This is a genomic window from Sneathiella sp. (assembly GCF_036960985.1).
Classification (GTDB): domain Bacteria; phylum Pseudomonadota; class Alphaproteobacteria; order Sneathiellales; family Sneathiellaceae; genus Sneathiella.
Genome location: NZ_JBALWD010000008.1, coordinates 70,508 through 127,275, shown reverse-complemented (window position 1 = coordinate 127,275; position 56,768 = coordinate 70,508). Strand labels below are relative to the sequence as shown.

At 48.4% G+C, this 56,768-nt stretch carries 57 protein-coding genes and 2 pseudogenes (1 of these 59 cut by a window edge); 42 read left to right on the top strand and 17 right to left on the bottom strand.

Going from position 1 to position 56,768, the window contains the following annotated elements; genetic code table 11:
- Positions 1-1,543, bottom strand: partial view of an ABC transporter ATP-binding protein/permease gene (locus tag V7723_RS06780; protein WP_335683688.1) — the 5' portion only. The gene continues 1,112 nt to the left of window position 1, outside the view; 1,543 of the gene's 2,655 nt are visible here — the first part of the coding sequence; its start codon is at positions 1,541-1,543; its stop codon lies beyond the left edge, outside the window.
- A 237-nt stretch (positions 1,544-1,780) separates the two neighbouring features.
- On the opposite strand from V7723_RS06780, the gene V7723_RS06775 reads away from it, so the two are divergent.
- The 10 genes from V7723_RS06775 to V7723_RS06730 all read left to right on the top strand — a co-directional run bounded on the left by V7723_RS06775 (position 1,781) and on the right by V7723_RS06730 (position 13,386).
- On the top strand, positions 1,781-3,022 hold the full coding sequence (locus V7723_RS06775) for a glycosyltransferase family 4 protein (RefSeq protein WP_335683687.1): 1,242 nt from the start codon (positions 1,781-1,783) through the stop codon (positions 3,020-3,022).
- Positions 3,019-4,152 (top strand): glycosyltransferase family 4 protein, encoded by a 1,134-nt coding sequence (locus tag V7723_RS06770; protein ID WP_335683686.1) that lies wholly within the window; start codon positions 3,019-3,021, stop codon positions 4,150-4,152. The genes V7723_RS06775 and V7723_RS06770 overlap by 4 nt, the downstream gene beginning before the upstream one ends.
- Entirely contained in the window at positions 4,149-4,730 is a 582-nt protein-coding gene (locus V7723_RS06765; protein WP_335683685.1) for a histidine phosphatase family protein, read from the top strand. Before V7723_RS06770 ends, V7723_RS06765 begins: the two co-directional genes overlap by 4 nt.
- The gene (locus V7723_RS06760) at positions 4,727-5,890 is read left to right on the top strand and encodes a glycosyltransferase family protein (RefSeq protein ID WP_335683684.1); all 1,164 of its coding nucleotides are present in this window, start codon (positions 4,727-4,729) and stop codon (positions 5,888-5,890) included. Before V7723_RS06765 ends, V7723_RS06760 begins: the two co-directional genes overlap by 4 nt.
- Positions 5,887-6,705 (top strand): polysaccharide deacetylase family protein, encoded by an 819-nt coding sequence (locus V7723_RS06755; RefSeq protein WP_335683683.1) that lies wholly within the window; start codon positions 5,887-5,889, stop codon positions 6,703-6,705. Before V7723_RS06760 ends, V7723_RS06755 begins: the two co-directional genes overlap by 4 nt.
- Positions 6,706-7,224, top strand: a complete 519-nt coding sequence (locus V7723_RS06750) for a hypothetical protein (RefSeq protein WP_335683682.1) — start codon at positions 6,706-6,708, stop codon at positions 7,222-7,224.
- Complete coding sequence (locus V7723_RS06745; protein ID WP_335683681.1) at positions 7,224-9,116, top strand: ABC transporter ATP-binding protein; 1,893 nt, start codon at positions 7,224-7,226, stop codon at positions 9,114-9,116. Before V7723_RS06750 ends, V7723_RS06745 begins: the two co-directional genes overlap by 1 nt.
- Positions 9,116-11,011 carry an ABC transporter substrate-binding protein gene (locus V7723_RS06740; protein WP_335683680.1) on the top strand — a complete coding sequence of 632 codons (1,896 nt, stop codon included), beginning with the start codon at positions 9,116-9,118 and terminating at the stop codon, positions 11,009-11,011. Before V7723_RS06745 ends, V7723_RS06740 begins: the two co-directional genes overlap by 1 nt.
- A 165-nt stretch (positions 11,012-11,176) precedes the next feature.
- Positions 11,177-12,205, top strand: coding sequence for an ABC transporter permease (locus tag V7723_RS06735; protein WP_335683679.1), 1,029 nt, complete (start codon positions 11,177-11,179; stop codon positions 12,203-12,205).
- A complete protein-coding gene (locus V7723_RS06730) occupies positions 12,202-13,386 on the top strand; it encodes an ABC transporter permease (RefSeq protein WP_335683678.1) in 1,185 nt (394 codons plus the stop codon). The genes V7723_RS06735 and V7723_RS06730 overlap by 4 nt, the downstream gene beginning before the upstream one ends.
- Positions 13,387-13,400: 14 nt before the next feature.
- Here V7723_RS06730 and V7723_RS06725 read toward each other — a convergent pair whose 3' ends face one another.
- Positions 13,401-14,750 (bottom strand): adenylate/guanylate cyclase domain-containing protein, encoded by a 1,350-nt coding sequence (locus tag V7723_RS06725; RefSeq protein ID WP_335683677.1) that lies wholly within the window; start codon positions 14,748-14,750, stop codon positions 13,401-13,403.
- Positions 14,751-14,810: 60 nt separating this feature from the next.
- Positions 14,811-15,647 carry a class I SAM-dependent methyltransferase gene (locus V7723_RS06720; RefSeq protein ID WP_335683676.1) on the bottom strand — a complete coding sequence of 279 codons (837 nt, stop codon included), beginning with the start codon at positions 15,645-15,647 and terminating at the stop codon, positions 14,811-14,813.
- A gap of 109 nt (positions 15,648-15,756) precedes the next feature.
- Here V7723_RS06720 and V7723_RS06715 point away from each other — a divergent pair, with 109 nt between their 5' ends.
- On the top strand, positions 15,757-16,512 hold the full coding sequence (locus V7723_RS06715) for an enoyl-CoA hydratase/isomerase family protein (protein WP_335683675.1): 756 nt from the start codon (positions 15,757-15,759) through the stop codon (positions 16,510-16,512).
- A gap of 95 nt (positions 16,513-16,607) precedes the next feature.
- Here the strand turns inward: V7723_RS06715 and hslU are convergent, their stop codons facing one another.
- On the bottom strand, positions 16,608-17,918 hold the full coding sequence (hslU, locus tag V7723_RS06710) for an ATP-dependent protease ATPase subunit HslU (RefSeq protein ID WP_335683674.1): 1,311 nt from the start codon (positions 17,916-17,918) through the stop codon (positions 16,608-16,610).
- Entirely contained in the window at positions 17,911-18,471 is a 561-nt protein-coding gene (hslV, locus tag V7723_RS06705; RefSeq protein WP_335683673.1) for an ATP-dependent protease subunit HslV, read from the bottom strand. Before hslV ends, hslU begins: the two co-directional genes overlap by 8 nt.
- 183 nt (positions 18,472-18,654) lie before the next feature.
- Between hslV and V7723_RS06700 the strand changes: the two genes are divergently transcribed.
- The 8 genes from V7723_RS06700 to V7723_RS06665 all read left to right on the top strand — a co-directional run bounded on the left by V7723_RS06700 (position 18,655) and on the right by V7723_RS06665 (position 23,131).
- Positions 18,655-18,921 carry a hypothetical protein gene (locus tag V7723_RS06700; RefSeq protein WP_335683672.1) on the top strand — a complete coding sequence of 89 codons (267 nt, stop codon included), beginning with the start codon at positions 18,655-18,657 and terminating at the stop codon, positions 18,919-18,921.
- A gap of 107 nt (positions 18,922-19,028) precedes the next feature.
- The gene (gene hisB, locus V7723_RS06695) at positions 19,029-19,628 is read left to right on the top strand and encodes an imidazoleglycerol-phosphate dehydratase HisB (RefSeq protein ID WP_335683671.1); all 600 of its coding nucleotides are present in this window, start codon (positions 19,029-19,031) and stop codon (positions 19,626-19,628) included.
- A gap of 104 nt (positions 19,629-19,732) precedes the next feature.
- Positions 19,733-20,374: an imidazole glycerol phosphate synthase subunit HisH gene (gene hisH, locus V7723_RS06690; RefSeq protein WP_335683670.1), complete on the top strand. Its 642-nt coding sequence runs from the start codon at positions 19,733-19,735 to the stop codon at positions 20,372-20,374.
- Positions 20,375-20,929, top strand: a complete 555-nt coding sequence (locus V7723_RS06685) for a GNAT family N-acetyltransferase (RefSeq protein WP_335683669.1) — start codon at positions 20,375-20,377, stop codon at positions 20,927-20,929.
- Complete coding sequence (hisA, locus tag V7723_RS06680) at positions 20,926-21,660, top strand: 1-(5-phosphoribosyl)-5-[(5-phosphoribosylamino)methylideneamino]imidazole-4-carboxamide isomerase (protein WP_335683668.1); 735 nt, start codon at positions 20,926-20,928, stop codon at positions 21,658-21,660. Before V7723_RS06685 ends, hisA begins: the two co-directional genes overlap by 4 nt.
- Entirely contained in the window at positions 21,653-22,411 is a 759-nt protein-coding gene (hisF, locus tag V7723_RS06675) for an imidazole glycerol phosphate synthase subunit HisF (protein ID WP_335683667.1), read from the top strand. Before hisA ends, hisF begins: the two co-directional genes overlap by 8 nt.
- 9 nt (positions 22,412-22,420) lie before the next feature.
- Positions 22,421-22,750, top strand: a complete 330-nt coding sequence (locus V7723_RS06670; RefSeq protein ID WP_335683666.1) for a phosphoribosyl-ATP diphosphatase — start codon at positions 22,421-22,423, stop codon at positions 22,748-22,750.
- A 12-nt stretch (positions 22,751-22,762) separates the two neighbouring features.
- Positions 22,763-23,131 carry a histidine triad nucleotide-binding protein gene (locus tag V7723_RS06665; protein WP_335683665.1) on the top strand — a complete coding sequence of 123 codons (369 nt, stop codon included), beginning with the start codon at positions 22,763-22,765 and terminating at the stop codon, positions 23,129-23,131.
- A gap of 3 nt (positions 23,132-23,134) precedes the next feature.
- Here V7723_RS06665 and V7723_RS06660 read toward each other — a convergent pair whose 3' ends face one another.
- Together V7723_RS06660 and V7723_RS06655 are read right to left on the bottom strand one after the other, a co-directional pair.
- Positions 23,135-24,865 (bottom strand): adenylate/guanylate cyclase domain-containing protein, encoded by a 1,731-nt coding sequence (locus V7723_RS06660; RefSeq protein ID WP_335683664.1) that lies wholly within the window; start codon positions 24,863-24,865, stop codon positions 23,135-23,137.
- Positions 24,866-24,897: 32 nt separating this feature from the next.
- Positions 24,898-25,887, bottom strand: a complete 990-nt coding sequence (locus tag V7723_RS06655) for an adenosine kinase (RefSeq protein ID WP_335683663.1) — start codon at positions 25,885-25,887, stop codon at positions 24,898-24,900.
- A 106-nt stretch (positions 25,888-25,993) separates the two neighbouring features.
- On the opposite strand from V7723_RS06655, the gene V7723_RS06650 reads away from it, so the two are divergent.
- From V7723_RS06650 to V7723_RS06630, 5 genes are all read left to right on the top strand, one after another.
- Positions 25,994-27,415 carry an amidase gene (locus tag V7723_RS06650; protein ID WP_335683662.1) on the top strand — a complete coding sequence of 474 codons (1,422 nt, stop codon included), beginning with the start codon at positions 25,994-25,996 and terminating at the stop codon, positions 27,413-27,415.
- A gap of 82 nt (positions 27,416-27,497) precedes the next feature.
- The gene (locus tag V7723_RS06645; RefSeq protein WP_335683661.1) at positions 27,498-28,181 is read left to right on the top strand and encodes an EI24 domain-containing protein; all 684 of its coding nucleotides are present in this window, start codon (positions 27,498-27,500) and stop codon (positions 28,179-28,181) included.
- The gene (locus V7723_RS06640) at positions 28,181-28,690 is read left to right on the top strand and encodes a hypothetical protein (RefSeq protein WP_335683660.1); all 510 of its coding nucleotides are present in this window, start codon (positions 28,181-28,183) and stop codon (positions 28,688-28,690) included. The genes V7723_RS06645 and V7723_RS06640 overlap by 1 nt, the downstream gene beginning before the upstream one ends.
- A gap of 26 nt (positions 28,691-28,716) precedes the next feature.
- Complete coding sequence (locus V7723_RS06635; protein ID WP_335683659.1) at positions 28,717-29,121, top strand: nuclear transport factor 2 family protein; 405 nt, start codon at positions 28,717-28,719, stop codon at positions 29,119-29,121.
- Between the two features lie 29 nt (positions 29,122-29,150).
- On the top strand, positions 29,151-29,555 hold the full coding sequence (locus V7723_RS06630) for a nuclear transport factor 2 family protein (protein WP_335683658.1): 405 nt from the start codon (positions 29,151-29,153) through the stop codon (positions 29,553-29,555).
- Positions 29,556-29,577: 22 nt separating this feature from the next.
- Here V7723_RS06630 and nth read toward each other — a convergent pair whose 3' ends face one another.
- Complete coding sequence (nth, locus tag V7723_RS06625; protein ID WP_335683657.1) at positions 29,578-30,216, bottom strand: endonuclease III; 639 nt, start codon at positions 30,214-30,216, stop codon at positions 29,578-29,580.
- Between the two features lie 53 nt (positions 30,217-30,269).
- On the opposite strand from nth, the gene V7723_RS06620 reads away from it, so the two are divergent.
- Entirely contained in the window at positions 30,270-30,812 is a 543-nt protein-coding gene (locus V7723_RS06620) for a DUF2244 domain-containing protein (protein ID WP_335683656.1), read from the top strand.
- Here the strand turns inward: V7723_RS06620 and dapB are convergent.
- The 3 genes from dapB to dnaK all read right to left on the bottom strand — a co-directional run bounded on the left by dapB (position 30,776) and on the right by dnaK (position 34,820).
- A complete protein-coding gene (gene dapB, locus V7723_RS06615; protein WP_335683655.1) occupies positions 30,776-31,588 on the bottom strand; it encodes a 4-hydroxy-tetrahydrodipicolinate reductase in 813 nt (270 codons plus the stop codon). The two genes, V7723_RS06620 and dapB, sit on opposite strands and share 37 nt — an antisense overlap.
- Before the next feature lie 80 nt (positions 31,589-31,668).
- Entirely contained in the window at positions 31,669-32,796 is a 1,128-nt protein-coding gene (gene dnaJ / locus V7723_RS06610) for a molecular chaperone DnaJ (RefSeq protein ID WP_335683705.1), read from the bottom strand.
- A gap of 104 nt (positions 32,797-32,900) precedes the next feature.
- Entirely contained in the window at positions 32,901-34,820 is a 1,920-nt protein-coding gene (gene dnaK / locus V7723_RS06605; protein WP_335683654.1) for a molecular chaperone DnaK, read from the bottom strand.
- Positions 34,821-35,098: 278 nt separating this feature from the next.
- On the opposite strand from dnaK, the gene rarD reads away from it, so the two are divergent.
- The gene (gene rarD / locus V7723_RS06600; RefSeq protein ID WP_335683653.1) at positions 35,099-36,055 is read left to right on the top strand and encodes an EamA family transporter RarD; all 957 of its coding nucleotides are present in this window, start codon (positions 35,099-35,101) and stop codon (positions 36,053-36,055) included.
- Positions 36,056-36,067: 12 nt separating this feature from the next.
- Positions 36,068-36,960: pseudogene (locus V7723_RS06595) on the top strand (DUF1848 domain-containing protein).
- A gap of 18 nt (positions 36,961-36,978) precedes the next feature.
- Here the strand turns inward: V7723_RS06595 and grpE are convergent.
- Positions 36,979-37,617, bottom strand: a complete 639-nt coding sequence (gene grpE / locus V7723_RS06585) for a nucleotide exchange factor GrpE (protein ID WP_335683650.1) — start codon at positions 37,615-37,617, stop codon at positions 36,979-36,981.
- Positions 37,618-37,641: 24 nt separating this feature from the next.
- Positions 37,642-38,670, bottom strand: a complete 1,029-nt coding sequence (gene hrcA / locus V7723_RS06580; RefSeq protein WP_335683649.1) for a heat-inducible transcriptional repressor HrcA — start codon at positions 38,668-38,670, stop codon at positions 37,642-37,644.
- Between the two features lie 126 nt (positions 38,671-38,796).
- Here hrcA and rph point away from each other — a divergent pair, with 126 nt between their 5' ends.
- The 3 genes from rph to hemW are packed head-to-tail and all read left to right on the top strand — an operon-like array spanning position 38,797 to position 41,295.
- The gene (gene rph, locus V7723_RS06575) at positions 38,797-39,513 is read left to right on the top strand and encodes a ribonuclease PH (protein WP_335683648.1); all 717 of its coding nucleotides are present in this window, start codon (positions 38,797-38,799) and stop codon (positions 39,511-39,513) included.
- Positions 39,510-40,133 (top strand): RdgB/HAM1 family non-canonical purine NTP pyrophosphatase, encoded by a 624-nt coding sequence (gene rdgB / locus V7723_RS06570; protein WP_335683647.1) that lies wholly within the window; start codon positions 39,510-39,512, stop codon positions 40,131-40,133. Before rph ends, rdgB begins: the two co-directional genes overlap by 4 nt.
- Positions 40,111-41,295, top strand: a complete 1,185-nt coding sequence (hemW, locus tag V7723_RS06565) for a radical SAM family heme chaperone HemW (RefSeq protein WP_335683646.1) — start codon at positions 40,111-40,113, stop codon at positions 41,293-41,295. Before rdgB ends, hemW begins: the two co-directional genes overlap by 23 nt.
- Here hemW and V7723_RS06560 read toward each other — a convergent pair.
- Positions 41,292-42,770, bottom strand: a complete 1,479-nt coding sequence (locus V7723_RS06560) for a penicillin-binding protein activator (RefSeq protein ID WP_335683645.1) — start codon at positions 42,768-42,770, stop codon at positions 41,292-41,294. The genes hemW and V7723_RS06560 overlap by 4 nt on opposite strands.
- 130 nt (positions 42,771-42,900) lie before the next feature.
- Here V7723_RS06560 and V7723_RS06555 point away from each other — a divergent pair, with 130 nt between their 5' ends.
- The 3 genes from V7723_RS06555 (at position 42,901) to gshB (ending at position 45,001) form a co-directional block, all read left to right on the top strand.
- Complete coding sequence (locus V7723_RS06555) at positions 42,901-43,281, top strand: YraN family protein (RefSeq protein ID WP_335683644.1); 381 nt, start codon at positions 42,901-42,903, stop codon at positions 43,279-43,281.
- Positions 43,282-43,378: 97 nt separating this feature from the next.
- Positions 43,379-43,972, top strand: a complete 594-nt coding sequence (locus V7723_RS06550) for a BON domain-containing protein (protein ID WP_335683643.1) — start codon at positions 43,379-43,381, stop codon at positions 43,970-43,972.
- A gap of 87 nt (positions 43,973-44,059) precedes the next feature.
- Positions 44,060-45,001: a glutathione synthase gene (gene gshB, locus V7723_RS06545; RefSeq protein ID WP_335683642.1), complete on the top strand. Its 942-nt coding sequence runs from the start codon at positions 44,060-44,062 to the stop codon at positions 44,999-45,001.
- Positions 45,002-45,036: 35 nt separating this feature from the next.
- On the opposite strand, the gene V7723_RS06540 is transcribed toward gshB, so the two are convergent.
- Positions 45,037-45,372 carry a YegP family protein gene (locus V7723_RS06540; RefSeq protein WP_335683641.1) on the bottom strand — a complete coding sequence of 112 codons (336 nt, stop codon included), beginning with the start codon at positions 45,370-45,372 and terminating at the stop codon, positions 45,037-45,039.
- 190 nt (positions 45,373-45,562) lie between these two features.
- On the opposite strand from V7723_RS06540, the gene V7723_RS06535 reads away from it, so the two are divergent.
- Positions 45,563-47,083 (top strand): YifB family Mg chelatase-like AAA ATPase, encoded by a 1,521-nt coding sequence (locus V7723_RS06535; RefSeq protein WP_335683640.1) that lies wholly within the window; start codon positions 45,563-45,565, stop codon positions 47,081-47,083.
- A 7-nt stretch (positions 47,084-47,090) separates the two neighbouring features.
- Here V7723_RS06535 and V7723_RS06530 read toward each other — a convergent pair whose 3' ends face one another.
- Positions 47,091-47,873 (bottom strand): tetratricopeptide repeat protein, encoded by a 783-nt coding sequence (locus V7723_RS06530; protein WP_335683639.1) that lies wholly within the window; start codon positions 47,871-47,873, stop codon positions 47,091-47,093.
- 145 nt (positions 47,874-48,018) lie between these two features.
- Between V7723_RS06530 and V7723_RS06525 the strand changes: the two genes are divergently transcribed.
- The 4 genes from V7723_RS06525 (at position 48,019) to V7723_RS06510 (ending at position 50,559) form a co-directional block, all read left to right on the top strand.
- Positions 48,019-48,738, top strand: coding sequence for an SIMPL domain-containing protein (locus V7723_RS06525; protein WP_335683638.1), 720 nt, complete (start codon positions 48,019-48,021; stop codon positions 48,736-48,738).
- A gap of 7 nt (positions 48,739-48,745) precedes the next feature.
- A complete protein-coding gene (locus V7723_RS06520) occupies positions 48,746-49,594 on the top strand; it encodes an SDR family oxidoreductase (protein ID WP_335683637.1) in 849 nt (282 codons plus the stop codon).
- A gap of 63 nt (positions 49,595-49,657) precedes the next feature.
- Positions 49,658-50,242 (top strand): TetR/AcrR family transcriptional regulator, encoded by a 585-nt coding sequence (locus V7723_RS06515; protein ID WP_335683636.1) that lies wholly within the window; start codon positions 49,658-49,660, stop codon positions 50,240-50,242.
- On the top strand, positions 50,239-50,559 hold the full coding sequence (locus V7723_RS06510) for a hypothetical protein (protein WP_335683635.1): 321 nt from the start codon (positions 50,239-50,241) through the stop codon (positions 50,557-50,559). Before V7723_RS06515 ends, V7723_RS06510 begins: the two co-directional genes overlap by 4 nt.
- Here the strand turns inward: V7723_RS06510 and V7723_RS06505 are convergent.
- Positions 50,554-51,123 (bottom strand): TlpA family protein disulfide reductase, encoded by a 570-nt coding sequence (locus V7723_RS06505; protein ID WP_335683634.1) that lies wholly within the window; start codon positions 51,121-51,123, stop codon positions 50,554-50,556. The genes V7723_RS06510 and V7723_RS06505 overlap by 6 nt on opposite strands.
- Before the next feature lie 41 nt (positions 51,124-51,164).
- Between V7723_RS06505 and argH the strand changes: the two genes are divergently transcribed.
- The 4 genes and pseudogenes from argH to V7723_RS06485 form a co-directional block, all read left to right on the top strand.
- Positions 51,165-52,562 (top strand): argininosuccinate lyase, encoded by a 1,398-nt coding sequence (gene argH, locus V7723_RS06500; protein WP_335683633.1) that lies wholly within the window; start codon positions 51,165-51,167, stop codon positions 52,560-52,562.
- A 149-nt stretch (positions 52,563-52,711) separates the two neighbouring features.
- Complete coding sequence (gene lysA, locus V7723_RS06495; RefSeq protein WP_335683632.1) at positions 52,712-53,977, top strand: diaminopimelate decarboxylase; 1,266 nt, start codon at positions 52,712-52,714, stop codon at positions 53,975-53,977.
- 11 nt (positions 53,978-53,988) lie between these two features.
- Positions 53,989-56,481, top strand: a complete 2,493-nt coding sequence (locus V7723_RS06490) for a TIGR02302 family protein (RefSeq protein WP_335683631.1) — start codon at positions 53,989-53,991, stop codon at positions 56,479-56,481.
- A gap of 24 nt (positions 56,482-56,505) precedes the next feature.
- Positions 56,506-56,768, top strand: a pseudogene (locus tag V7723_RS06485) (glycosyl transferase family protein); the annotation flags it as partial.

The window sequence follows — 56,768 nt, the reverse complement described above, 5'->3', positions numbered from 1 at the left end:
GATCCACCATGGCCAGGACATCAAGGGCACGTGCGTCGAGACTAGGGGAATCTTCGACACAAGCGAGATCATAATCCAACCAATTGGCGCTCAAATCATCAGGGGAGTTTCCGGTAAGCTTGGCTTCGGAAATATATAAATCACGTCGCGCTTTGCCTTCGCCTTCATACGGACTCTCATGGAGAGGCCGATGTTTCAACCCGAAGAAAAGATTGTCTCCCAAAGTCGAATTAAAGACATATCCATGCTGTCCTACATACGCAAAGCGTCGCCCAACGATAGCCTCTGGAGCGATAGTTAAATCGATGCTACCGGCTGTCAAATTACCACGGTCGGGGTCAATAATTCTGGCCAGGACTCTGGTCAGGGCTTCACGCCCAGATCCAGCGGGACCGACAATGGCAACACGCTCTTTTAGGCTAAACCGAACATTCAAACCTTCCAGGAGAGTTGAACCCGTGTCATCCGCAAGGACGATATTGCTACCAATCATTTCGCCGTCGAGGGTCGGGAGGATCTCCGGCTCGTCCAATTGATTACTTTCATCGCGCATACCGGCAGGTTCAAATTGTTCAACCACCTGTCCATATTTAATACGGGCATCTTCACGCCGTTGGTAGTAGGCAAGTAGTTCTTTCCAGGGTGCCGCCATTTCTTTATGCGCACCAATAGCCGCAACCAAAACACCGATTTCCAGAGTGCCATTGATCACCATGGTTCCGCCAATTCCGTAGAAGAAAAAAGGGCCAAGCTGCTGAATAAAATTGTTAAGGAATTTGACGATAAATTTCAAAATGTAAATGCGATATCGAACGGTATAGATGCTGTCGAGTTGGTTTGAAAAACGGGCTCTCAGAAAGTTGGAACCATCGTGAGAATGTACCTCTTCCGCGCCGTTCACCGTTTCACCGATTTGATCCGAAAGCGCGCGGACAAGTTTGACGCGCCGTTTCCCGAGGAAATTTACTTTTTTCTGCAACTTGGGAATAAAATAGGCTTGCAGCGGGTAAAGCGCAATTGCGGCAACGGCCATAATCCAGTTCTGAATGATCAGGAAGCTGATGATAACCAGCAGATACCCGCCCTGAAAGATGGGAACCGCAAAGGCCTCACCTATAAATCCGCCCAATGGCTCGACTTCCGCCGTAATCATCGGAATGATTTCACCCGGGCTTTTCTTTTTGAATGTCGGCATGGGGAATCGCAAAATGCGACTGTAGAGCTGGAATCTGAGACGCCGCAGCATGCGCTCTCCAGAAATTCCCTGATAAACGTTTATGACATATTTGAAACCCTGGTTAATGACCACGAGCAGTAGGAAAAAGCCGACCATCATATACAGATACGGAAACTGGTCTATTTCAACACCGAAATACTCAACGGGAAAGGAGATGTCTTTGGAGGAAATGGCTTGGTCAATAATAATTGCGGGTATCTGTAAATAAATATACAGAAATGGGAAAGATAGAACCGCCATTATCGTAAGTACAACTTGCTGCTTTTTACTGTGACGCAGAATATACTTATAAATACTATGTTCCATAATTCACAGTCCGCCCACTCACCCCAATAATCACTTCAGAAAAGCGATAAAATAATTCGCTAGTTTTTCACAGTTTTGACCATGGCTGCAAGAAGGAAATTTGCAGTAGAGCGAGATCGTGACCAAGAATCAGAGAAAGATCAATTGTACTGCTTTCGGATTGTTTGTTGATATTCCACGTCCGAGCCCTTAACAAAGACTGTTCAAAATAGTCAAAACCTTGGGAATTTAGAGTCCGTGCAGGATCAGAACGTACCGATAGTAGCAGTTGTTTTAAAAGGCTATCCACGGCTTTCGGAAACGTTTATCGCACAAGAATTGCTTGCATTGCAGAAACGTGGCGTGAATTTACAACTCATATCACTGCGTCATCCGACGGATACCAAGACCCATCCTATCCATGATGAGATCTCGTCACCGGTAAATTATCTACCGGAATATTTGTACCAGGAACCCATGCGGATTATTCGGGCCTGGCGGGTTGTTCGACATAATCCCGGATATAAGTTGGCGAGAAAAACCTGGCTGAGAGATTTGAAACGAGACCGGACGCCGAACAGGATACGGCGGTTTGGACAGGCGCTGGTGCTGGCTGCCGAGCTCCCGGAGACGGTATCGCAAATTTACGCACATTTTCTTCATACCCCAGCATCCGTTGCCAGATATGCCGCCATGATACGGGATCTGCCCTGGAGCTGTTCCGCTCATGCAAAAGATATCTGGACTTCACCGGAATGGGAACTCCGAGAAAAGCTGGATGATTTGCAATGGTTGGTAACGTGTACGTCGGTGAATACGAAATACTTGTCGGGCCTCGCCAGGGATGAGACGAAAGTTGAGTTGATGTATCATGGCCTCGATTTATCCCGGTTTTCGGAATTTGATAAGAGAGATTTTACCCGGAACGGCGAGAAATCTGGAGACCCTGTAAAACTGGTGTCGGTGGGGCGCGCAGTCGTTAAAAAGGGCTATGATGATTTGCTAACCGCTTTGGCAGCCCTCCCGGCGGATTTGAACTGGACTTTTTCACATATTGGCGGCGGCCCCTTGTTACCAAAACTTAAAACCCAGGCGGTTGATCTGGGCATTGCCGACCGGATTGACTGGCGCGGCGCTTTGGCGCAAAAGGATGTGCTGCTGGCGCTTCAGGCTTCTGATATTTTCCTGCTGGCGAGCCGGATTGCCGAAGATGGGGATCGCGATGGATTACCCAATGTATTGATGGAAGCACAAAGTCAGCGCTTGCCCGTTATTGCGACCGACGTCTCGGCGATTTCGGAACTGATAATTGATAACGAAACAGGCTTGTTGGTGCCAGAGCGGGCGCCAGCGGCATTGACCGCTGCCATTCTTCAATTCTGCCGTGATCCAGAGTTACGCGAAAAATTTGCTGCGGCCGGGAACGTAAAATTGAGGACGCAATTCGATTCCGGGAAATGGATTGGAAAATTGGCGGAGAAGTTGGGAGAGGCCCAGTGAAGCTTGCTTTTTATGCGCCTATGAAACCACCGGATCATCCGACACCTTCCGGTGATCGACGGATGGGCAGGTTGCTTTGGAAGGCATTGGAACATGCCGGCTTTGATCTTGAACTTGTCTCCACGTTTCGCAGCTTGGAGACTTCAGGTGACGTGCAGGCTCAGATTAAGAATGAACGAGAAGGCCGCCTTGAGGCAGATCGGTTGATCGAGCTGTGGCGAGCAACCCCGTTTAAAATACCGGCGGGCTGGTTCACCTATCATGTTTATCACAAATCCCCAGACTGGATCGGACCGTATGTTTGTGAAGCCTTAAACATACCGTACTTTATCGCCGAGGCTAGCCATGCGCCAAAACAGGCTAATGGGCCGTGGAAACTTGGGTATGATGCGGCCGCCAAGGCGATTTCGCAGGCAGCATGCGTGTTTCACATGACGACTTTGGACGGCGCCTGCCTCAAACCGCTCATTGCGGACACAGACCGGCTGGTTTTTTTGCCACCCTTCCTGGATACGAAGACCTTTCTTGACGCCGCAGAGGAAACTGTAAATACGGAAGATCTCGTTGTGACCGCAGGAGGTCAACGCGGAAAAAAGAATATGCTGGCGGTTGCCATGATGCGGAGCGGTGACAAATTTGTTTCCTACGAGCAATTCCGATCGATACTCCCGCGGCTAAAGACAGAAGATTGGCAGCTCTTGATCGTGGGCGATGGGGATCGCCGCGATGACATTGAAAAGCTGCTGTCGCCCTTTGCTGGCCGAGTTGTTTATTTGGGGCAGCAGCCGGCGGCGGTTTTACCGGCCTTTTACAGATTTGCCGATGTCTATGTCTGGCCCGCCCATGGGGAAGCATACGGCATGGCATTTTTAGAGGCGCAGATTTGCGGGTTGCCGATTGTAGCCGGTAAAATTCGCGGAGTTCCGGACGTGGTGAAAGACCGTCAAACAGGATTGCTAACGCCAGAGGGGGATTTTGACGCGTTTGCCGAGACAGTAGATTTTCTACTGGCTTCTTTTTCCGTTCGTGAGGAGATGTCGCAAGCCGCGCAGCGCTTCGTCCAGTCAGAACGCGGCATTGAAAAAGCAGCCGAGACACTGAAGCACTACATTGGGCAGGTGTTGGCATGAAGCGGATATTGTTTATTCGCCATGGCAAAACCCAATGGAACCTGGAGAAAAAACTTCAAGGCCGACGTGATATCCCGTTATGCGAAGAAGGGATCGAGTTGCTGCAAAAATGTGCAATTCCGAAAGAATTCAATGGGTATGCCTGGTCAATAAGCCCGCTTGGCCGGGCGCAGGAAACAGCACAATTGCTCGGCGGCGGACCCGCACCGCTCGAGCCAGCGCTGATCGAAATGGATTGGGGTAAATGGGAAGGCCAAACCATTAAGGAGCTCCGCCAGGTTTATGGGCCGGAGATGTCTGTAATCGAGGCTCGCGGCCGCCATATGACACCGCCCGAGGGAGAATCGCCCGCCATGGTTATTGCCCGTCTCAAACCCTGGCTGGCGAACCTTGCGGGGCATACGATTGCTGTCACGCATAAAGGGGTTATCCGTGCCATCCAGTCTCTTGCCTATAATTGGGACATGACCGATAAATTGCCGGTTGAGTTTAACTGGTCCGCAGGGCATCTTTTTACCTTGGATGAGGCGGGCACGCTCCGCCCTGAGCACGTCAACATTAATCTGGAAAGCGAATGACCAATATGCCCGCCCCGAAGAAAATACTTTTTTATGTCCAGCATCTTCTGGGGATTGGCCATTTACGCCGGGCCGCCACGCTAACCAGAAATCTGGTCCGGGCTGGTTTCGATGTCACAGTCGTATCCGGAGGCCAAAAGATTGAGATCGATATGGGCGGCGCCCGTTTGGTGCAGCTGCCGGCAACCCGGGCAACGGACTTGTATTTTAAAGTGCTGGTAGATGAAGAGGGCGAACAGATCGATGATGACTGGCGGCAAAAACGCGCCAATATATTGCTTGATCTGTGGCGCGAGGTTAAACCCGATGTTTTGATGTTTGAGCTTTTTCCCTTCGGCCGTCGGCAAATGAGGTTTGAGCTGCTGCCGCTTCTGGACGCGGCCAAAACAGACGATCATCCACCAGTGATTATCTCTTCTGTCCGAGATATTCTTGTTGCGCAGAACAAACCGGGCCGAAATGACGAAATGCTGTCCCTGGTCGAAACTTATTTTAATTATGTTCTGGTCCATGGAGATCCGGATTTGATCTCCCTCGATCAAACTTTCCCGCATACCAGCCGCATTCACGACCGATTGTTCTATACAGGATATGTCGTGGATCAGACGGGCGTCAAAGGTCCAAGCGGTGCGCCGGGGGAAGATGAAATAATCGTCTCCAGCGGAGGCGGCGCCGTGGGAACCGATTTATTAAAGACGGCTATGAAAGCGCGCGCATTGAGCTCAGCCAAAAACCTGACATGGCGGATGATGGTTGGGGCAACTGTGGAAGACAGCGTGTTTGACGAGTTGTCGTCTTTGGCTCCGGATGGCGTGATTGTCGAGAGGGCACGAACAGACTTCACGACCTTACTAATGAATTGCACCCTTTCCATCAGCCAAGGCGGCTATAATACGGTGATGGAGGTTCTCTTTGCGAAATGCCGGGCGGTAATTGTTCCATACGCGGGCGGCCTTGAAACCGAACAAACCCTGCGTGCCCGTTTGCTGGCACAAAAAGGTGTGCTGCAAATTGCCGACGAAAAGGGACTGACGGCCGAAATCCTTGCCGCCAAAATTGAAGAGGCGCTTTCAGGCCCGCCGGCAACAGCACAAATCGACACAAATGGCGCGGCAAAATCTGTTGAACTTATCAAGAAATGGACCGGGAGCGCATCGTGACCAGCTGGGAGGCGCTCACCGCCGAACTTGATTTATGGCAGGCGGAAAAACGCATGGCCACATTCTGGTGGCGGGACGATGATCTCATTGCGCCATCTGCGGCTCTCGACCGCCTTATTAGTCTTCGTGATCACTTCAATATTCCGCTGGCCTTGGCTGTCATACCGGAAACTGTTGATTCGTCCCTGACAGACTATGTTACAGATTGTTTCATCTTACAGCATGGATTTCATCACCATAATTATGCGGATCCAAGCGCAAAAAAGTCAGAATTTTCCAATGCTCGGCCAGTCGAAGAGATGGAAGCTGATCTGACGAATGGCCAAAATATTCTCAGCCAACTTTTCGGCGACCAGTTTTTGCCGTTTTTTGTACCCCCGTGGAATAGAATTGATGACGAGGTGCTTCAACAATTGCCGAAATTGGGGTATATTGGTCTTTCAAGATATAAACCAAGGCTAAAGGCAGTGCCGGCAGCCGGCATGGTGGAAGTCAATACCCATGTCGATCCGATAGATTGGCGTGGGAGCCGCAGTTCACTTGAAACAAGCCAGATTTTAACAATGGTTCTGGAGCATTTGATCGCGCGGAGAACGGGTCATGCGGACGTACGAGAACCAACAGGATTATTGACACATCATCTGGTGCATGATGAGGAAATTTGGGCGCAAATTTATAAAGTCATGTCATTTCTATGCAACCATCCGAGCGTTAGATGGGTTCCCTTGCCGGCGGCAATTGCTCTGATTGATGAAATATCGGAAGATATTTTTCTGCCTAAAGTAGAAGCCGATCCAGCCGATGGTAATGGTTAAATGATGAAAGTTTTTGCATATTCCTTACAAGACTTACTTGGAAGCTATTTCCGGGCGTTATTCGGACTTGTTTTAACGTCAGTTCCTCTCTTGTTGTTAAACCCTTCTTCTGTCATTGTTTATTTGTTGGCATTTCTGTTTGTCTTGTTTTTTTGCTATGGAGTGCGGACAATTATTCGACAACTGACCCGCTTAGAGGTTAGTCAAAAAGGAATAATTATGATCGGTCCGATGAACCGGGCCATCAAATGGGAGGAGTTGGGAGACTTCAAGCTTAGCTATTACTCGACACGGCGTGATCGGGAAGCGGGTTGGATGCATCTCAAGTTGAAAGGTAAGGGTTTGGGATTGGGTATTGATTCAACAATTTCGGAATTTGATCAATTGGTGCGGTTAGCCTATTCGGCGGCCTCTTCAAATGGGATCGTTTTTGATGCGTCGACGATCCGCAATTTGCGGGCGCTTCGAATAACGGGCTCTGCGGAATATCCATCCTATGCGAAGGGAACTTTTGGCTAATGGCAAATGTTCTCCTTGTTAGAGATTTAAAAGTCGAGTTCCGTGTTGCCGAGGGTATTATTAAAGCCGTTGAAGGCGTGAGTTTTCGAGTGCCGGAAGGTAAAACGGTCGCACTCGTTGGGGAATCTGGATCCGGTAAGTCAGTAATTAGTCAGGCTATCATGTCCATTTTACCGAAACCTGCCCGTATTACAGGCGGTGAAATTCTCTTTTTCGATCCGGAAAAACCGGGTGTTTTTTATGATATTGCGAAACTCAAGCCCGATAGCAAGGAAATGCGAAGTATCCGGGGTGGACGTATTTCCATCATTTTCCAGGAACCCATGACCTCGCTGTCACCATTGCATACGATTGGTGACCAGATATCTGAAGCCTTGCATCTTCACCACGAAAAATCCAAGGAGGAAGGCCAGCAAATAACGGTCGATATGTTGCGGCTGGTTGGATTTCCTGAACCTGAAGCGGCGCTGCATACTTATCCCTTTGAGCTTTCCGGCGGGTTGCGGCAACGGGCAATGATTGCCATGGCCATGATCTGTAAGCCGGCACTCTTGATCGCCGATGAACCAACAACAGCTTTGGACGTTACAATTCAGGCACAGATATTGGATTTGATGCAGGGTCTTCAGAAACAACTTGGTATGGCCATTTTGATGATTACCCATGACCTTGGCGTTGTTGCCAGCATGGCCGATGAAATTGTCGTCATGTATCATGGCAAAATCATGGAACAAGGTACCCTTGACGACATTTTTGCGGCACCAGAGCATCCGTATCTCAAAGCTCTTATGCGCGCCATTCCCAGATTTAATATGAAACCGGGCGAGCGCCTGACGCCTATTCGTGAAATCAAGCGCGACAAAAACAGCCGATTTCTCGAGCAAGCTAATCCCCGCGAGATTATCAGCGGAGACGAAAGCCCGATTTTGGATGTTCGGAATTTGTCCAAGACGTTTACGACACGAAAATCGACATTATTTGGATCCAAACCGGGCGGTGAAGTCCTGGCAGTGGATAATGTTAGCTTTTTCATTCGTCCCGGCGAATGTTTGGGTCTTGTTGGGGAGTCCGGTTGCGGTAAAACGACATTGTCCAAACTGATCTTGCGGGCTTTGTCTGCAAGCGACGGATCGGTGACATACAACGACCGTGGACGGGATGTTGATGTTCTGGCGATGAAAGGTGAAGAACTGTTTGATTACAGAAATAAGGTTCAGTTTATCTTTCAGGATCCGTTTTCGTCATTAAATCCGCGCATGACGGTTTTTGATATCATTTCGGAACCGCTCGTCATTCATAACGTTGGTACCGTTAGAGAACGCGAAGAAACGGTCAAGGAATTGATGACCCTTGTCGGGTTGGATATTCGCTTTTTGCGGCGATATCCGCATTCTTTTTCTGGCGGCCAACGGCAGCGTATCGGTATCGCCCGGGCTTTGGCGTTAAAGCCCGATTTGCTCATATGTGATGAACCTGTGTCAGCGCTGGATGTCTCCATTCAGGCGCAAATTCTGAATTTGCTGAAAGACCTCCAAGAAGAGCTGGGGCTGACCTATTTATTCATCTCTCATAACCTTGCTGTGGTCGATTACATCGCGGATCGTATTGCTGTGATGTGCAAAGGCCGGCTTGTTGAGACCGCGCCGAAGGACGTTTTGTTTAAAAATCCGGTGCATCCGTATACCAAACGGCTGCTGGCGGCTGTCCCGGAACCGGATCCGAACAGAAGATTGGATTTTTCCCATTTGGTGGAAGAGAAAGCATCGAACCCGGAAATGTGGCCGCATCCTTTTACGGTGAATACGAGTAGTAGCCCGATTATGATGGATATTGGAGACGGACATTATGTCCGCGTAAGTGAAGATACCGACGCGAAGGAGTTAAGGCTTTGATGTCAAGATTTGTAAAGCAAGGGATGAATTTAGTAGCAGGTGCTCTTGTGCTGTTGATCTGGAGCCAAGCGCAGGCGACTGAAGTTCCTTTTTTAGAACCCGCCGTGGCGAAGGGTAACCTTCCGCCCGTTACCGAACGATTACCCAAGACACCGCGTGTTGTTGAACTTGGTGAGGACCAGGAATTGGGAAAATATGGTGGACGCCTGCACACGCTGATTGGCAATCCATCTGACGTCAAATTGATGTTTGTTTACGGGTATTCACGTCTCGTTGGATATTCACCGGATTTGCAGCTCGAAGCCGATATACTGGAATCCTTTGACGTCATGGAAGGCCGGAAATTTACCCTGAAACTTCGTGAAGGGCATAAATGGTCGGATGGCGCGCCTTTCACATCAGAAGATTTTAGATATTGGTGGGAGGATGTAGCCGGAAACATCAAGCTGTTCCCTGCGGGACCGCCAGCGGAGCTATTGGTTGACGGAAAATTTCCGATAGTCGAGTTTCCGGATCCGGAAACGGTTATTTATACATGGGATGCACCAAACCCGAATTTTCTGCCACTTCTGGCGGGCGCTTCGCCTTTGTTGATTTATAGTCCGGCCCATTATTTGAAAAAATTTCATGGGAAATATATTGATGTTTCGAAATTGAACAAAATTCAAAAAATCAAGATGAAGTCCTGGGCATCGGAACATAATCGTAAAGACAATCTGTACAAGTTTGATAATCCCAATCTGCCGACTTTGCAGCCGTGGCGCAATATGACCTCGCCGCCGGCGACGCGGTTTGTTGGTGAAAGAAACCCTTATTTCCATAGGATTGATACGGAAGGGCGTCAATTGCCCTACATTGACGAGCTCATTTTTAATGTATCTGAAGGTAAGCTAATCTCTGCCAAAGCCGCGTCAGGGGATACAGATTTACAGGCCCGCGGTATTCAGCTTCAAGATGCGACATTTCTGAAAGAGAACGAAGAACGGTCAAATTACAAGACGTTGCTTTGGCCGACAGTTCGTGGCTCCCATTTTGCACTTTTTCCAAATCTTAATGCGGAAGATGAAATGTGGCGCGGCTATATGCGCGATGTACGGTTTCGGCGAGCCTTATCTCTGGCCATCGACCGCGAGGAAATCAATGATACCCTGTTTTTCGGTCTCGCAATTGAGGGGAATAATTCTGTTCAAGAGCAGAGTGATTTCTATTCGGAAGAATTGCGCACAAAATGGGCGGAATATGATCCGGATACTGCAAATGAATTGCTTGACGAGATGGGGTTGACGGATCGCGATGAAGACGGTCACCGACTTCTTCCCGATGGGGAAAAGTTTGTCATTGTAATCGAGACCGCTGGCGAGACAACAGAACAGTCGGATATTCTTGAACTGATAAATGAAGCCTGGCAAGAAGTGGGTATTTCGGTATTTACCAAACCGTCGCAACGCGCAGTGTTTCGTAATCGCATTTTCTCTGGTGAAACTGTCATGTCGGTTTGGGCCGGGTTTGAAAATGGAATTCCCAGTGCAGAGTCGAGCCCAGCGACACGGGCGCCAACCAATCAGATCAGTTATCAATGGCCGAAATGGGGCCAGTATCACGAAACAAAAGGGAAGTCCGGAGAGCCTGCGGATATACCCGAAGCCATACTATTGTATGATCTCTATGACAAATGGCTAAAATCAACAGATACGGAAGAGAAAGCGGCGATTTGGCGCGAAATGCTCGATATTCATGCGGAACAACAATTTACAATTGGTATCGTCGGGGGCATTTTGCAGCCGATTATCGTCAAGAACACGCTCAAAAATGTTCCGGAAGAAGCAATTTTTAACTGGAACCCAGGTGCGCAGTTCGGCGTCTATCATCCGGATCTGTTTTGGTTTGATAAATAATTTAAATGTAAGCGAGTTTGAAAAGCGGCAATTTTGATAAGAAACTAAATAACTTTACGCCGATTGCAGACGATTTGTTGACGATGGCGTCGTTTTAAGTGAAAAATGCAGATGGGGAGCGGGGTTAAACCGACATAAAGTCGAGACCTCATAGAGCGGGGCTGAATGTTTACTTACTTTGTACACAGAGTACTGGTTATGATACCGACCTTGGTGGTTATCAGTATTCTGACATTTATCATCATTCAGTTGCCGCCCGGCGACTATTTGTCCAATCAGCTCGAAGAACTGAAATCACAAGGCGAATCCGCTTCAGCCATAGCGAAAATAGCTTTTTATCGAGAAGAATATTCACTCGATAAACCCCTGATCGAACAATATGCTATCTGGATGGGGTTTTGGCCTGGTCCGGATGGGTTTTCGGGCATGATACAAGGTGATTGGGGGCAATCCTTCGCCTATGACTTGCCTGTGCGAGAGGTTATTGGAGACCGGCTTGGGCTATCTTTTCTGATAAATTTCGCGACAATTGTTTTCATTTACGTTGTCGCCTTTCCTATCGGCGTCTATTCAGCAACACGGCAATACTCAATAGGGGATTATGGGTTTACGCTTGTTGGCTATTTGGGACTTGCAACGCCTAATTTTTTGCTGGCCATGGTGCTCCTGTATTACGCAAATGTGTATTTCGGCATTTCAATCGGTGGGCTTATGGACGATAAATTCGTCGACCAACCCTGGTCCGTTGATAAAGCCCTGTCGATCATGGATCATATGTTGATTCCAGTTGTCGTTATAGGAACAAGTGGAACGGCGTCCATGATCCGACGCCTGCGAGCGAATTTATTGGATGAATTGCAGAAACAATATGTGACAACCGCAAGAGCCAAAGGGGTGCCACGACTAAAAGCGCTGATCAAATACCCGATCCGCATGTCTCTCAATCCCTTTATCGCTGATATTGGCAATCTTTTACCGGACGTTATTTCCGGGTCTGTGATCGTCAGTATGGTTCTGAGTCTGCCGACCGTCGGTCCGTTGCTGCTTGAAGCTTTACGGAACCAGGATCAATACATGGCCGGATCGCTATTGATGTTTCTGGCGCTATTAACGGTTATTGGCATGTTTGTCTCCGACGTGCTCCTTGCGGTTCTCGATCCGCGTATTCGGCTGTCAGGGGGAGCAACGAAATGACGGATACCTCGGGTCCAAACAAAGAACAACCGTTAGAGCATTGGCATTCTGACGAACCCTTCGATCCGTATTCGGTCGAAGCACTTTCACCGGAACAGGAACGCTTTTACATGGCGTCCCAATGGCAGATGATGTGGTGGAAGTTCCGCCGGCATCGTATTGCGGTCATTGCCGGTATTGTCTTGTTGTTATTTTATTTTTCAATTTTGATTTCTGAATTTCTGGCGCCGTATGACTTGCACGGCAGAAATACGAAATTCATTTTTGCGCCACCGCAAGCCATTCATCTGTTCCATGAAGGAGAACTTGTTGGACCGTTCGTATATGGGTATAAGCAAAAACTTAACAGAGAGACCCTGAAGCGTGAGTATCAGATCAATTACAAGCAAGTGTATCCCTTGCGCTTTTTCTGTGCCGGCGATGAGTACGAGTTCTGGGGATTGTTTAAGGCATCTTCACATTTAGTTTGTGCGGCGGAAAAAAAGCGAGCGACTTTCTTCTGGTTGGGGACGGATCGACTTGGCAGAGATATTTTGTCGCGAATTATTTACGGTACGCGCATTTCCCTGACCATTGGCTTAATTGGGATAATTATAAGCTTTACGCTCGGTATTATCCTTGGCGGTATATCTGGATATTACGGCGGGTGGATTGATAATGTCATTCAGCGAACCATCGAACTATTGAAATCCATTCCACAGTTGCCCCTGTGGCTTGCGCTATCGGCAGCTTTGCCAGTCACCTGGTCACCCATTCTGGTGTTCTTTGGGCTAACGGTTATTCTTGGCTTACTGGACTGGCCAGGTTTGGCGCGTGCTGTCCGATCGAAGTTCCTGTCACTTCGTGAAGAGGATTTCTGTACGGCAGCGCAGCTTATGGGTGCTCCGCCGCAGCGAATTATTGGCCGCCACTTGCTGCCCTCTTTCGCCAGCCATTTGATTGCCAGCGCCAGCCTTGCAGTGCCGAGTATGATCCTGGGAGAAACAGCGCTGTCCTTCCTTGGGTTAGGTTTGCGGCCGCCAATTACCTCTTGGGGCGTGTTGTTGAATGAAACGACCAATATCAACGCGGTGGCGACGACACCGTGGCTTATTTACCCCGTTGTTCCGGTGATTTTGGTTGTCTTGGCATTCAACTTCCTAGGCGATGGATTACGTGATGCTGCGGATCCCTACAAGTAAAGTTGCCGCAAAATTCAAGCGGATAAAATGACAAGATCGACAGTTCCGCTAACGCCATCAACGGTCCGGTTCTTGCGCGTTTCCAAATTGGCGCGTGGCGAATAACCTTGTAGTTGAGCAGTATCGACGGCACCACGTGTAGTAACCGCATTCGCCTTTTCGTCCTTGGCGTGTTTGTCCAGCTTGGCTGCAAGATTTACCGGCTCACCAATGACTGTATATTCCAATCTGCTATCATCGCCTACGGCTCCGAAAACAATGGGGCCAACGGCAGACGTAAAGCGAATTGTCATAGCAATTTTGCCATCTGCTTCTCGATCGCGAGACCAAAGTTGAGCTTCATCTACAAGGTCCTCCATCGCCCGGAGGCAATCTGCGGCATAGTGATCGGTGGAAACCGCTGCACCAAAAGTCGCTAGAATGCCATCTCCCAGGAACTTATCAATCGTTCCCCCATGCCGTTGAATTACCGGTACCATTCGGGACTGGTACTCGGCCAACAATGAAATTACTTCGTTGGCCGGCCTTTCCATGGATAGTTTTGTGAAGCCTTGTAAATCACAATGTAGAATTGCCGCGGTGCGGGATTCTCCTGTTCCTGGTTCGATCCAGCTTTCTGAATGAGTTATCTGGTCGGCAATTTCGGGCGAGAAAAACCGAGATAAATCTTCCGCTGCCGTGGCCTGTGCGACCGAATTTATCAAAAGTTTTCGGGCTCTGACAATGACAAGGGCAAGGATTAACGTGACAACGACAATACTGATGACTTTGTCGAACTCTGCTCCGAGCAGAATTTTGTGAGACATCGTATATACAACATAATCCCGGGTGATATCAGACATGCCATCATCAAAGAAAACCGCGTATCCAAGCAGGGTCATCCAACCAATTGCTGCCGAAGCGCCTGCTAACAACACATAGCCTGCCTCAAAACGTAATGCTCGAAGCGCAATGAAAATGAAAACGTATAAAAGGGTTGGTGATTTCAGATAGAAAGAAGCTGGTTGTTCATATTGGACATGAAAGCTCCAGATGAGAAACATCAACAGGACCATATCGGCGATGACAGATAACGATAGAAAAACAGGCCCTACCTTACCCGAATAAGCAAGCCCAAGCCGGAATAACGTGAATATTCCATAGGCCGCAAGCGCATAGGGGACAGGCGCGAACATTGCATCTGCAGAAAACGTTTTCGGTGATAGGCTGTAGAGCGTCGAAAAGGTGACGACGATGAATACTTGTACCCACGCAATTAATATTTCCGATTGGGTTTGTTGACGTTCAATCGCGTCTTTCACTCGTCCTGGGAGTTGCCCCTGGATTTCATCCCCTAGGATTGTTTTTTTTACTTGTTGCCACATGTTCGGTATATGCGCCTAATTTGTTTAATTTGAACACACAAGAAGTCATTTATCCGTGATCTAGTTTTTCCGGAGCCATAAACTTGTTTCAACGGCCCCAGCCTCTATCGGTAGTGCCGCAATTGATGATGCGTTGAATGCAGTCTTCATACGACTTGTAACATAGGCGCTTGAGAAAACGATGTCATAGCCGCCTCCCAGAAAAAACGGCGCAATTGCCTGTTGTTCGTTATAGCCGCGCCAGTCCCAGTGTTCGGGATAATCGTCGGGCAGAAAAATATCATGAATATGGACAAGAACACCTGACGGCAAGCCCGGCAGAATTTCAAGAAAAAGGAGATCAACATCTGTGCCGGGCATTGAAATATGGCTGGAGTCGATAAAAAGAATATCTCCCTCACCCAATTCCGAGAACAAAGTAACGGGGGCTTGCTGAACTGTATTTCGAACAACATCGATTGGGAGCGTTTCAATCGTTGCACGCGGTGCCGGGTCGATGGACACAAATTTGGTTGAGAGAGAACCATCATGAATAGCTTGCATCATAAAACGGGTCGAATGTCCGGACCCAACCTCGATGATGCGTGAGGGCTGAAGACTGCGAACCAATCCATAAGCAACAGCTGCATCTAGTCTTGGAAACCAGTCTTGTTCCCAGCGCGGGGCAGGCGGAGGTTGCTGGCCGAAGGAAGAAAATATTGAGTTATATTGATCAAGGGAATCTAGAATTTTCAGGAATTCTGGTTCTACGTGCTTCATAAATGCGTCAATTTGACGGTACGGGCCGCGACTGCCGGCGCTTGGTAATGTATCTGCATATCGATACGGAATAAAAAACCCCTGCTTGTGATACCCCAAGATAGTGTTTAATCCCATTCGAAGGCGACGCATACTCATAACTGTTCAAACCTTAATCGACCCGATTTTCGTTTCTCGTGGTACAATCTATATCAACCTTATATGGTCAAGAAAACGCCCTAATAAAAAGAAAGTAGGACCGTAGACCATGAGCACATCTTTTCATATCAACGTTGAAAATACCACTCTAACAGTGCGACTGGATAATCCTGAACAGCATAACATTTTGTCGCCGACGACGATGAAAGATTTGCGCGAGGCGTTAGAAAAGCAAAAAGAAAACTCGGACCTCAGGGTTGCCATCCTCACAGGGACGGGGAAAAGCTTTTGTGCAGGTGCGGATTTGGGGGAGCTGGGGCGCTATAACTTTGACGAAAATCCTTTGGAGATGTTGACGGATATGGTGGAAAAGCTTCCTTTTCCGACAATTTGTGCATTGAATGGTGGGGTTTATGGTGGCGGTGCGGATTTGGCCATGTCCTGTGATTTTAGAATTGGTGTGACTGGAATGAGCTGTTTCATTCCACCTGCTCGAATTGGCATCCATTACCCGCCGACAGGCCTGACTCGCGCCGTTGCGCGGCTTGGTCTTGGCCCGGCCAAGAGGTTTTTTCTGGCTTGCGAGAAGATGTCGGCGGAGGAATTGAAGGCCATCGGATTTTTGGACTATTTGGTTGATCTATCTGACTTGGATGAGCGTACGAGCCAGCTGGTAGAGTCAATATCGGCACTGGCACCATTGAGTTTAAGGGGAATGAAAGAGACATTGAATGACATAGCCCGCGGGGAACTTGACATGGGGAAAGCCCGAGCAGCCCAAAAAACGTGTTTGCAATCCAATGACTTTATAGAAGGCCGACAGGCTTTGGCGGAAAAGCGGACCGCAAATTTCACGGGCACATAAATTTTCCGGCGCTTGTTGGTAAAATTACCTTCAGAAGCACCGGTAAATTTGCCGGATGGAAGCAATGCCCATCCGGCGTTTACCAAGTATAGTGCTTAGAGAATAAACTTGGAAAGATCCATGTTGGTTGCCAATTCTCCTAAATGCTCACGCACGTAAGCCGCATCGATATCTACAGTAACCCCGCCTTTATCAGAAGCCGTGAAACTGATTTCTTCTAAGACCCGCTCAAGCACCGTATGTAATCTCCGGGCACCAATATTTTCCACTGCCGCATTTACATCAGCGGAAATCGTCGCAATTTCCTCGATGGCGTCGTCCGTGAAGTTGAGAACAACTTCTTCAGTTCCTAAAAGAGCGACATACTGTTTGATCAGACTGGCTTCCGGCTCTGTTAAAATACGTTTGAAATCATCTTTGGTCAGGGCGCGCAACTCAACGCGGATCGGAAGTCTGCCTTGTAGCTCGGGCAGGAGGTCGGAGGGCTTTGCAATATGGAAAGCGCCGGAGGCAACAAACAGAATGTGGTCTGTGCGAATTGTTCCGTATTTCGTACTGACAATTGTTCCTTCAATGAGTGGCAATAGATCCCGTTGCACACCCTCACGGCTGACATCAGCGCCTTGCCGGTCACTTCGTGCGCAAATTTTGTCAATCTCATCTAGAAACACAATACCATTATTTTCGACCAACGCTATTGCTTCTCGAACAACGCCTTCCTCATCAAGAAGCTTATCACTTTCTTCATCGATAAGAATTTTATAGCTATCTTTCACTACCAGTTTACGAGATTTCGTTCGGGGTCCACCAAGTTTTCCCAACATGTCGTTAATATTGAGCATGCCCATTTGCGAGCCCGGCATTCCGGGAATATCAAATGTCGGCATGCCGGAATTTCCGGTATCGAGAAGTTCAAGTTCGATTTCCTTCTCGTCAAGTTCGCCTTCTCGCAGCATTTTACGGAATTTCTGGCGAGTATCTGAAGAGGACTTTTCGCCAACCAATGCATCTAGAACACGCTCTTCAGCGGCTAGCTCTGCCTTGGCTACAACCTGCTCACGTTGATCAGCACGGACCATGTTCAAGGCAATTTCAATCAGGTCACGAATGATTTGTTCGACATCTCTTCCGACATAGCCGACTTCGGTGAATTTTGTGGCTTCCACTTTCAAAAAAGGCGCGTGAGCCAACTTCGCCAGGCGGCGAGAGATTTCCGTTTTACCAACACCTGTCGGGCCGATCATCAATATGTTCTTTGGCAGCACTTCCTCGCGCATTTCTTCTGGAAGCTGCTGACGGCGCCAGCGGTTACGCAAGGCGATAGAAACGGACCGCTTCGCATCAGCTTGTCCAATTATATAGCGATCTAGTTCATAAACTATTTCACGTGGCGATAGATCAGACATTATTTTGAATACTTTCAACAATTACATTTTCGTTCGTATATACACAGATTTCAGCGGCGATTTTGAGGGATTTTCTCGCAATATCTTCTGCTTCCATATCGTCACGGTCAACCAGTGCTCTGGCTGCCGCCAACGCAAAGTTGCCTCCGGATCCAATGGCAATAATGCCGTCTTCAGGTTCCAGAACATCCCCATTGCCGGTGAGAATTAACGAAGTTGTAGCATCTGCCACAGCCATCATCGCTTCTAGTCGACGTAAGTATTTGTCAGTTCGCCAATCTTTGGCCAGTTCAACGCAGGCCCGGGTTAAATTGCCGGGATGTTGTTCCAGCTTTCCTTCCAGCCGCTCAAACAAGGTAAATGCGTCTGCTGTTGCGCCAGCGAACCCGACAATAACATCCTGTGCAGCACCAATACGCCGCACTTTTCGGGCGTTTCCCTTGATGACAGTTTGGCCGAGGGAAACCTGGCCATCTCCAGCGACAACGACCGTCCCATTTTTTCGAACCGATAGTATCGTCGTTCCGCGCCAGCTTGGTGGATTTTCAGACATGATTATTTCTTTTGTTAAGTTCATTTGCTCGTTCAAGACGATGTAACCATTTTGACGCGAGGGTCAAGATGCAAAGGCGACTACAGACGATAAACATGTGTTTTACGCGCTTCAGAGGTTCACATTTGTTGTCGGCACACGTCTTTATCGCGGTGAAGAACATAATTTGGAGGAAAAATTTAGATGAGCGAACTGGATAATCGAACTGACCCAGGTGGGGATAGCGCTTCCAATCTTCGAGCAATTTTCGAAATACTTAGTTATATTTTAGTCGATGCACAACATGACAATTATAAAGAGCTTGCGGAGCGAATAGAATTTGCCCTGAACTGTGCTGAAAAACAAATTAAACAGGAATCGCAGAACCTTAACTCAGGGGGCAATTTTGCTGATTACGGGGAAAGCACGGGCTCATTGAGTACAAGGGAGAATGAAGAGACACTTATCTGATCTCGAAAGGTTGTTTGCAAAATCTCTCTATTGCTTGGAATTCTTTCCTTATCCTGCTATATCGTCGCCAAAGGTTCGGGATGTTTGATGGCCTGGAAGGATATGTCATGCGTGAAGGTAGTGTAAAACGGGCAACAAAAGAAACCGAAATTGAGGTTTGGTTGAATCTCGATGGTACAGGTACCTATGATGTTCAGACGGGTATAGGCTTTCTGGATCATATGTTGGAGCAGTTATCGCGTCACAGTTTAATGGACCTTAAAGTCAGAGCCACTGGCGATCTTCATATTGATTATCATCATACAACAGAAGATACGGGTATCGCAATTGGCGAAGCTTTTTCAAAGGCGATCGGTGATTTGAAAGGTATTCGGCGATACGCATCCGCGCTGATACCGATGGATGAGACATTGACGCGGGTCGCGCTTGATGTATCTAATCGTCCTTATCTCATCTGGAACGTAGAGTTCAGCCGGGATAAACTCGGCGAAATGGACACGGAGCTTTTCAAAGAATGGTTCCAAGCCTTTGCGCAGGCGGCCGGCATCACTTTGCATGTCGAAAATCTCTACGGTGAAAATAATCATCATATTATCGAGAGTTGTTTCAAAGCCTTGGCTCGATCCTTACGTGATGCCGTGGAAATTGATGCTCGCCGATCTGACGCTGTACCGTCTACCAAGGGTGTATTGGGCGGAAGCCTGTAAATAATATCGTCGTGATTTAACGCAAATTGAGCGGATGTGGATCGTTTAATCTACAACCAAACAAGGTGCATAGTCGCGATCCAAGAGCGGAATTTAGTTTTACTATGGAAACAGTAATAATTGATTACGGTTCGGGCAATTTGCGATCGGCAGCAAAAGCGTTTGAGCGATCCGCCCGCGAGGCAAACCTTGCCATGAAAATTGTGGTGACGAGTGATCCAGACAGAATTCGTCATGCAGACCGAATTGTTCTTCCTGGGGTCGGGGCTTTCAAGTCCTGCAAATTGGGTTTGAACGCTTTGACGGGTATGGAAGAAGCGCTTGTCGACGCTGTTATTGATAAGGGTCGCCCGTTTTTCGGGATTTGCGTCGGTATGCAGCTGATGGCGACACGGGGAATAGAATATGGCGTAACCAAAGGGTTTGATTGGATTGCTGGTGACGTTGTTAAGCTTGAGCCGGCGGATTCTTCGTTCAAAATTCCGCATATGGGTTGGAATGAGCTGTCATTTCGAACCACTCATCCACTCTTTGATGGCATAGAGAATGGCCAACATGCTTACTTTGTACATAGTTATCATATGACCACATTGGACCCAGGGCAGATTCTCGCGACCGTTGATTATGGTGGTGAGGTGACAGCAATTATAGCGCGCGACAATATGATAGGAACACAATTTCACCCGGAGAAAAGTCAGGAAACGGGACTCTCTTTGATTACCAATTTTCTGAAATGGAAGCCTTAAATGTCTGAAAATAGCAGAAATATTAACCAGCCAGTTATTGAGTCAATTGACGAATTCGAGCAATCAGATCTTGATGATCTATGTGATGCCGCTGACCAAGCTATTACAGATGGCAATGGATTTGGGTGGTTAACACCTCCACGACGCGGTGTTCAAGAAGCGTTTTGGAAGGGCGTTCTGGTTGTTCCCGTTCGGGAACTTTATTGCGCCCGCTTTGAAGGTCGAATAGTCGGATCTGGTCAATTGGTGAAGCCTTTTTCAAATAATGAAGCGAGCGGGCATATTGCTCAAGTAGCGACATTTTTCATCGCGCCTTATGCGCGCGGACATGGATTGGCGATTGGATTACTGGCGGTCATCGAGCAAAGTGCTGTCGCACAAAACTTTAAAATATTGGAAGTTGATGTGCGAGAGACACAAACGGCCGCAATTTCTTTGCTAGAAAATAATGGGTATGATCGCTGGGCAGTTAAACCAAATTATGCTTGGAACGGTGTAAAATTTGTGGACGGTTATTACTATAAAAAAGACCTCGGGGCAGTTGAACCCTCATGAACATTTATCCAGCAATCGATCTAAAAGATGGCAATTGTGTGCGTTTACTGCGGGGCGAAATGGACGCTGCAACCGTATTCAATACTGATCCAGCCGATCAAGCGCGTAGTTTTAAAGATGCAGGTTTCACGCGATTGCATTTGGTCGACTTAAACGGCGCCTTTGAAGGAAAGCCGGTAAACGCGGCGGCCGTAGAAAGTATTTTGGGCGCAACTGATGTTCCGGTTCAGCTGGGCGGCGGAATTCGCGACTTGGCAACGATAGATATGTGGCTGCAAAAAGGTCTTCAGCGCGTAATATTAGGTACGATAGCGCTGCGCAATTCGGCGATGGTTATTGAGGCCTGTAAGACCTTTCCCGGCCACATTGCCGTCGGCATTGATGCGCGGGATGGCCGTGTTGCCGTTGAAGGATGGGCAGAAACGAGTGAAACAACAGTTCTTGACCTTGCAAAGAAGTTTGAAGACGTTGGTGTTGAAGCGATTATTTACACAGACATTGATCGAGATGGTGCATTGCAGGGCGTGAATTTGGAAGCGACACGTGATTTGGCCGCTGCGATAAATATACCTGTTATTGCGTCTGGTGGAGTTGCCTCAATTTCTGATATCGAAAATCTATTAGCAGTTTCTGATAGCGGCATTGAAGGTGTTATTGTTGGACGGGCGCTTTATGACGGTCGGATCGACCCGAGCGAAGCGATTGCACTCGTACGAGGTGAGCATGCTTAAATCTCGGATTATTCCGTGTCTGGACGTCAAAGATGGCCGGGTGGTAAAGGGCGTCAATTTTGTTGACCTGATTGATGCAGGCGATCCAGTCGAACAAGCGCGAATCTATGATGCTCAAGGTGCCGATGAATTGTGTTTTCTCGATATTACAGCAACGTCTGACAATCGCGATACCATTTATGATGTCGTCAACCGCACCGCTGAACAGTGTTTTATGCCCCTCACTGTCGGCGGCGGTGTCCGGCAAGTGGAAGATGTTCGAAAATTACTATTGGCAGGTGCCGATAAGGTATCGATCAACAGCGCAGCGGTTACCCGACCGGAACTGGTGCGTGAGGCGGCCATGCAGTTCGGAAATCAATGTATTGTTGTCGCTATTGACGCCAAGCAAACAAATCCCGGAAAATATGAGATCTTTACCCATGGTGGTCGGCAGGAAACCGGAATTGACGCTGTAGAATGGGCGCAACGTATGGCTGAGTATGGTGCAGGCGAGATCCTTTTAACGTCAATGGACAGAGACGGGACGCGGTCTGGTTTTAACATTCCTTTGACACGGGCGATCGCCGACGCGGTATCGATCCCCGTGATTGCTTCAGGCGGTGTGGGAACACTTGATCATTTGGCAGAGGGTATTCGGGAAGGGCACGCGACGGCAGTCTTGGCAGCGTCCATCTTTCATTTTGGTGAATTTACTATTGGTGAAGCAAAGCAAGCGATGCAAGAAGCCGGCATTGCGGTCCGACTTTAGGAGACAAATATGTCAAATGACACCCATGTGCTGGATAAGCTCTACGCGACGGTTTTAAGCCGGAAGGGCGCCGATCCGAGTGGTTCCTATACGGCGAAACTGTATAGTGAAGGCTCAAAAAAAATAGCACAGAAAGTAGGAGAAGAAGCTGTCGAGCTTTCGATTGCAGCGGCTTTGAAGGATCGGGAAGAGATTATTTCAGAAAGCGCAGATTTACTCTATCATTTGAGTGTACTCTGGGCGGATGCCGGGGTTGATCCTGTGGAAATTTATGCCAAACTAGCGGATCGGGAAGGCTTATCGGGCTTGGCCGAAAAAGCGGCACGCTTGACGAAATGAAAGACATAAATCATGGCCTATGACGACGACAATATCTTTGCAAAAATTCTGCGCGGAGAAATTCCAAACGCAACAGTGTTTGAAGACGAAAGCGTTCTTGCTTTCAATGATATTGCCCCGAAGACTCCAGTACATGTCCTGGTAATACCAAAGCGTCCTTATATAGATATGGATGATTTCTCGGCCAATGGGACGGCAGAGGAAATCGGGAATTTCTTCAAAAAAATTGGTGATATTGCCCGAAATCTTGGTCTTGACGAGAGCGGATATAGGGTCGTATCCAACAATGGATCAAATGCCGGTCAACTCGTTCCGCATTTTCATGTGCATATAATGGGTGGACAGAATATTAAAGAAGGCAGCATGGCCAGCGGCATGTAGCGCTTAACTTTCAGCGGTGCCATTATCGGGAGGCATTTTTTGAGCGTCGTCAACGACAAAGATTGTAATTGGCTCCTCGCGGCCACGAACCATCACTTCTTCTGATCGAAGGGATGAAAAATTCCGTCCGGATCGTTTAGCGAGCTCGTTTGAAAATATAAGTTGGCTTGAAAATTCTTTGTTCATGGTTTCAAGACGGCTTGCAGTATTGACAGCATCCCCTATGGCGGTAATGGATGTGGCGTTGCCGTAGCCCATCTTGCCAACGATAACTTGCCCCAGATGTAAACCAATTCCAATCCGAAGCGGGATTGGTAAATCGGATTTCAAGTTTCGGTTCATAATTTCCAGCTCTGCTGCCATGGCAGTTGCGGCATCGAGTGCTTTTTGGCTGGCAATCTCAGGGCTATCTTCCAGCCCGAATAAGGCCATGACACCGTCGCCAATAAACTTATCAAGATGACCGCCACTGGCTTCGATTGCTTCTCCCATGTGCCGAAAATATTGATTGATTACGAAAACCACATCATAGGGGAGCTTTTGTTCAGAGAATTTAGTAAAGGCGCGCAAGTCAGCAAACAGGATAGCGATTTCTTTCTCTTGTCCGTGCAGGTAGCCTGGTTGATTGAATCCTTGTTGGGGGGTGGATTTGGCAGGAAGCAACGGGATCACAGAGACATCCGTGACAGGCTTAACCTGGCAGGCGAGCCGGGTGCCCTCGACAGCGCCAACGCGCTTGAGGACTGCCGCTTCACGTTCACTGGGAGGTTCCAAATCCACTTCTCCGTCGACAATCCTGACACGGCATGTTGAGCAACGCCCCCGTCCACCGCAGACGGACGCATGTGGGACATTTCCAAGGTTACTGGCTTCCAGGATGGTTAATCCGGGGGCGGCGGAAACGGTTTTCCCATCTGGGTAGGATACCGTAATCAATTTCTTTCGTTTGAAATGGGCGATCCAGAACAAACGGCTGGCACCGAGTAGGACTAGGGCGACGATCATAAGACGCAATCCCTGGTCACGAACTTCGTAAACCCATCCGACGAGTCCCTCTGGCAGGTCCAGTTCCGCAAAAAAAGCAGTTCGCCACGCTGCATCAGCGAACAGGTCTTCGACTTCATTTGCACCATTTATAAAACCTGTTAACGCCAGAATCGGTAGCGCTAGAGAGATACTGTATAATATGGGAAAAGCCGAGCTATACCACGGCTTCAAACGCAGCCAGAAATGAACGCCAAGGCACCCATGGACCCAGGCAAAAATTAAGGCGGCACTTTGCAAAAGAGCTTGCAACGGCGTGGCGACCCACAAGCTAAAAAGCACGAAGGAGTAGCTGTCGTCTATTCCATAAATCTCATGTACAACGCGGGTGCCAATAATATGCAAAAGGATTAGAGGTGGTATCGCAAAACCCATAATAATTTGAATGATTTCACGGGTAGGTATTCGGCGATACGAATGGATCGACAGCATTTTAACGAATACCAATATCATATGTGTCGCGATGGCGGCGAGCAGCAAGATAGTTCCTGGAAGGCTACGCCAGACTTCAAGAAACACTCCCCGACCAATTTCCATCGCATTGAGCGAAATCAGGCCTAACGAATGATTGAGTAGATGCCCAGTCAGAAAAACCATCAAAACCAGACCGCTTACCAGCCGCAAACGTCCAGTGGTGAAAAACTGTTTAAACGGTTTTCGTACGGTTTCGGGATTTATTCCCGTCGTCATCTATCAGTCACGGTTAAGGATGCTCCTATACTCTACGCCTTGTTCGTAATGAGACTTTGAAGTTCTACTGCTGGTCGGGCTCCATAATGACTGATGATCTCTGCAGCGGCAATAGATCCGATACGGCCACTGTCCGCTAAAGTTCGGCCATTGGTATATCCAAAAAGGAACCCCGCAGCAAATAGGTCACCGGCACCGGTTGTATCCACGACTTTGACATTCTGCTCTGCTGATATTTCATGTACATCACTTCCGTTGACGATCACGGATCCTTTTTCACTTCTCGTCAAACAGGCAATATCGACTTGGTTACGGACCGCATCAAGGGCATCATCAAAACTATCTGTTTGATAGAGAGATTTGATCTCGTCTTCGTTTGCGAAAAGGATATCGACGCCAGTTTGGATAAAATCTTTAAACTCGTCTCTATACCGATCGACACAAAAACTGTCAGAAAGCGTGAGCGCTACTTGTTGACCTGCCGCATGAGATATTGCCGCGGCTTTTCGAAAAGCTTCTTTTCCTTGTTCGGGATCCCATAAGTATCCCTCCATATAAGTCACTTTTGATGACGCAATCATTTCTGGATCAATATCATCAGGGCCAAGCTCAATACAAGCGCCTAGATAAGTGTTCATAGTGCGATGGGCGTCTGGCGTCACTAACACGAGGCATCTGGCCGTTGCCGCGCCATTCGTGCTTTTAGCTGTTTGAAAAGTGACACCGATTGCCTGAATATCATGGCTGAAGATTTCCCCCAACTGGTCATTCCGCACTTTTCCGATATAGGCGCTTTTCCCGCCAAGTGATGCGATGCCCGCTGCAGTGTTGCCAGCAGATCCTCCGGACATTTCCAATGCAGACTGCATTTTGCCATATAAGTCTTCAGCGCGATCTTTGTCGATCAACATCATGGAGTTTTTTGTCAAACCCTCACTAGCCAGAAAACCGTCATTGGTTTTTCCAATAACGTCGACGATGGCATTGCCAATACAGGCTGTGTCAAATTTTTGGGGTGTCATATATTTTCTCGTTACTCAATAATCAGGACCTGGCGAGTATAGTGGTTGCGACGTGTTGGGCAAGCGAAGGCTGTACAAACGATCCTTTTTTTGCGAACAATGGAACATGACAGATTTAATAAAAATGACCGCGACAGAAGCCGTGGCACTGCTCAAAGCGGGAGAGGTATCCCCGCATGAGCTGATAGACGCGTCTGAAAAGCGCATTTCAGAAACAGATGGTGCAGTGAATGCTCTTCCAACGCTGTGTTTTGAGCGCGCGCGCCAGCATGCTGACGCGCTTGCTAAAGACGTAATTTCAGATCGCCCCAACCATCATTTGCATGGTCTTCCCATTGCCATTAAGGATTTGACACCTGTAAAGGGCGTCCGCTTTACCCAAGGATCGACAATTTATACAGATCAGATTGCGACCCATTCGGACTTAATGGTGGAGCGTCTGGAAGAGTGTGGTGGGATTGTTGTTGCAAAAGCCAATACGCCGGAATTTGGGGCTGGTGCCCAGACCTTTAACGAAGTTTTTGGTACGACAACAAATCCGTGGAATACATCCAAAACGCCGGGCGGTTCTTCAGGTGGATCCGCAGCATCGTTGGCCGCCGGACAGGTTTGGCTGGCGCAAGGTAGTGATTATGGCGGCAGCCTGCGAATTCCGGCCAGTTTTTCCGGCGTGGTTGGATTGCGCCCATCTCCCAAACGTGTAGCGCATGGGCCATCAGGTCTTCCATTTGGTTTGAATTCCGTAGAAGGACCGATGGCAAGGAACGTACCCGATGTCGCCTTGATGCTGGATATGATGGTAGGCGAGCATATTGCCGACCCCTGTAGTTTGCCGGCTCCGCAACAATCCTATGTGGATTGTCTAAAGTCAGTACCAAAGTTCGGCAAGGTCGCCTATAGCCCCAATCTTGGGGTATGTCCTATTGATCCGGAAGTGGCCGCCATTTGTGCGAACGCCGCAAAAGATTTCACCAATTACTGCGCTGGCGTGGAAGAAGATTGTTTTGATTTGTCAGATGGCGAAGAAATGTTTCAGGTACTGCGAGCCGCCCAGTTTTCTGCGGCGCATGCCCCTAAACTAGAGAGTGACCGGGACAAGCTAAAACCGGAGTTTATCTGGAATGTTGAAAAGGGAATGGCACTCACGGCGGGGGAGATTGGTAAGGCACTTCGGGATCAGGCGGTACTTTATCAGGGGGTTGTAGAATTTTTTGGCGATTATGATTTGCTATTATGTCCAACCGTGATGGTCCCGCCATTCGACCACAACTTACGATATATTGAAGAAGTGAACGGTCAAAAATTTGATAACTACCTAACCTGGTTGTCGATGACATTTTTATTGACGAACACGGCATGCCCGACGATTTCTGTTCCTTGCGGATTTACCAAAGACGGTTTACCCGTGGGACTACAGATAATGGCGCCGAATGGTCGCGAAGATATTGTATTGCAGGCAGCTTATGCTTATGAGCGTGATCATGATTTTGCCACTCAAGTCCCTATTATGCCAAGAGTTCCATCTTAAAGCCTTAAAATAGTTGCATAGAAAGCGAAGACATCATACATGAACCGTTATCTGACCAGATCGAAAAACATGAGGATGTGACGTGTATTCAGCGATAACATTGGCTATTGGACAGCTCGGCGATCCCGCTTTTCGCTCTGTAATGTTGAAAGCGTTGGCGCTTACCGTAGGGATTTTTTTCCTTCTCGGCATCGGTGCAACGACCGTTTTTTCTTCTTATGTTCCCAATTTTCAATGGGAATGGGTCAATACGGCGCTCAGTGCTCTTACGGGCCTCGGTTTCGTTGTTGGCGGCTTTTTCTTGTTTCCGCTGGTTATCAGTGCCCTGATAGGACTGTTTCTGGATGATATTTCAGATGCAGTAGAGGGGAAGCATTACCCCAACGATGAAAAGGCACATGACGTTCCGATTATGTCCAGTATTTGGGATGCAGTAAAGTTTCTGACGGTGATCATCGTCTGCAACATTATCGTACTCCCTCTTTATTTCATTCCGGTTATAAATTTGTTTGTTTACTATATTCTGAATGGGTATCTTATCTCACGGGAATATTTTCAGATGGTCGCAATTCGTCATCATGATGTCGATGATGTCACTCGGTTACGTAAATCAAAATCAGCGGAATCATTTATTATGGGCGTGGTCATCGCGTTTTGCCTCACCATTCCAATTGTAAATTTGATAACGCCTATCATTGCGACTGCCGCGATGGTTCATCTTTATAAAAAACGCGTTGGAAGTAAGAGTGTGAGTTTGGTTCCTTAATGCGGCATTTCGTATTACTTATCGGATTTGCCGGATTTCTATCTGCCTGCGGTTCAAATACAACGGTTTCAAATTCGGGTTCCATTTTGCCGGAAAAGGCCAGCCAGCCAGCAGTTTCAAGCCAAGAACATGTCGTTCCAAAGACGAACATACCGACACCAAAAACCTCGTCGCCAACGCCCGCCATCGCAGTTGTAAAGCCTCGAATTCTTTTGGAACCGGAAATAATGGTTGGGCGATCGGTCGTTGAAGTGCGGGATATATTTGGTGCGCCGACCTTGTTGCGTGTCGATAACCCGGCAGAAGTATGGCAATACCTGGCATCTGAATGTGCCATGCATTTGTTTTTCTATCCGGGTGGGGGTGGCGGTCAACTAACAGTCAGCCATATCTCCATTAACGCGCGAAAAAAGTCGACTGTATCGGAATTGGATACGAAACTTTGCTTCAATAATTACCTTCGAGACATTGGCGCTGAAGGCGCGTTTGTTGCAAGCGGAACGTCCTGACGAATAGAACATAGAGAAGGATTGTCATGTCCGATATCAGCCAGGTTGAAGTACGTAATCTATTTCGTCATCTCCAGAATAATGAGTCTGAAAAGTTTTTCGCTCGGGTGAGGGATGATGTTCAATGGACAGTTAAAGGGACACATCCCCTGGCGGGCCATTATCGAAGTAAGCAGAATTTTCTAGCGGCAACCTTCTCGCGGCTCAATCTAATTTTGCAAGAAGGTGTAGTGCTCAAAGTTGAGCATATCTTTACGGCTAACAACACTGCAGTAGTCGAAATGAAATCACTGTCGACGGCAAAGAATGGGAAACCGTTCAACAATACATATTGTTGGGTGGTAGAATTTGATAGTGAAAAAAACATTGCAGTAGTACGTGCTTATTTGGATTCTGCTCTTGTTCAACAAATCGTTGACGAGAATGAATAGATTTACTTTTTAGGGTTACGAGGAAATTGATGCCGGCAATTCAGAAAACCGAAATTCAAGAGATTTTTTCGTATTGGGAAACCAATCAGCCAGAAAAGTTTCTTGAAAGACTGGCCGAAGACTTTGAACGGACTGTTATGGGAACGCATCCGCTGGCGGGTGTCTTTAAAGGCAAGGAGGCCTATTTAGACGGTGCGTTTAATCGACTGAATAAGGTGCTCAAAGACAAAGTTCGTCTGGAAGTTATCGCGATTTACGTGGATGGACAAACGGCGATCGTCGAATTGAAGTCTTTTATGACGGCGATAAATGGTCAGCCCTATCACAATTCCTATTGCTGGATCGTTCACTTTAATGACGAGAAACAGATTTTCGCCATTACTGCCTATTTGGATAGCGCGCTCTTGAAGCAGGTTATCGAAGAAAATGAATAAAGACGCTGCCCTTCATTGCCGGTTATTCAGGAAGCAATTTCCCTTTGAAAGTGCATAAATCGGAGACAATACAGCGAGCGCATTCCGGCTTACGTGCTTTGCAGATATAGCGCCCATGAAGAATGAGCCAGTGATGAGCATGACGCAAAAATACTTTGGGAATGCGTTTTTCGAATTTTCGTTCCACTTCAAGTGGGTTTTTTCCCGGCGCAATACCTGTGCGATTTCCCAATCGGAATAAATGAGTATCGACGGCAATTGTCGAATGCCCGAAAGCCATATTCAGCACAACATTTGCTGTTTTTCTCCCGACACCAGCAAGTTCTTCCAATTCTTCCCGGGTTTGCGGGATCTCGCTGTTATGGTTTTGGACTAAGGCTTCACAAAGTTTGATGACGTTTTTGGCCTTGGTTTTATAAAGGCCGATAGATTTTACATAATCCCTTACCTGATCTTCACCGAGTGCCAGCATCTTTTCGGGAGTATCAGCGACAGTGAACAAGGGCCCGGTTGCTTTGTTGACGCCGATGTCTGTTGCCTGGGCAGATAAAACGACTGCGACGAGCAAGGTAAAGTGATTGACGTAATCCAGCTCTCCCTGCGGGTCCGGATTGTCTTCTTCAAGGCGCCTAAAAAATTCATGAATATTTGCTTTTTTCATCCTATGTTATTGGCATAGGGTAAATGTATTCGCAATGATCAATTTGGGGCGCTATGTGGGAATCGGATATCGGCATAAATGACAAAGAAGATAAGCTTGCTGAAACGGGCGGCGGATCTTTCTATATTGCGCTGCATCCGAGCCGAAGCCTCTCAAAAAAGGGATTTATTATCCTGATGACGGCCGTTACCGGTGTCAGCTTTGTTGCAGGACTAATTTTCTGGTCCATGGGTGCCTGGCCGGTGTTTGGGTTTTTTGGTCTTGATGTATTACTTATTTTTGGGGCGTTTCACCTTAATTTCAGGGCGGGCCGCCGCCGAGAAATTATCGAGATCAAACAGGATATGGTTTTGATTACGCGGCTTTCTCCTGATGGCCGATCCCATCGGGACGAGTTTCAAGCCTATTGGGCGCGCAGCTTATTGAGCAAAGGCCAGCTTTGGATCACTAACCGCGGACGCAGTTATGAAATCGGAAATTTTCTAGGAGAGGAAGAGAAAGAAGAAGTTCAGGGATTAATAGCGCGAGCTTTGAATACTTATCGTACCGGCGGGTTTCTTCAGTCGCCCAACCCCAGCACATCCATCATATCATAGTTGCCGGCTGGTTTGCCTCTTGCCCAAAGTGCTGCGCGAACGGCACCCCGAGCGAAAATGGATCGATCACTGGCTTTATGGGTAATTTCAATACGTTCGTTTTCCGCGGCGAACATAACGGTATGTTCACCAACGACATTGCCGCCCCGCAGAACCGCATAGCCAATGTCGCCTTTTTTACGGGCTCCTGTGATACCATCCCGACCACGGTCTGCAACAGTATCATGGTCGACGTTGCGGCCCTCCGCTGCGGCTTTACCAAGTAACAAGGCGGTACCTGATGGCGCGTCAACTTTGTGATGGTGATGCATTTCAAGGACTTCGATATCAAAGTCATCGTCCAGCAATGCTGCAACCTTTTTCGTCATTTGGGCCAGAAGATTAACGCCAAGGCTCATATTTGCCCCTTGCACAATAACCGCGTCTTCGCCGCAAGCGGTTATTTCCGCTTGCTCTGAATTACTGAGGCCAGTTGTTCCTATAACATGAACGGTGTGATGTTTCGCGGCGAGTTTGGCATGTGCCACCGATGCTACCGGCGCCGTAAAATCGATCACCGCGTCAGATTGTTGAAACAGGGCATCTGTATCGTCACTGATGAGTATTCCGGCTGAGCTAAGCCCGGCAAGCGCCATTATATCCTGGCCAAGGAATTCGGAACCTGCAGGCTCGGTGCCGCCACAAATGTGACATCCATTGGTTTGGGTTACCTGATTGATCAGCATCCGTCCCATACGCCCGGCACAGCCGACGATGCCGATTTTTAAATCACTCATGTCATCAAACTCTCAAAATTTCGAGGCTACGTCTTTAGCATAGTTAATTCGACGTGGCGAGATAGATCGGGAATCTGGAACTAGTCTTTTAGATCGGCAAGGAAATCTTTCACACGGGAGAAGAAACCTTCGGATTCAGGGCTATGAGCCCCTTTTCCTTCAGATTCAAACTCCTTGAGAAGCTCTTTTTGACGTTTAGTCAGGTTTACCGGCGTTTCAACAATCGTGTGAATATACATGTCCCCATGGTTATGGGAATTCATGATCGGCATCCCTTTGGAACGTAACCTAAATTTGCGACCGGACTGAGTGCCCGCCGTAATCGCCACTTTTGCCCGGGCACCATCAAGTGTGGGGACCTCGATATCACCGCCCAATGCGGCAACAGTGACCGGAATGGGAACCCGGCAATGAATATTTTGGCCGTCCCGTTGGAAAATTCGGTGATCCTTAACGCTCAGGAATATATACAGATCTCCAGATGGGCCGCCGCGCATACCCGCTTCGCCTTCTCCCGATAGACGGATACGGTTGCCGTCATCGACCCCTGCCGGAATGTTGACAGACAAGGTTTTTTCTTTGTCGGTCCGGCCTTCACCGCGGCAAGACTTACAGGGTTTTTCGATGATCCTGCCTTGTCCCTGACAAGAGGGGCAGGTCCGCTCGATCGTAAAAAAGCCTTGCTGTGCCCGAACTTTTCCGTGGCCTTGGCATGTACTGCAGGTTACTGGCTCAGATCCGGCTTCGGCACCGCTACCATCACAGCTGTCGCATTCAACAGTCGTGGGGATTTTAATCTCCATCTGTTTACCGTTGAAGGCTTCTTCCAGTGAAATTTCTAGATTGTATCTTAAGTCGGAACCTCGACCACCGCCGCTTCGACCGCCGCCAGGCTGTCCGCCCATGAAATCTCCGAAAAGATCTTCGAAGATATCGCTGAATCCGCCGCCCATGCCGCCAAATCCTGCTCCACCACCACCTTGTTCAAAGGCGGCGTGACCATATTGGTCGTAGGCACTTCGTTTCTGCGGATCCTTCAGAATTTCATAAGCTTCGTTGACCTCCTTAAAGGACGCCTCCGCCTCAGTATCTCCTGGGTTTCGATCCGGGTGATACTTCATCGCCTGTTTGCGATAAGCTTTTTTCAAATCGGAATCGTCAACATTGCTGTCAATACCGAGGATTTCATAGTAGTCGCGTTTCGCCATATCTAGATCAATCACTCAACGAAATTCCGCCCCGAGAGGGTTGTGCCTCATCGGAGCGGTTTATTCAAGGATAAGAATATTTTCGGGTTATCTGCAAATTATTCTTACTTGTCTTTTTTGTCCTCATCGACTTCTTCGAAATCGGCGTCAACTACATCCTCGTCAGAAGTTTCACTTTCTTCAGAAGTTTCTGCATCGTTTTCCGATCCGGCTTCTTCAGTTTGTGATTGAGCATAAAGCGCTTCACCAAGTTTCATGGAAGCTTCTTGCAAAGTTTCCATTTTCGCAGTGATGGCTTCTGCATCATCGCCTTCTTTTGCTTCCTTAAGCTCAGTAAGGGCAGTTTCGATCGGCGCCTTTACGTCTTCCTCAACTTTGTCACCAGCTTCGGCTAAGGTTTTTTCCGTCATATGAATGAGGCTGTCGGCCTGATTCACAATTTCGACTTTTTCTTTACGTGCCTTATCTTCAGCGGCATGCTCTTCGGCGTCTTTGACCATCTGGTCTATGTCTGACTCACTTAGACCACTAGAGGCTTGGATCTGGATTTTCTGTTCCTTGCCTGTGCCTTTATCTTTAGCCGAAACATTGACAATCCCGTTGGCGTCAATATCGAAGGTTACTTCGATCTGAGGAATACCACGCGGTGCTCCTGGAATATCTGTCAAATCGAAATTTCCAAGCAATTTGTTATCGGCGGCCATTTCGCGTTCACCTTGGAAAACCCGAATTGTAACAGCCTGCTGATTATCTTCGGCTGTTGAGAATGTCTGGCTTTTCTTGGTCGGAATTGTTGTGTTCCGGTCAATAAGACGAGTGAATACACCGCCAAGAGTTTCAATACCCAATGAAAGAGGTGTAACGTCGAGAAGCAAGACGTCTTTAACGTCGCCTTGTAACACGCCACCTTGAATAGCGGCGCCCATGGCAACTACTTCATCCGGATTAACACCCTTGTGAGGTTCGCAACCGAAGAAGTTCTTCACTGTCTCATGGACTTTTGGCATCCGGCTCATACCACCAACGAGAATAACGTTGTCGATTTCACCTTTTTGCAAGCCGGCATCTTTCAACGCTTTTTCACAAGGAGGCAATGTCCGTTTAATCAGATCCTCAACAAGATTTTCGAACTGTGCCCGTGTGAGCTTCAGTTGCATATGTTTAGGGCCCGATGCATCCGCTGTGATAAACGGCAAGTTAATCTCGGTTGCTTGCGTTGAGGACAATTCAATTTTTGCCTTTTCCGCTGCTTCTTTCAGGCGTTGGAGGGCCATCTTATCGGATCGCAGATCAATGCCCTGTTCTTTCTTGAATTCGTCAGCGAGATAATCAACCAACGTCAAGTCGAAGTCTTCACCACCTAAGAAAGTGTCGCCATTTGTTGAACGGACTTCAAAGACACCATCGCCGATTTCCAGAATAGAAACGTCGAATGTACCACCACCTAAATCAAAGACGGCCACAGTCTGATTTTCTTTATCCATTCCGTAAGCAAGGGCTGCTGCGGTTGGCTCGTTGATAATGCGAAGCACTTCAAGGCCTGCAATCTTACCGGCATCTTTTGTTGCCTGACGTTGGGCATCATTGAAATACGCTGGAACTGTAATAACGGCCTGCGTTACGTTTTCTCCAAGGTAGCTTTCAGCCGTTTCTTTCATTTTCTGCAAAATGAACGCGGAAATCTGGCTTGGGGAATAATTTTCGCCCCGAGCTTCTACCCATGCATCACCATTGTCGGCTTTGACAATGTTATAGGGAACCATCGCTTTATCTTTTTGCGTTGTCTTGTCGTCGAACCGACGTCCAATCAGACGCTTGATCGCAAATAATGTATGTTCAGGATTTGTAACGGCCTGGCGTTTTGCAGCCTGACCGACTAGTTTTTCACCGTCTTCAGCGAAGGCTACAATGGACGGAGTTGTCCGGGCACCTTCTGCATTTTCGATAACTTTCGCATCTTTTCCGTCCATGACAGAGATACAGGAGTTTGTCGTTCCTAAGTCAATTCCAATTACTTTAGCCATATTTTCCTCTTCTCGATTGGCAGATCAACGCGGCCACATCATGCACCACAATGATCCCCGGGCTTTAAACTGTTCGGTTATTCGTCGTGTATATAAGTTCGAAACGCCTCTAATGCAAGGGTTGGAATAGGCATGATGACTCTAATTTGTCAGTTTTTGTTGTGGTATTTATCACCGGGGCGTCTGCATAGCTGATATGTTCGATCGTTTCTTTACGCCAGAGTAGCGGTTTGATAGGACATATGGTCAAATTTTAAAAAGAAAATAGGGGGGATCGGATGACCGAAACAAGTGCATCTGGAGAAACAGCACAAAAATCCTCCTTATTTACACCGGAAGAATCTCGCGGGCTGCTCAGCGCCCTTGGTGCCTTTATTATCTGGGGAGTCGCCCCCGTTTATTTCAAGTGGCTTTCGCATGTTTCTCCCCTTGAAATTATCTCACATCGTGTTGTTTGGTCCTTAATATTCGTCTTGTTCGTTGTGGTCGCGACCAAGAATTTAGCAAACTTTATTGCTATTTTTAAAGATAAACGAAAACTCATCATATTTTGCGCCACTACTATTTTTATAGGTTTGAACTGGCTGACCTTTATTTGGGCAATCGCTAACGACAGGATTTTGGAAGGAAGCCTTGGATATTATATTAATCCACTGGTTAATATTTTACTTGGCATGGTGTTTTTGGGAGAGCGCTTGAATAAGTGGCAAACCCTCGCTGTATCGCTGGCCGCGATTGCAGTCGCTATCATGACATGGCAAATTGGCGTGTTACCATGGGTTTCGCTCATTCTCGCTATTTCTTTTGGGTTTTATGCATTGCTGCATAAGAAGGTTCAGGTGCCGGCGCCGGTCGGTTTAGCGGTAGAAACGACGATCCTGTTCCCATTCGCGCTTGGGTTCGTCCTTTATCTTACATTTTCGCCGCCAGCAGAATCAGTTGCTGTGACTGAGGGAGCGGGTTTCTCGAGAGAGGCGGCGAGCTTTTTGCTGTTAATTGGCACCGGCATTGTGACGGCGATGCCGCTGATGCTGTTTTCCAACGCAGCGCGCTATCTGAAACTGACGACAATCGGCGTGCTTCAGTATTTGGCGCCGACCATGCATATGGTTATCGCTATTTATATTTATAACGAGCCGTTTGATAGCTCTCGGCTGGCAGCCTTTGGTTTGATTTGGATAGGCCTCGTGATTTTCAGTATTGATGGATACCGTAACAGAAAACGGATGTCCTAGATCTGTGATAAGATGTCTCTTGCGGTTCAGGAGCATCAAATGGCAGTTATTTCAGCGAGTTATAAAACAGATATTCCAGCGTTTTATGGCGATTGGTTCCAACAGCAGGTAACCCAAAAATTTGTTGAAATAAAAAATCCATATAACAACAAAAAATCAATTATATCGTTGGCTCCTGAAGACGTCGACGCGTTCGTATTCTGGACGCGAAATGCTGAACCTTTCTTGCCAGTTCTGTATAAAGATATTGCCGACAATCATCCTTTCTACTTTCAGTTTACGGTAACAGCCTATCCCCGGCTTATAGAAACCTCCGTTATTTCATCCGAAGATGCTATCTCGCAAATGATTTCAATCGCAAAACCTTTTGGCCCTCATGCCGTGGTTTGGCGATATGATCCGATATTTATTTCAGACCTCACACCTCTGAGTTTTCACCTTGAAAATTTTACGAATCTCGCGCGCCAGTTGGAAACCACAGTTAGTGAGGTCGTCGTGTCCTTCACACAGCCGTATGCGAAGACAAAACGCAATTTGGCTCGCCTCGAGCAAAAATCGCCCCTCAATTTTCAGGATCCTCCAGATGAAATCAAACAACCCTTTTTGGCGGAATTGCAGCCTTGTCGGGAATGAGGATGACACTCTGCACTCAACCGCAACAAATAACAGAACATCTGATGGGCGCGGCTTGCGTTGATAAAGACAGAATTGCTGCGAATGGTGGCGAAAATATTGAATCAAAATTGCAGGGAAATCGGGCGGGATGTTTATGCGTGGCGTCACGAGATATCGGTATGTATGACACCTGCGCCCATGGGTGTGTCTATTGCTATGCAGTAAGTAATGCCGAAAAAGCAAAAGCCGCGCTTAAGAAATATAAACGCGGCTTGGCAAAAAATAGTTAATATCTGCGGTGGAGATAGCTATGCTTTTTGGTCAACTTTTACGTCAGCTTTTTTTTGGCCGCCCTTAGCGACACCCACCATTGCCGGTCGCAAAAGTCTGTCCGCGATGGCATAGCCTGTTTGAACAACTTGCAAGACAGTGCCGGGCTCTACGGCGGGATTTTCCACTTCGAACATGGCTTGATGCAGGTTGGGATCAAATTTTTGGCCCTCCGCATCAATTATCTTGATCTTATGTTTTTCGAACGTATTCAAAAGCTCTGATTCTGTAAGCTCAATACCCACCAGTACATGTTTGACGTCTTCTTGTTCCCGTGCCTGCGCCGGAATGCTATCGATTGCCCGCCGCAAGTTATCGGAAACAGCCAACATATCGCGCGCAAATTTGGTGACGGCGTAGTTATGCGCATCTTCCTTTTCACGGGACGCCCGCCGTCGCATATTTTCTACTTCTGCCATAGCGCGGAGGACTTTGTCTTTCAGCTCAGCAATCTCGGCAGCTTGCTCCTCAACAATATTATCTTCGGCCGGCGTATCGGCTTCACCCTCATCTCCTTGCAGAGAGGGGTCATTTACTATTTCTGTTTCAGCTGTCGGGGCCGCCATTTGATCATCTGTTTGATCATTTGCCGGAGGGGTTTGTTTCGGGTCGTTCATTCTCATGTCATCCTAATAATAATTCTAGTCCAACAATCCACCAATAATTTTAGCCGTATAGTCGACCATTGGGACTATGCGCGCGTAGTTTAATCGGGTCGGTCCTATCACACCGATAGCACCCACAATTTGATCCTGACTATTCTGATACGGAGAGATAATCATTGATGTACCGGAAAGCGAGAAAAGATTGTTCTCTGAACCAATAAAAATTTTCACTCCTTTACCACCTTCTGCAAGCTCAAGCAATTTCATACGTTCTTTTTTTTCTTCTAACGTATCAAAAAGCTCCTTGATTTTATCAAGATCCTCAAGTGCTTGGACATTGTGGAGTAGATTTGAATGGCCCCGTATGATGAGTGTTTCCTCGCCGCCCCAACTTGCAATGTCGCTACTGATGAGATCCTGCGTTAATTGATCGATCTGAACCTGGTGGCTGTCCAGTTCGCGCTGAATTTCACTTTTCGTTTCGTTGAGTGATTTGCCAGTGAGCTTTGCGTTCAAGTAATTCGTTGCTTCTTGCAAAGCAGAATCGGACAATCCAACGGGTAATTCGATGGCCCGATTTTCAACCATGCCATTTGCCGTTACGATTATGACCAAAGCTTTATCAATACCAAGGCGAACGAATTCAATCTGCTTTACCGAACTATCTTTTTTGGGAGCAATGACCAAACCGGCGCAATTGGAAAGGCCCGATAACATCGAGGTTGCTTCGGATAATGTCTCCTCGATATTTCGACCTTCGATGATGCAGCGCGCTTTGATGTCGGAGCGTTCTTCTTCCGTCAAGTTTCCAACTTCCAGAATGCCGTCAACAAAAAGTCGCATACCTAACTGTGTCGGTAATCTGCCCGCGGACGTATGCGGAGAGTAAAGAAGTCCAGCATCGACCAAGTCTGCCATGACATTGCGAATGGATGCCGGTGACAAATCCAGCTGTGGGATTCGTGACAACGTGCGAGAGCCGACGGGCTCGCCTGTTTGCACGTAAGATTCCACGATATTCCGAAAAACCGCGCGGCTTCTTTCATTAAGTTCCTGAATTGACATCGGCTCAGCCGATAATTTCGTAAAATATGGACATAGGGGAGAATGTAGTGATCCACGATGCTTGCGTCAATCTGGAGCAGGGGTTACAAGGTGCGGCAACAGCGTTTTTCATGTAAAGGATATTTTATGCGCCCTTCCGGTAGAGCCCTTGACGAGCTAAGAAACATTAGTATGGAACCTGGTTATGCAAAGAATGCAGAAGGGTCCTGCTTTATCAAGTGCGGCGATACCCATGTCCTGTGCACAGCTAGTATCGAAGAGCGCGTCCCGCCCTTTTTGCGCAATTCAGGTAAGGGATGGGTTACAGCAGAATACGGCATGCTTCCGCGATCGACAGGATCTCGGATGGGCCGGGAAGCAGCGCGGGGCAAGCAGCAAGGCCGAACCGTAGAAATTCAGAGATTGATCGGCAGATCGTTACGAGCATTGGTCAATATCGAAGGCTTTGGCGAGCGCCAAATAACGGTTGATTGTGACGTCATTCAGGCGGATGGCGGAACACGCACAGCCTCCATTACCGGCGCTTATGTGGCGCTATATCAAGCGTTTGATAAGCTCGTTGAGCAGGGAAAAATAATAGAAATTCCAATGAAGGGCCAAGTCGCCGCCGTTTCCTGCGGTCTATACAAAGGAAACCCGGTACTTGATCTGGATTATCCCGAAGACAGCAATGCGCAAGCAGATGCTAATTTTGTTTTGACATCTAACGGGCAGATTATCGAAATTCAAGGGACGGCGGAAGAAGACCCTTTCTCTGAAGCGCAGTTTGGAAGTCTTTTCAGTCTTGCGAAAAAAGGGGTTTCGGAACTCTGTGCAATGCAGCGAGAGGCATTGGGAATTTGACGGAAGCTCGGAAATTTTCCGGACCCAAGCTGGTGGTGGCAAGTCACAATCCGGGGAAAGTTCGTGAAATTCAGGCGCTGCTGGACGAGTATGGAGTCACGCCAATCTCAGCCGGTGATATGGGTTTGCCAGAGCCTGTCGAGGACGGGGATACTTTTATTGCCAATGCCGAGATCAAGGCTCTGGCGGCGGCTCGGGCGACAAATATTGTTAGTTTGAGCGACGATTCTGGGTTCGCCGTTGACATGCTTGACGGTGCACCCGGAATTTATTCTGCACGGTGGGCAGGCCCTAAAAAAGATTTCGCCCTCGCCATGCAAACCGTGGAGGATAAATTGGTAGAAAAGCAGGCTAATGAACCAGCGAAGAGATCAGCATCATTTATTTGTGCTCTTACTCTCGCTTGGCCAGATGGTCATACTGAAAGCTTTGAGGGTCGGATCGAAGGTACGTCTGTTTGGCCACCCCGTGGTAATAACGGTTTTGGGTATGATCCGGTTTTCGTACCTGCCGGATATGACCAGACGTTTGGTGAAATGGACCCGTCTGCCAAGCATGCTTTGAGTCATAGGGCTAATGCATTTCGACAGTTAATTGATGCGTGTTTCTCAGAAATATAATATTCCTGAACCGGGATTCGGTGTGTATTTTCACTGGCCTTTTTGCCGGAAAAAATGCCCGTACTGTGATTTCAATAGTCATGTTAGAGATTCCGTGGATCAGGCCCGTTGGTCTAAAGCTCTGCTAGCTGAGCTCGATTATTTTGCGCGTTCGCATCCGAATGTACCAGTAACAAGCATTTTCTTTGGCGGCGGCACACCATCTCTTATGTCTCCCGATACGGTCGCTCAGTTGATTGAAGGTGTTCGTTCGCATTTCCCATTCTCAAAAGACATAGAGATTACCCTGGAGGCTAATCCTACGTCTGTGGAGGCCGTATCTTTTGAAGGCTATCGCCAAGCGGGTGTGACACGATTGTCTATGGGAATCCAATCTCTGCGAGATGAAGCTTTACGATTTTTGGGCCGAGAGCATTCCGTTTCAGAAGCGATAGCCACCATCGAAACTGCCCGTGCTATTTTTGATAATATATCGTTTGACCTTATCTATGCTCTGCCAGATCAAACAGCTTCTGAATGGCAGGAAGAATTGACAAAGGCATTGAGTCTAGCAGGTGATCACCTCTCATTGTATCAACTGACGATAGAGCCAAATACCGGGTTTGCTGGTGCCGTTCGAAGAGGCGAGTTTCGGATTCCTGGCGACGAAAAGTCAGAAGCTCTTTTTGAAATTACGCAGGCTATGTGCGAGGATGTTGGCCGCCCCGCGTACGAAATATCCAATCATGCACGGCCGGGATTTGAATGTCGCCACAATCTGACATACTGGCGATATGGTGAATATTTGGGCATTGGACCAGGAGCCCATGGCCGGTTTGACAACGCGGGGCTAAGAACGGCCTCTCAGCAATTTAAACGTCCTGAAACATGGCTCAAAAATGTCGAAGAAAAAGGGCACGGAACAGAAGTAAAGGAAGCTCTCCCAGATCCATGGGACCGTGCTGAAGAGATTATGTTGATGGGACTTCGATTAACGGAAGGGGTTTGGTTCAAAAATTTTGAGCGGTCGACAGGCCGCCCCATAGGAGCATTTCTTAATCACGATCGTTTGCAAATGCTTACGGAAAATGGACTAATCAGTATAGATGATGAACATATTTGGGCCACAAAAAAAGGTCGGCTGGTTCTCAATAGTCTTTTACCGGAAATATTGGCGAGCTAATTAATAAGCTGCTCGAATCCTTCTGGTGCTGGTTCTATGATGAGCAGTTCTTTCTGTCCGACTTCCAGGACCGCAAGCCCGCGCTCCGCAATACCGTTTACCGGAAAACGGAATATGCCGTCATAGCCGGTAAAGCCGTTTGCGTTTTCAATGGATACGCGATCAAATCTCGCTTCCGGGGGATCTTGCGCTAACAAACCCGCGAGAGCAGTTGCATCATAGGCAAGGCTTGCAATGCGGGATGGAGGGTATTGATAAACTTGCTCAAATCGCGCCCGAAATGCCTTTGCCTTTTCCGGAGATGGTGCCGAGAACCAACCACCAACCAAGGCGGGTTCAGAAGTTAAAGACTGATCCGCCCAGAGGCCCGTGCCTATAAATTGGACCACTTCGGGGTCAATATCATAGTAAGAAAGAAGCGGTGCCAATTCTTTCAGACGGGCGCCGCCTTCAGGAATAATAAGTGCGTCGAACGAGACATCACCAAATGTATCCATTTTTTCAAGCTTTTCGACATATTCTTCTGACGCTTTATCCGTTTCGTTCTCGTACAGCTTAATTTCTTCTTCAAGCTGTTTTTGACGCAATGTATAGTCCCCCATAACTTTCGCAATTTCATGAAGATCTTGGGCACCTTGCTCAACATTGACGGGATACCGCATAACTCGGTCAATATTCAAACCGAGGTCGTCACCGGATGCAAAAACATTATTGACCACTGCGTCACCATATGGAGAGTCTGGCGCGAGGACGGCGAAATTGAGCAATCCCTGGCGATACGAGAATTCCATTATTCGCTGTATCTGTTGACCGGCGGTCAACCCCATGACAAATACACCATCTCCTGCGACAGTCGTGTCTGTAGAAAAAGTAACTACATTGACGTTGCGAGGACGGGTCAGTGATCGAACCGGGCCTACCGACGTCGAAAACAACGGGCCAAGAATGAGCTCGGCGCCCGCAACGAGAGCCGCCGCCGCCGCGCTTTCTGCACCGCGAGTTGTACCTTTAGTATCGTAGGGTAGCAGCTGTAATTGACTGTTATTGAGATCGAACAGAGCCATATTGGCCGCCCGTAGAAGATCGTTGCCTATATTTTGATGTATTCCTGACAGAGGGAGTAGAATGGCTACTTTGATAGAAGGCGCCGCGGTGCCGAAACTGGGAACAGCTGTTCCTATTACAGTAGGTGCGGGCTCTATTAGCCGTGAATACGGGTCAAAAGGAGCGGCTGTTGGCGTGTTGGCAAGGTCTTCAAAGGCGGAATTGTTTTTCGGTGGGAGAAGCTTGTCAAGATCTTGTGAGGTTGCCGTGCTCGCTTTCTTAAGATCTTTTTTATCCTGTTCGCTGTCTGCTGTTGGTGTTTGTTGACAGGCGGTAACGGCAAGCGACAACAACGCGATGGCGCAAAAGGAAGATATTGATTTCCAAATCGTAACAATACGCGATCGAGACGCGATTTTTATGAGAAACAAGACCTACACTCCCTTGACCCGATACGGGATTACTATATCAGAGATTAGGTAACCAAAAAGCTGCGAGCAAGCAAATAGTTTAACTAAAATTCGAAGCCCCCTAAAGCAAACATTTAAGTAGGGCAAAAATTTGGCGCAATTGCTAAAAGACAAACAAAGGCAAATTCGACAACACGCTTACTTTAAGGGGCGCGCCGCCGAAACGCTGGCGGCGACTTATCTTCGTTGCAAGGGCTATCACATTGAAGCACGTGGTTACAGGAAACCGTTTGGAGAAATTGACATAATTGCCCGGCGCAACAATCTTCTTGTCGCGGTTGAAGTCAAATCGCGGCGCCAGATGGAGGCTGCACTATATTCGGTTTCTGCACGGCAAAGACATCGCATTAATAAGGCTTTGGAGGCATTCGTCATGGAAAGGCCAAAATTTAGTGCTTTTTCATTGCGGATGGATGTTTTGCTTGTGACGTCATTCTTGAAGTTACCACGCCATATTGAGAATGCATGGTGATTGTCTTATTTCGAGTGTTTTAACATCCGAATTTAGGAGCTATAGTAGCCAACGAAAGCCCAACTGCGGTTCTAGAAAACGAAGAAGGTAAGATGTCATGAAAATTGTTGCGTTTATTTGTTTTTCGCTTTTTGCAATGTCTTTTCTATCCGGTTGTGCCGGAGTGATTCTTGGTGGCGCTGCCGCAACAGGCGTGGCTGTTGCTGAAGAAAGATCTGTTGGAACAATTGTGGATGATGCCAGTATCAGTACACAAATTAAAGGCAAAATATTTGAGAAAAGCGAACCTTTGTTCACCGATACAGCAACGACGGTGAATGATGGTATTGTGTTGATCACGGGTCAGGTGCCAACGCCAGATGATCGTATTGAATTGGCTCGTATTGCCTGGAGTGTTCAGGGTGTGAAGCAAGTTCATAATCGAACGACGGTAAAAGGCCAAGGTGAGAGTCCCAGTTTCGCCTCAGATGCACTCATTACAACAAAGCTGAAATACCAACTACTTGCAGACACTAAAATTATGAATATTAACTACACAGTCGAGACCGTGGGAAAAGTCGTATATTTAATGGGTGTTGCGCAGGATCAAGCAGAGCTCGATAGGGTTGAAGCCCATGCGAAGGAAATCTCAGGCGTGCGGAGTATTGTCAGTTATGTTCAACTGAAAAGCGCTCTCTACGCAAAATCTTGAACAATATCGTTGTAGCGAATATATTTCGCACCCATCTGAGCAATATGAAATCGGCGGACAATTACCTAAAGTAAAGAGCGAATAATAATGAGTTTAATCGTTGCCCTTCAAATGGACCCCATCGAAGATGTTGATATTGATGGAGACAGCACTTTTGTTCTTGCTTTAGAAGCGCAGGCGCGTGGCCATAGCCTTCTTCATTATGGCCCGCAAGATCTTTCTTTTTCGAGCGGCCAAATTATCGCATCCGCACGTCCGATAACAGTAGCCCGAAAGAGGGGTAACCATTTTACCGTAGGCGACGTGGAACGTGTAGATTTGACCGAAGTGGATGTCGTCCTGATGCGTCAGGATCCACCCTTTGATATGTCCTACATTACGGCGACGCATCTTTTGGAACACATCCATCCCAAAACTCTTGTCGTGAATGATCCCGTCAGTGTCCGAAACGCCCCGGAGAAATTATTCGTTACCCATTTTGACGGTATTTTGCCGCCGACTTTGATTTCGACGAACCTTGATGAAATCAAAAATTTTCGGTCGGAGCATAAAGATATTATTATTAAGCCGCTGTATGGGAATGGCGGGGCCGGTGTCTTTCATTTAAAGCCAGATGACGAGAATCTCTCCGCACTTTGCGAGATGTTTACGGAGTTTTACCGTGAACCGATGATAGTTCAGAAGTATCTGCCGGAGGTGCGCCAAGGAGACAAGCGCATTATTTTGGTAGATGGAGAGCCCGTCGGTGCAATTAACCGGATTCCCCAAAAAGGTGAGGTCCGGTCCAATATGCATGTGGGCGGAAAAGCGGTAAAATCTCAACTGACCTCTCGTGAAAGAGATATTTGCGCTACTATTGGTCCCGCTTTGAAAGAGCAAGGATTAATTTTTGTGGGGATCGACGTGATTGGCGATTATCTTACCGAAATTAATGTTACGTCGCCGACAGGACTTCAAGAAATAAACCGCTATGACGGCGTCAAACTTGAGGCGACAATCTGGGATTGCTTGGAAGAGAAAATTTCCTGAATTATCAGGATACCCTGTCGACAACGTGTCATTAATTAGCCAGTTTGATCGTCAACACTTGCATCCGCTGCTGCGCGTTGTACGGCGCCCGTACCATCTTCGGCCGCGCTTTGGCTACTGTAACCCTGACTGGACAAGATAACTTCATGATTTCCGGCTTTCAGGTTGAAATACCATTTATCATTTTTGCCTTCAAAGACAGAGAAACGATCGTCGTTTGCAGCGTTCTTTTTTACTGATTCAATACCGTTTAGGGCACTGGCTTTAGCTTTGTAGCTTTCAGAGGCGCCAACATTTTCGCCGTTACCTGCCTTCAAGCGAAACCTGTGTTCGCCGCCTTTGTCTTCATAAAGTTCAAATTTACCCGCCATATGCCCTGCTCCTTTATATATGATAATGTTAAAGTATTATAATAAAGCGTTGTGGGCGCAAGAATAAAAACGACTGACTTAAAGGATCATAAAATAACTATTGATGGCGGTCAGATATTTATAGAATTTCATTTTTTGAAATACTTGCTATAATAGTTTTACTATATGTATTAATTTTATCAGGGCGCGTATGCAGGCAACAATAAAAACGGTTGCCTTCCAAGGCTTGAATGTCCTGGAAGTCGATGTGCAAATATTGATGGCAACTGGATTGCCGGCTTTCACAATTGTTGGCCTTCCTGATAAATCTATCGCGGAAAGTAAGGAAAGAGTGAGGGCGGCACTGACATCACTCGGGGTTGGACTGCCACCGAAACGCATTACCATCAATTTGGCGCCGGCTGATTTGCCAAAAGAAGGCGCCCATTACGATTTACCTATTGCCGTGGGCGTTTTAACAGCAATGGGTATATTGCCCCGCGAGGAAATGGAAAATTATTATGTTCTGGGAGAGCTTTCACTGAACGGACATTGCAACCCGGTTTCCGGTGTTTTGCCAACAGCAGTAGAGGCCGTTGCACGCTCACTCGATATTATCTGTCCGGAGGCTAGCGGACCGGAAGCTGCTTGGGCCGGCGACCTTGAAATACTTGCCCCGAATAGCTTGCTGGCTTTGATTAATCATTTTAAGGGAACACAGGTTCTTTCTGCGCCTAAGAAAGGCGAGATTATTGACGGACCTCAACCGTTGCGATTAGAGGATATAAAAGGTCAGGAATCGGCGAAAAGGGCACTTGAGGTCGCCGCTGCCGGAGGGCACAATCTACTAATGACAGGTCCGCCAGGCTCGGGTAAGTCCATGCTCGCTTCACGGTTGCCAGGATTGTTGCCACCCTTGGATGCGGCCGAAGCGTTAGAGGTCAACATGATTTCAAGTATATCTGGAGAAATGAAAGAGGGAAGAATATGCCGGCAGCGTCCGTTCCGAGATCCTCATCATTCCGCATCCGTTGCAGCAATGGTTGGCGGCGGTAGAACAGCAAAACCCGGTGAAGTTTCTCTTGCTCATCTGGGTGTTTTGTTTCTGGATGAACTGCCGGAGTTTAACCGTCAGGTCCTGGAATCACTCCGGCAACCGGTCGAAGCGGGCAAAGCTGTTGTGGCACGTGCTAACGCGCATGTTACATATCCGGCACGTATGCAGCTTATCGCAGCGATGAACCCTTGTCGTTGCGGTTATCTGGAAGATCCGTCATTGGCGTGTCCCCGTGCGCCAAAATGCGGGCGTGATTATCGTGCGAAAATATCAGGCCCGATGCTTGATCGTATCGATATTCATGTGGACGTGCCAGCAGTATCCGCGCTGGATTTAACACAACCGAGACAGTCTGAAACGACTCGTGTCGTCGCGGAACGCATATCCCGTGCTCGGTTGTTGCAGCGGCAACGATACGAGCAAATTGATCACCCCATAAAACTTCGAACAAATGCGGATATAGATGGTGAGGTTCTGGAAAAATTTGTCGTTCTCGATGAAAATGGTAAACGATTGCTAGAGGATGCGATGGTAAAATTTAAAATGTCCGCAAGAGGGTACCACCGGACTCTCAAGGTCTCCAGAACACTGGCTGACTTGGTGCAAAGCGAAGAGGTCAAGCGTGTCCATGTCGCCGAGGCTTTGGAATACCGGCTCCGTTTAAGGATCGCTTGATGAGCGCCTAATTGTTTGTATTAACGTCCAGCTTTTCTAAATTTATACGCGCGGTTTCCGCAGCGGTACTGTAGGGAGAAAGGTTCAAGACTTTAAGCCAATCGGCTCGGGCCAGATTGTCCTTGCCACTAAGCCGAAAAAGAATACCGCGCTCCACGAGGCCTGACAATAAGTCGGGCGTCAGAGATAATGCAAGCTCGATATCTTCCAGGGCGCGTTCGTTGTTGCCTAGTTGCCGCCAGGCGGCTCCGCGAAAGACAAGTGCGTCGGTTCTTGTGGGATCCAGCTTCAATGCATAATCCAGATCATCGAATGCAGCCTTGAAATTATTGGTTTGAGCAAAAACACGGGCGCGATCAATGCGTAATTCAATGTTATCCGGCTCAAATTCGAGCCCTGCACTGGCGACAGCCTGAGCGCGTTGAAGATTTTCTGCGAGCAGCCAGGCATTTGCAGCTTGCCCCAAAACAGCAACCACCAACGGCGAGCCAGATTCTCGCAGATCTTCCGCGAGCTCTTCGAGGCGAGGAGCTGCAATATGGTATTTTTTCATTTCCATAAGGGCTAATGCCGCGCAGTGCCGTGCGGGAAATCCGCCACCTTTGTCGCGCCAGGCTAAAGCAGATTCGAAAGCCATCTCGGGCTCCCGCGTCGTCAGCGTCAGACAGGATTTATACTCTGCCTGTTCGTCCCGATCTTGTGCACTGCCAAGGGCGATATGGCTTGCCCCAAAGACGATGGACAACAGGCAAATGCGGAAAATTCTGTTCATTACTTTAAAAATAGACATCCTTGGTTCATATAGTCATTTAATCATGTCATCAATAGGATGGCAGGGCGCGTCAAAAAAACGTTCAAAGTTGACCTGCCTTAGTTTGGACGAGATTGACACATAGATGCGAATGCTATGTCCAATAAATAGACGGAGACCAATAATGAATAGATTTGTTATAGCGAGTATTGCTTTTCTTAGCCTCGTGCCACTTGCATCGGCTGAAACGATGCGACATCAATATCCTGTTCAGGATCAAGTGATAATCAATCTTACAACAGAAGGCTGGGCTAAAACGGATACGGCACGGGTCTCCGTCTTTGTCGATCTTGTTCAGCAGGAAGAAACGGCTGACGCCCTGAAAACAAAAATTAATTCCTCTCTCGAAGCTTTGGCCAAAGGCGTGGATTGGCGGATCACTTCTTCCAGTCAAAGGCTAGATCAAACGGGCCTAAATCGGTGGTATGTGACAGCGGAAGCTCGTATCCAGGAAAAAAATATTGCGGGTCTGCAAGATCGCGCGAAAGATGCGAGTAACCCTGGCTACAAAGTCGGTATTTCAAATGTTGATTTTACACCGTCCCTTGCGGAGTTCGAGACACTGCGTTCGAAATTGCGGGCGGATATTTACACTTTGGCCGTCGCGGAAGCGACACGTTTGAATACGGCTATGCCGGGTCAGGACTACCACGTCCGAATGGTTGATTTCGTGCAGCAACGTCCGGTTATGCATATGGAGAATGCACGCGCGCAAACCATGATGGTAAAGTCTGCTGCAGATAGCGGCGGTGCTGGCGCCAGTGCGCAATTACTGGTATCTGTGAAACAGACGGTCTCGGCTCATGTTGTCCTGGGACGAACTGAGCAACCTCTGCAGAAATAGGACCTCAATGACCCGCCGATTGTTTTGTTTTGGATTAGGTTTTGCAGCTCGAACTTTTGCCCATGACTTTCCTGAATGGAAAGTCATGGGAACAGGGCGATCGCCGGCGACTGACAAACCGCAAGAAACCTTTTCTGTCTATCCATTTCGCCGCGACTGCCCAGTTGAGAATTTTGCAGACTTGGCAAAAGATGCGACGCATATCCTGCTGTCAGTGCCGCCGGATGAAGTTGGTGACCCGGTTTTTGATGTAATGGCGGCGCAGATCCGGTCTTTACCCTCATTGCACTGGATAGGCTATCTGTCGACAACAGGTGTTTATGGAAATCTTGAGGGTGATTGGGTTGACGAGAATAGCCCGTACAATCCCTCTGGGTATCGGGGCCGACGACGCGTCGATGCAGAAAAATCCTGGCTTCGTCTGTTTAATGAATTTGGCATGCCGGTCCACATTTTTCGCTTGCCGGGTATTTATGGCCCCGGCCGGAACCAACTCGTCTCTTTGAAAAATGGTAAGGCGCGGCGTATTTCAAAGCCTGGTCAAATATTTTCGCGCATTCATGTTTCGGATTTAGCAGCGATTTTGTCGGCTTCCATGACGAAACCCTGCCCCGGGAGTATTTATAATGTTGCGGATGATGCGCCGGCTCCACCGGAAGAAGTCGTTGCCTATGCAGCGGAGCTTCTTGGAGTGGCGCCACCTCCCTTACAGGACTTCGAGACGGCTGATCTCAGTCCCATGGCCCGAAGCTTTTATGCGGACAGCAAACGGGTTAGTAACGCAAAGATAAAAGCCGAGCTTGGGATTCGTCTCAAATACCCTACATATAGAGAAGGGCTGACAGCTTTGCTTTAACGCGAAATGCGTATATAACAGGGCCGAGAATGATATGTTTCGTATGAGTGGACGATAGGTAAAATGCCGAGAACGAAGTGCTTTAATCGCGACGACGCTTTGGAAAAAGCCACGCAAGCTTTCTGGATGAAGGGCTATGAAGCCACTTCTGTTCAAGAGCTTGTCGACTGCATGGGCATTAATCGTGGCAGCCTGTACGACACATTCGGTGATAAGCACAGCTTGTTTTTGGAAGCTCTGGATCAATATAGCTCAAATTCCCAACTGCGCCTCGAAAGCTTTCGTAAAGACGGGGATGCCCGGGAAATTCTGACGAAATTCCTCTATCTGTTTATGCAAAAACAGGTTTCGGATCCGGAACGCCGAGGTTGCTTTATAACGAATTCGGCCGTTGAGCGGTCGTCCCGAGATGATGAATGCGCAGATCGTATTCGATTGTTTTTTGAAGAAATGGAAAGCAGCCTTACGGACCTGATTGCGCGCGGTCAGAAATCAGGTGCATTCAAATCAAAACGTGATGCGGCGAACCTAGCCTCCTTTTTTATAGGCGTCATGCAGGGAATTCGGGTGATCGGCAAGGTTAATCCTAACGAAACTGTTCTAAGACCCATGGTTGATGTTGCCCTAACGGTTCTGGACGCCGAATGAGCGAAGAAGGCTTTGGTCTTCAGCTTTGGGGTGCCGCGTTTCAGGCTGGTTCTTTTTTATGCCTGATGGCAATCCCCTGGACAGATGGTAAAATTCGACTTTTAGTGTCCATAGTTGCCGCTGGTGGATTTTTATCCATTCTTGGGTTTCAGTTTTATGTCGGGTATGCGGAACAAGATTTTGGTCTCGCCTTTGACTTGATGACTGTGACAGTCGCTAGCATTATTCTGTATTTCCTCGGAAGCTGGTTAGTGGAACGGCTTTTCCGCCTGTATTTGCTGAGTCGCCGCCGCAAAGGCCCGCCTCCGGGCTCATGAGCCCGAGATAATATGCTGGATTAATGCTTTTGATTCTGGCTCATCCCATTCCGCAGGTCCAATAAGACGACCGACTTCCTGACCGTCACGGGTCAGCAGAATAGTGGCGGGTAGGCCAAAAACCCCAGCCGCCCGGCCTGATTTAACAGTTTTGTCATTCAAGGGAGCCAGATTCTCCAGGCCCAGGCGCTCGAAAAAGCTCTTCACTTTTTTCATACCCTGCAGATCCTGTCCGACGGCGAGCACTTGAAAATCGTCGCCACCCATATCCGCCTGCAAGCGGTCTAAGCCGGGCATTTCCTTACGGCAAGGTGCGCACCAGGTCGCCCAGAAATTAAGGAGAATGACTTTACCGCGGTAGTCTGAAAGTTGCTCCTGCTCTCCGGCAGCATTGGTGAAACTGAAGTCTTTGAAAGGGCGTGGTTCATCATACGGCGCAAAATTCTTCATCTCGCCCGTTATATAGTTCGAAAGATTTTCAGAGAAAGCGGTTGATGTCCCTGCCCCAAGGCTAGTAAATGTAAGCAAGATCAGAAAGCCGAAGAATTTTAGATGTCTGGTCATTATGTTAATTACAGTCCAATAGTTACAAAGTGAGCCCAACGATGAGCGCAAATGAGCTTTGGGGTGGCAGGTTTGCCAAAGGCCCCGCTGAAATTATGGAACGGATCAATGCCTCTATTGATTTTGACCGTCGGCTCTATGCCCAAGATATAATGGGTTCGATGGCCCATTCCAGTATGTTAATCGCTAAGGATATTATATCTAAGGCGGATGGGGTTAAAATACAGGAGGGATTGCAAACAATTCTTCGTGAGATTGAAGCTGGCAACTTTAAAACCGACCCGGCATTGGAAGATATCCATATGCATGTGGAAGCACGGTTGCGTGAATTGATCGGCGATGCCGCTGGCCGCTTGCATACGGCCCGGTCACGCAATGATCAAGTTGCGACGGATTTCAGGCTTTGGGTTCGCGATACCATGGACCATCTGGATGGCGAGCTGAAAGATTTGCAAAATGCGTTGCTAGATCAGGCAGCGGCTGAAGCCGATACAGTAATGCCCGGATTTACCCATTTGCAGGCGGCACAGCCTGTAACATTCGGTCATCATATGCTGGCATATGTGGAAATGTTTGGTCGCGATCGGAGCCGACTTTCTGATGCCCGTACGCGAATGAACGAAAGCCCATTGGGATCCGCAGCGTTGGCCGGTACCTCTTTTCCCATTGATCGGGACATGACGGCCAGAGAACTCGGGTTTGACAGGCCGACGGCCAATTCTCTAGACGGTGTTGCAGATAGAGATTTTGCTTTGGAATTCCTGAGTTTTGCATCCATTTGCTCCATGCATCTTTCACGGTTGGCAGAAGAAATAGTTATCTGGTCCAGTGCCCAGTTCCGGTTCGTTGAATGCTCCGACAGCTTTTCTACTGGCTCTTCGATTATGCCGCAGAAGAAAAATCCGGATGCTGCCGAATTAATCCGCGGGAAAGCCGGACGGAGTGCCGGGGCCTTTACAAGCCTTCTGATGATGATGAAGGGGCTGCCAATGACCTATGGCAAAGATATGCAGGAAGATAAGGAGCCGGTTTTTGATGCGACCGATAACCTGCAGCTTTGCCTGGCTGCCATGAGCGGCATGATCCGTGATATCAAAGTTAATGGCGAGGTGATGACAGCCGCCTCCGGTGCTGGATTTACGACGGCAACAGATCTTGCCGACTGGCTGGTTCAGCAGCTCGATATGCCGTTTCGCAATGCCCATCATGTTACCGGCGCTTTGGTCAAACTGGCCGAGGACAATGGATGTGGGTTGGAAGATTTGAGTTTGGCGCAAATGCAGACGATCGAACCAACAATCACCGACGGTGTTTTTGCCGTTCTGGGTGTACAGAATTCCGTTGCCAGCCGCATGAGCTATGGCGGGACGGCGCCCGTGCGGGTTCGTGAACAGATCGCCGCTTGGAAAGATAAATTAGCGAACGGGGCGACATCATGAAACGCGTCATTACCACTATGCTTGTCTTGCTATTTGTCGGGAGTGCTTTAAGCGCATGTGGAATCAAAAACCCGCCGAAATATGTCCCTGATAGCGAGAAAACCGAAAAAAGTAAGAGTTAAGGGCGCGGCCCGGAATTAGTGTGAATAATGGATCATTTTACGTACAAAAACGGTGAACTTTACGCCGAAGACATTGCCCTTCGCGCCATTGCCGAAGAGGTAGGAACGCCTTTTTATTGTTATTCTTCTGCCACATTGGAACGTCATTATAAGGTTTTTTCAGGGGCATTTGACGGCGTGAACTCATTGGTCTGCTATGCATTGAAGGCAAACTCCAATCTGGCGGTTATCCGGACACTGGCGGAGCTTGGATCTGGCGCAGATGTGGTTTCTGAAGGTGAATTGCGCCGCGCGCTGGAAGCCGGCATTCCGGCCGAGAAAATTGTTTTCTCCGGTGTTGGAAAAAAGCCGCAAGAAATGCGCTATGCTCTTGAAGTCGGCATTCATCAGTTCAACGTTGAATCAGAGCCCGAAGTCAGAGTGTTGAGTGAGGTTGCCCACTCCATGGGAAAAACGGCGCCCATCACCTTCCGGGTCAATCCGGACGTGGATGCAAAAACTCATGCGAAGATTTCCACGGGCAAGGCGGACAATAAATTCGGCGTTCCCTGGCAAGATGTGTCCCGCATTTACCGCGAGGCCGCGGCTTTGCCGGGCATAGAAATTGTCGGTGTTGATGTTCATATCGGGTCGCAATTAACAGATCTCGAGCCCTACAAAAATGCGTTCAACCGGGTTCGCGAGCTGGTTCAGCAATTGCGGGCCGAGGGCCATGATATTAGCCGGGTTGATCTAGGCGGTGGTTTGGGCATCCCGTATGATGCGGATATTCCGCCCGAACCGGCGGCCTATGCCGCCGTAGCCCTCGAAGCCATCGGCAATCTTGGTTGCCAGGTGATTTTTGAACCTGGCCGCTTGATTGTGGGTAATGCCGGGGTTCTGGTGTCCGAAGTGATTTATGTAAAACAGGCAACTGAGCGCAAATTTGTTATTCTGGACGCGGCCATGAATGATCTGATCCGTCCGGCCATGTATGATGGCTATCATCAGATTGATCCGATCCGCGAGGATCAGAAAAACGCCGAGTATGCGCCGGCGGATGTGGTTGGGCCGGTTTGCGAAAGCGGCGATACATTTGCCCGGCAACGAGACATGCCCTATCTAGAAGATGGGGATCTTGTTGCTTTTCGGAGTGCCGGTGCCTATGGCGCGGTCATGGCGTCAACGTATAATACCCGCCCGTTGGTGCCGGAAGTCTTGGTGAAAGGTGATCAATATGCGGTGATCCGGGCCCGACCGAGCTTGGAAGACTTGCTAAAGCTTGATATACTGCCGTCTTGGCAGCAGACCTGAAAAGAGGATGAATGCGGCGCCGGAATGATAGCGATGATGGGGGATATGGCTTAGCCTTTGAGACGCGGGTTTTGATCGCTCGTTTTAATCTGCTCATCGAAAGTATCTGGCTGCACGGCCGCATTTTCTTTTGCCTCACCGGTTTGCTGATCGCATTGTCGCTGCTGGATCTTTGGTCGTTCACCGGTGATTTCTTACATGTTCTGGCACTTTGCCTGTTTCTGGGTGCCGCTGGCTACAGTCTGTATAAGGCGATCCGGTCCTTCGTGCCCCCAACACGGGCGCGGGCGTTGGCCTATCTGGAACGACGTAATCGCCTTAACCATCGACCGTTGCAATCTCTCGGCGACACGTCCGATGCGGAAAATTTCAACAACACCGCGTCCAGCCGGATGTGGCGGATCCATCAAAAATCTCTTCGCAAAAATGTCAAAGGCGTTCGTGCCGGTTTTCCTAAGCTGGATATGGGTATTGATGATACTTATGGCATACGGGCATTGATTGTTCTGCTGGCTTTTTTGTCATTTGTTGTTGCGGGACCCTTGGCAGCAGATCGTTTGATCGCGGGTTTTACACCGTCGCTTGGTACGCCGACGCCAAAGGTCGAGGTGACCGCTTGGATTACGCCACCGCTCTATACGGGGCAGGCACCTATCCTTTTAAAAATCGATGAAACAAGGCTCAAGGAAGGCCCCGCATTATCATATGTGGTGCCAACCGGCAGCACGTTTGTCGCCCGGGTGTTTGGCGGAAAAGACGGGACGCCGTCATTGGTGCAGGGAACGGAACGGCTAGATTTTGGCCGGCTTGATGCGCGCAATTTTGAACTCGAGACAACCTTCACAACAGTGGGTGATCTGATAATAGAAAAAGACGGCGATATCGCGGCGCGGTGGAACCTGACCATTGTTGCGGATGAGCTGCCAACAATCTCTTTGCTCGTCCCCCCTGAAGTAACGGAGCGATCCGCTTTTCATCTTCAATACAGGGCGCTGGATGATTACGGGGTTAGTCAGATTGGGGCTGAAATCAGCCGGAAAAATTCCGACGAAAAAATTAAGTTGAATTTACCGGCGCCGGGCCGCGGGACATCGCAAGTGGTCGGGAAAAGCTATCACGATTTAACCGCTCATCCGTGGGCCGGACTTGATGTTGAACTTGTCTTGTACGTCGAGGATCTTCTTGGCCAAAAAGGTCAATCCGAAGTAACTGTCATGGTCCTGCCTGAACGGACCTTCACCCATCCGATCGCCAAGGCATTGATTGAGCAACGCCGTAATCTTGCGGCCGATCCAGAGCTTAACAAACCAAATGCCGTTATTGCCCTTGCTGCCATCTCGCTGATACCCGAAGCTCTCAACGGTGATTTCGTTGCCATCCTGTTGATCTCGACGGCTCAGTCTTTACTGACCCATGGCGGCGGCCAAGAAGCCATCGATGAAGTGGTTGACCTGCTTTGGGATACGGCGTTACGACTGGAGAATGGCGATCTTTCCATGGCGGAAGCGGCCCTTCGCGCGGCAGAACAGGCACTGATGGAAGCCCTTAACAACGACGCGAGTGATGCACAGATCAAGGAATTGGTCGACGATTTGCGGGCGGCTATGGATAATTTTTTGCAAGCACTAGCGGCTCAGCAACAGGATACGGCATCGCAATCTCCGGCGGATCCAAACAGTAATGACAGAACTGTCAATCGTGACGGATTACAGAATCTACTGGATAAAATCGATCAATTTGCCCGTAACGGGGCACGGGACGCGGCCCGCCAGTTATTAAGCGAGCTGCAGGATATCATGGAGAATTTGCAGAATGCGCAGCGCGGCCAACCGTCGCAAAGCCAGCAAGCCCAGCAACAGATGCTCAATGAGCTCGGCGATTTGATGCGCCGGCAACAGGAGTTGTTGGATGAAACTTTCCGCCAGTCGCAAGAAAACCAGAATGCTCAGCCTCAACAAAATGGCCAGCAACAGGAACAATCCCAAAATCCTGGGCAGTCCGGCGGGCAGGGTAAAAACGGAATGGAGGGTCTGGCAACCGGTCAGGAAGCCCTGCGCCAGATGTTGGGCGACCTGATGGGCCGTCTGGGTGAGAAGGGTGAGATCCCACAAGGCCTCGGCCGGGCTGAACGATCCATGAATGAGGCGCGCAAATCGCTTGAACAGGGTCAAGGAAAAGGGGCTCAGCAATCCGAAGGCGAGGCGCTGGAGAATATGCGCCAGGGCGCGGAAGCCATGGCCCAGCAAATGATGGAGAATGGTCAGGGGCAAGGCGGGCCGTCGACCGGGATGCAACAAGGCCAAGGCCGAGATCCCTTGGGTCGTCAGCCTGGACAGCAAGAAGGCAGTCAGGGCCGCGGTATGGACACTGGTGTGTTGGAAGGGGCAACCGATGCCTTTAACAAAACCCGTTCCATCCGCAGTGAAGTACAGCGACGCCTGTCCGATCCGTCACGGGATGTGCTGGAGCGGGAGTATTTGAAACGCCTGCTCGATTTTTTCTAGAATTTCCGGAACAGAATTTTAATCATGACAACCGACCATCCGTTCGCCGAGTATGTGCGCATTCTGGGCAAGGGCCCAAAAATGTGGCGGCATTTGACCTTTGACGAAGCGCGTGCCGCCATGGGCTTGATCCTGAGGGGAAAAGCGGACCCGTTGCAAGTCGGCGCTTTTCTCTTGTTGCTGCGGCGCACCGGGGAGACAGGTGAGGAGCTGGCCGGCATGGTGGCCGCCGCCCGCGACAATTTTCTGGATACAAATATCACGGCCACCATAGATCTGGACTGGCC

What these genes read in the sequence shown, in the direction of transcription:
- V7723_RS06535 (WP_335683640.1), top strand. Translation starts at nt 45,563, where the DNA reads ATGCAGGCAACAATAAAAACGGTTGCCTTCCAAGGCTTGAATGTCCTG.
- rph (WP_335683648.1), top strand. Translation starts at nt 38,797, where the DNA reads ATGCGCCCTTCCGGTAGAGCCCTTGACGAGCTAAGAAACATTAGTATG.
- V7723_RS06735 (WP_335683679.1), top strand. Translation starts at nt 11,177, where the DNA reads ATGTTTACTTACTTTGTACACAGAGTACTGGTTATGATACCGACCTTG.
- V7723_RS06490 (WP_335683631.1), top strand. Translation starts at nt 53,989, where the DNA reads ATGCGGCGCCGGAATGATAGCGATGATGGGGGATATGGCTTAGCCTTT.
- V7723_RS06525 (WP_335683638.1), top strand. Translation starts at nt 48,019, where the DNA reads ATGAATAGATTTGTTATAGCGAGTATTGCTTTTCTTAGCCTCGTGCCA.
- hisH (WP_335683670.1), top strand. Translation starts at nt 19,733, where the DNA reads ATGGAAACAGTAATAATTGATTACGGTTCGGGCAATTTGCGATCGGCA.
- grpE (WP_335683650.1), bottom strand. Translation starts at nt 37,617, where the DNA reads ATGAACGACCCGAAACAAACCCCTCCGGCAAATGATCAAACAGATGAT.
- hisF (WP_335683667.1), top strand. Translation starts at nt 21,653, where the DNA reads ATGCTTAAATCTCGGATTATTCCGTGTCTGGACGTCAAAGATGGCCGG.
- lysA (WP_335683632.1), top strand. Translation starts at nt 52,712, where the DNA reads ATGGATCATTTTACGTACAAAAACGGTGAACTTTACGCCGAAGACATT.
- dnaK (WP_335683654.1), bottom strand. Translation starts at nt 34,820, where the DNA reads ATGGCTAAAGTAATTGGAATTGACTTAGGAACGACAAACTCCTGTATC.
- V7723_RS06760 (WP_335683684.1), top strand. Translation starts at nt 4,727, where the DNA reads ATGACCAATATGCCCGCCCCGAAGAAAATACTTTTTTATGTCCAGCAT.
- V7723_RS06730 (WP_335683678.1), top strand. Translation starts at nt 12,202, where the DNA reads ATGACGGATACCTCGGGTCCAAACAAAGAACAACCGTTAGAGCATTGG.
- V7723_RS06640 (WP_335683660.1), top strand. Translation starts at nt 28,181, where the DNA reads ATGCGGCATTTCGTATTACTTATCGGATTTGCCGGATTTCTATCTGCC.
- V7723_RS06670 (WP_335683666.1), top strand. Translation starts at nt 22,421, where the DNA reads ATGTCAAATGACACCCATGTGCTGGATAAGCTCTACGCGACGGTTTTA.
- V7723_RS06745 (WP_335683681.1), top strand. Translation starts at nt 7,224, where the DNA reads ATGGCAAATGTTCTCCTTGTTAGAGATTTAAAAGTCGAGTTCCGTGTT.
- V7723_RS06665 (WP_335683665.1), top strand. Translation starts at nt 22,763, where the DNA reads ATGGCCTATGACGACGACAATATCTTTGCAAAAATTCTGCGCGGAGAA.
- V7723_RS06550 (WP_335683643.1), top strand. Translation starts at nt 43,379, where the DNA reads ATGAAAATTGTTGCGTTTATTTGTTTTTCGCTTTTTGCAATGTCTTTT.
- hemW (WP_335683646.1), top strand. Translation starts at nt 40,111, where the DNA reads ATGCGTGTTTCTCAGAAATATAATATTCCTGAACCGGGATTCGGTGTG.
- V7723_RS06515 (WP_335683636.1), top strand. Translation starts at nt 49,658, where the DNA reads ATGCCGAGAACGAAGTGCTTTAATCGCGACGACGCTTTGGAAAAAGCC.
- dapB (WP_335683655.1), bottom strand. Translation starts at nt 31,588, where the DNA reads ATGAGTGATTTAAAAATCGGCATCGTCGGCTGTGCCGGGCGTATGGGA.
- V7723_RS06720 (WP_335683676.1), bottom strand. Translation starts at nt 15,647, where the DNA reads ATGAGTATGCGTCGCCTTCGAATGGGATTAAACACTATCTTGGGGTAT.
- hisA (WP_335683668.1), top strand. Translation starts at nt 20,926, where the DNA reads ATGAACATTTATCCAGCAATCGATCTAAAAGATGGCAATTGTGTGCGT.
- nth (WP_335683657.1), bottom strand. Translation starts at nt 30,216, where the DNA reads ATGAAAAAAGCAAATATTCATGAATTTTTTAGGCGCCTTGAAGAAGAC.
- argH (WP_335683633.1), top strand. Translation starts at nt 51,165, where the DNA reads ATGAGCGCAAATGAGCTTTGGGGTGGCAGGTTTGCCAAAGGCCCCGCT.
- V7723_RS06660 (WP_335683664.1), bottom strand. Translation starts at nt 24,865, where the DNA reads ATGACGACGGGAATAAATCCCGAAACCGTACGAAAACCGTTTAAACAG.
- V7723_RS06650 (WP_335683662.1), top strand. Translation starts at nt 25,994, where the DNA reads ATGACAGATTTAATAAAAATGACCGCGACAGAAGCCGTGGCACTGCTC.
- V7723_RS06740 (WP_335683680.1), top strand. Translation starts at nt 9,116, where the DNA reads ATGTCAAGATTTGTAAAGCAAGGGATGAATTTAGTAGCAGGTGCTCTT.
- dnaJ (WP_335683705.1), bottom strand. Translation starts at nt 32,796, where the DNA reads ATGGCGAAACGCGACTACTATGAAATCCTCGGTATTGACAGCAATGTT.
- V7723_RS06530 (WP_335683639.1), bottom strand. Translation starts at nt 47,873, where the DNA reads ATGTCTATTTTTAAAGTAATGAACAGAATTTTCCGCATTTGCCTGTTG.
- hslU (WP_335683674.1), bottom strand. Translation starts at nt 17,918, where the DNA reads ATGTCTGATCTATCGCCACGTGAAATAGTTTATGAACTAGATCGCTAT.
- V7723_RS06635 (WP_335683659.1), top strand. Translation starts at nt 28,717, where the DNA reads ATGTCCGATATCAGCCAGGTTGAAGTACGTAATCTATTTCGTCATCTC.
- hrcA (WP_335683649.1), bottom strand. Translation starts at nt 38,670, where the DNA reads ATGTCAATTCAGGAACTTAATGAAAGAAGCCGCGCGGTTTTTCGGAAT.
- V7723_RS06685 (WP_335683669.1), top strand. Translation starts at nt 20,375, where the DNA reads ATGTCTGAAAATAGCAGAAATATTAACCAGCCAGTTATTGAGTCAATT.
- V7723_RS06505 (WP_335683634.1), bottom strand. Translation starts at nt 51,123, where the DNA reads ATGACCAGACATCTAAAATTCTTCGGCTTTCTGATCTTGCTTACATTT.
- V7723_RS06715 (WP_335683675.1), top strand. Translation starts at nt 15,757, where the DNA reads ATGAGCACATCTTTTCATATCAACGTTGAAAATACCACTCTAACAGTG.
- gshB (WP_335683642.1), top strand. Translation starts at nt 44,060, where the DNA reads ATGAGTTTAATCGTTGCCCTTCAAATGGACCCCATCGAAGATGTTGAT.
- V7723_RS06700 (WP_335683672.1), top strand. Translation starts at nt 18,655, where the DNA reads ATGAGCGAACTGGATAATCGAACTGACCCAGGTGGGGATAGCGCTTCC.
- hisB (WP_335683671.1), top strand. Translation starts at nt 19,029, where the DNA reads ATGCGTGAAGGTAGTGTAAAACGGGCAACAAAAGAAACCGAAATTGAG.
- hslV (WP_335683673.1), bottom strand. Translation starts at nt 18,471, where the DNA reads ATGTCTGAAAATCCACCAAGCTGGCGCGGAACGACGATACTATCGGTT.
- V7723_RS06725 (WP_335683677.1), bottom strand. Translation starts at nt 14,750, where the DNA reads ATGTGGCAACAAGTAAAAAAAACAATCCTAGGGGATGAAATCCAGGGG.
- V7723_RS06630 (WP_335683658.1), top strand. Translation starts at nt 29,151, where the DNA reads ATGCCGGCAATTCAGAAAACCGAAATTCAAGAGATTTTTTCGTATTGG.
- rarD (WP_335683653.1), top strand. Translation starts at nt 35,099, where the DNA reads ATGACCGAAACAAGTGCATCTGGAGAAACAGCACAAAAATCCTCCTTA.
- V7723_RS06510 (WP_335683635.1), top strand. Translation starts at nt 50,239, where the DNA reads ATGAGCGAAGAAGGCTTTGGTCTTCAGCTTTGGGGTGCCGCGTTTCAG.
- V7723_RS06520 (WP_335683637.1), top strand. Translation starts at nt 48,746, where the DNA reads ATGACCCGCCGATTGTTTTGTTTTGGATTAGGTTTTGCAGCTCGAACT.
- V7723_RS06540 (WP_335683641.1), bottom strand. Translation starts at nt 45,372, where the DNA reads ATGGCGGGTAAATTTGAACTTTATGAAGACAAAGGCGGCGAACACAGG.
- V7723_RS06750 (WP_335683682.1), top strand. Translation starts at nt 6,706, where the DNA reads ATGATGAAAGTTTTTGCATATTCCTTACAAGACTTACTTGGAAGCTAT.
- V7723_RS06620 (WP_335683656.1), top strand. Translation starts at nt 30,270, where the DNA reads ATGTGGGAATCGGATATCGGCATAAATGACAAAGAAGATAAGCTTGCT.
- V7723_RS06655 (WP_335683663.1), bottom strand. Translation starts at nt 25,887, where the DNA reads ATGACACCCCAAAAATTTGACACAGCCTGTATTGGCAATGCCATCGTC.
- V7723_RS06765 (WP_335683685.1), top strand. Translation starts at nt 4,149, where the DNA reads ATGAAGCGGATATTGTTTATTCGCCATGGCAAAACCCAATGGAACCTG.